Origin of the sequence: Treponema sp. UBA6852 (genome assembly GCA_002449305.1) — a bacterium.
In the GTDB taxonomy this organism is placed as follows: domain Bacteria; phylum Spirochaetota; class Spirochaetia; order Treponematales; family Treponemataceae; genus Treponema_D.
This window is the reverse complement of the sequence record DKDI01000045.1, coordinates 337-58,007: the sequence shown is the minus strand read 5'-3', so window position 1 is coordinate 58,007 and position 57,671 is coordinate 337. Positions and strand designations below refer to the sequence as shown.

The window sequence follows — 57,671 nt, the reverse complement described above, 5'->3', positions numbered from 1 at the left end:
TCGTTCAGGCAAAAACCGGACACATTTATGTTTATTCTGGGCTTGGCTCTATAAAAGTCCGCAAAGGCGATTATGTTGTGTTTGGCGATTCTTTAGGAACTGCAGGCACAGACAGCATAAAAGGCACAACCCAAATTTGCCTTATGGTTTTTCAAAAGTCAAATCCTATTGATCCTGCAAAAGCCCCAAGAGGCTAGCTTTATTTGCCGGCCTCTTTTTAAAACCTAAACTAAAGTTTATCAAGCATTGTCTTTTTTATTCTGTGCATGAAAAATGTTGAAAGGCTGATTGCAAAGATTTCAGCGATAAGAAAGCAAAACCAGACATTTTCAACTTTTCCAGTGCGGGAAAGAAAATATGCCACAGGAAGCAAAACAACCAGTTGTCTTACAAAAGAAACTGTCATGCTTAAAAAAGATTTTCCTAAAGCTTGAAAAGTTGAGCCTAGCGTAATTGCAATTGCTGCTCCGATAAAACTTGGTGCGATAATTCTCATTGCTGTGCATCCAATTCCAAGCATATGTTCGCTTGCCTTGAATAGCATTAAAAGTTCCGCTGGAAAAAGTTCAAAAATTATAATGCCGAATACCATGATTGAAACCGCAATTAAAATTGTTGACTTTACAGTTTTCTTGATTCGCTCTGCATTTCCTGCTCCATAGTTGTACGAAACAATTGGAACCATTCCAGTTGTAAGTCCGAATACCGGCATAAAGATAAAGCTATTCAGTTTAAAATAAACTCCATAAACTGCGATTGCCGTTGCGGAGAAAGTTCCAAGAATTAAATTCATTCCGTAAGTTGTAACAGAATTTATGGACTGAAGAAGAATTGAAGGAATTCCGATTTTATAAATCTGACCGATAATCAGAGAGTTTGGCTTGAAGCCTTTTAATTTAAAATGTATGTCGGGATTTTTTTTCAGATTGAAATAAAGCGAAACTAGCGCAGAAAAAATTTGCCCGATGACTGTTGCCAAAGCCGCGCCTGCCATTCCCATTTTTGGAAAAGGTCCTATTCCAAAAATCATAAGCGGGTCAAGAATTATGTTTGTTATTGCTCCTACAAGTTGCGTTATCATTGTGTAAAAAGTTCTTCCTGTTGCCTGCAAAAGTCTGTCAGACATTGTTGAAACAAAAAGCGCGAAAGATGCCATTGTTATTATTTTTAGATATTCACTTCCAAACTGAATAATCTGTTCGTCACCCGTCTGAGTTTTTAAATAAGGCTTTGTAAAAAGAAATCCCAGGATAAAAAATGCAATAAAACTGCAAACTGAAAGGAAGATGCCGTTCATGGCAATTTTGTTTACTGCATCGCTGTCTTTCTGTCCAAGCTTCATTGCTAGAAGCGCATTTACGCCAATCGCTGTTCCTATTGAAACTGCAATCATCAGTGTTTGAACAGGAAATGCAAGTGATATGGCAGTCAGCGCATTTTCATTTATCTGCGCAACAAAAATGCTGTCAACAATATTGTAGCATGCCATTACCAGCATTGAAAGCATGATTGGCAAAGACATATTTAAAAGAAGCTTGGTTACAGGCATTACGCCCATTTTGTTTTCTTTGATGTTTTCTGACATTCGCCAATGTTATATTAAATTGTTTCTTTTATCAATCAGTATTTTTAATTTTAAAACAATTCAATTTGAACTGGATTTCTTTTGATTTTGCTTATTGAAAAATTTTTCTGTCTGTCCATCGTGTCGTTTATTATTCGCTTAAAAATTTCCATGCAAAGTCTTGCGTCGTCGTTTGCACGGTGGGCGGCTTTTGCTTCTATTCCGAATCTCTTTGCCAAGCTTTGGAGTCTGTACTGGCCTTTTTCCTGTTCCTTTATTAAATCAGGATATGCCCATCTTGAAGCGTTCAGTGTGTCTATGCAGATGTTTGGAAGCTCTGGATGGCTGAATCTTTTTAGCTCTGAATTTACAAATCCTAAGTCGAATTGCGCATTGTGTGCTACAAGAACTGTTTCTTTTCCGCCGATGAAATTTAAAAACTGCGGGACAGCTTCTTTTGCGCATGGACAGCATGAAATCATTTCGTCTGTGATGTGCGTAAGGTCTTTTATGAACTGCGGAAGTTCTATAGGCGGCTTTATTAAAATATCAAACGGTTCTCCAATAACTCCGTCGCAATTGAATTTCACGGCTCCAATTTCTATTATGAATTCTTTTTCAGATTTTAGCCCTGTGGTTTCTGTGTCAAATGCCACAAAAGTTTTTCCTGAATAAAATTCCTTTGCGAGATTTCTAAAGCTGTTGAAGATTTTAAATGCCATAAGTTGAACTGAAAAAATGGTATTTGGGGATGTTCCAAAAGTATCTTTTCTGTCATTTTCGGGCTTGACCCGAAAATCTAAATGTATATATTACAGCCATTTAGAGATTGTCGTATCAAGTACGACAATGACGTTTTGAACTTATTAGACATCCTCAAATACAGTTGTTTTTTTTTTAGATTCAGCCTGCTGCGTTAAGAACTGCGTTTATTTCTTCTGAAATATCTGAGCAGAGTTTGTCAGCGGCTTTCTTTGCTTCTTCCAAAGCTTCGTCTGTTTTTGCGGAAACAGGAACTGTGCTGTTGATGTAGAACTTGATTTTTGGTTCTGTTCCGCTTGGACGTGCGCTTACAATTGTTCCGCCTTCAAGAACGAACTGAAGAACATTGCTCTTTGGCCAAGGAAGACTTTCTTTTGAGGATGGATTTGCCGGATCAAAAGCAACCTGCTGCTGAATGTCGCGGATTTTTACAACTTTCTTTCCGCCGAGAGAAGTAAGGCCTTCTGTGCGGAGTTTTGTCATTATTCCGCCCATAATTTTTGGTCCTTGTACTCCAGGGAAATATTTGCTGATTGCGCGGTCTTCAAAAAGTCCGTATTCCTTGTACATATCGTTCAAATGCTCAAGAAGAGATTTTCCTTTGCTTGCCCAGTAAAGAGTCATTTCAGCACACATTGCGGCTGCTGATATTCCGTCCTTGTCGCGTACTTCTGTTTCTACAAGATAGCCGTAGCTTTCTTCAAGTCCGAATACGTAGTTTCCGCTTCCGTCTTTTTCCATCTGGCCTTCATCATAAGCAATCCACTTGAAGCCTGTAAGACATTCTTTTACGGCTACGTTGTATTTTTTTGCAATTGAATCAACGAAAGGTGAAGTTACGATTGAGCGGATAAGAACTGGTTTTTCAGGCATTTTGTTGAATTCTTTTTTTGAAAGGAGAACATAGTCTGCAAGGAGCGCGCCCATCTGGTTTCCTGAAACAAGAACGTATTTTCCGTTTTTGTCTGGGAATGCAGTTCCGAATCTGTCTGCATCTGGATCTGTTGCCATTACAACATCAGCTTTTTCTTTTTCTGCAAGTTCAACTGCCATTTTAAGTGCTGGGGCTTCTTCTGGATTTGGCTTTTCTACTGTCGGGAAGTCGCCGTTTCCTTCGCGCTGTTCTGGAACTGTGATTACATTCAGTCCAAGATCTCCAAGAACTTTTTCAACGTGCATTGCGCCTGTTCCGTGGAGCGGAGTGTATACAACTTTTACGCTGCTTGCTTTTTCTTTTATAAGTTCAGGACGATAAAGATTTGACTTTATCATTGCTTGGAATTTGTCGTCGATTTCCTTGTCAATTAAAACGATTTTTCCTGTCTTTACAGCTTCGTCTTTTTCGATAAGTTTTACTTCTTTTACTGCGTTAACTTCATCGATGATTCCTTTATCGTGCGGCTCAACAACCTGAGCGCCGTCGTCCCAGTAAGCTTTGTAGCCATTGTACTGTGGAGGATTGTGGCTTGCAGTTACAACAACGCCAGTTTTGCATCCAAGAATTCTGATTGCATAAGAAAGTTCTGGAGTAGGGCGAAGCGAAGTGAAAAGATACGCTTTTATTCCGTTTGCAGCAAAAACTCTTGCTGTGATGTCTGAAAATTTATCATGGTTGTGGCGGCTGTCATAAGCTACACATGCGCTCAATGTGCCGTTTTTTGCTTCTTCTGGAAATGCCTTGATTAAGTAGTTTGCAAGACCCTGAGTTGCTTTTGAAATATTGAGCGTGTTCATGCGGTTTGTTCCGCCGCCCATTACACCGCGAAGTCCGCCTGTTCCAAATTCAAGGCTCTGATAGAAACGGTCTTCTAGTTCGGCCATGTCTTTTTTTGCAACTAAATCTTCAACTTCCTTGCGGAAAAAATCATCTTTTTCTTCTGCAATATATTTTGCAGCTCTTTCAAGTATTTCTTTCTCTTCCATAATATCTGCTTCCTTTTATTTAAAAATTAACTAAGTCTAACATAGTTGATTTTTTTTTTCTATAGCTCTGATTCTTTGCTTAAAAGTTTTTCCAATGCTTGGTTGCAGCCAAGTTCATTAAGCAAACTTTTCATTCTGATTTTTGATTCTTGTTTAAAATTGTCTGAATGTTTTTTTACGGCGCGGATTAAAATATTTTTTGGAGTGTGGCTCATGTCAATGAATTCCAAAAGCTGAACTGCGTATCCGCATTGTTCAAGAAGTTCTGCACGTATTGCGTCAGTTGCAATTGCCGCAAATCGTTCACGTAAAATTCCAAATCTTTCAATTGAAGCGAACGGGCTTTCTGATTTGATTTTTTGTTTTTCAAGCTGGCTGTTTATTTCGTGTTGGCAGCAAGGAACTGAAAGAATTGCTTTTGCATTATGCTTAATAGCATAGTCGAGCGCAAAGTCTGTTGCTGTGTCGCAGGCGTGAAGTGTGATTATGATGTCTGGATTTTTTTCAGATGAATAATCTGCAATGTTTCCAACTTTGAATTCAAGATTTTTGCAGTTAAGTTTTTTTGCAAGGGAATCGCAGTTTTTTATTACGTCTTCTTTTAAATCAAGTCCTGTTATACAGACTGGAATTTTTTTCAGCTCAGTTAAAAAATAATAAACTGCAAAAGTTAAATAAGATTTTCCTGAGCCGAAGTCAACAATTCTTAGAGGATTTTCTTGAGTGTAAGAAGTTCCGTTTAGTTTTTCAATGCTTTCGATTATATCATTTATAAATTCGATGAATCTATTTATCTGCCGGAACTTGTCATATTTTTGCGCGACCACTTTTCCGTCTTTTGTCATAACTCCAAGTTCAACTAAAAATGGAATTGGATTTCCTTTTTGCAAAATATAGTTTTTTATTCGGTTGAAATTATTTGAAAACTTTTGTTCCTCTGAAGAATTTTTTGCTGCCTTTCTAAAAACTTTTATTTCGCCTTTTTTATTTGCCATTGTTGTGATTTCTTCGGTGTCCGTTTTTACAATGCAATTTTTAAAAGCTGTTCCTGCGTGCTTTTCAATAAATTCCTGTGCTTGTTCCGCAGTGAAATTTTTTTGGAATGCCTGCTTTTCTGTAAAAAATTCAGCTTGAAATTCATTTTGTTTTTTTGCGGAAAAAGATGGATTTTTCCAGATTCGAACTTTTATATAAGGCTTGCCAAAAATTTCCGGACAAGTTTTTGATGGCTTTGAAAATACTGCGCTTAAAATCATATTTTTATATTAGCACAAACATTTGTTTTTGAGGATAGCGCGATGTTTTTGTAGCTTTACATTTTTATTATAAGTGATATATTTCTATGGGAAGGGTTACAAAGATGACAGTAAAAAAAGATTTTTCTGAAGGTCCGCTTTTAAAAAATATTTTAATTTTCAGTTTGCCTCTCATTTTTACAAACCTTCTCCAGACTTTTTTCAACATGACAGACATTGCCGTTTTGGGACGATTTGCAAGTCCGTCTTCTGTTGGTTCGGTTGGCTCTACTGTAATTCTTGTTTTTTTATGCACAGGAATTCTTATTGGATTCGGTTCTGGTGTTAATGTTATTGTGGCTTTTTTTATAGGCGCAAAAAATGAAAAGGATATTTGCGAAACAGTTCATACATCTGCAATTGTCTGTCTTATTGCGGGATTTCTTGTTGGTTCCGCCGGAATAGTTTTTTCCCGCTCTGTTTTGAATTTGATGAGCACAAAGCCGGTTCTTATTGAAGGCGCGGTTTTGTATTTTAGAATTTACATGATTGGACTTCCTGCCCTTGCTTTTTATAATTTTGGAAATGGAATTCTTAGCGCAGAAGGAGACACAAAATCGCCTTTGCTGTTTCTTTTTATTTCTGGAATTTTTAATATTGTACTGGACTTGCTTTTAGTTATTCATTTTAAAATGGATATTGCTGGAGTTGCAATTGCAAGTGTTGTCGCTCTTTATGTTTCAGCATTTCTTGTTTTTATAAAACTGCACAGAAAAAAAGATTCTCTTGCGTTGCGCTTTTCTAAGCTAAAGGTCAGTAAATCAAAACTTTTCCGTCTTTTAAAAATTGGAATTCCTGCTGGAATGCAAAATGCGATTTTTGGATTTGCAAATCTTTTTATTCAGATTGGAGTTAATTCTTTTGATGCTTCCATGGTTGTTGCAAATTCCGCGGCTTCAAATTCAGATCCGCTTGTCTATAATGTTATGAGCGCATTTTATGTGGCTTGTTCAACTTTCATAGGACAGAATTATGGTGCCGGAAAAAAAATCAGGGTTTTAAAAAGTTATTTTATAAGTCTTGCACTCTCGTTCTGTTTTGCATTGTTTTTAGGCATTTTTCTTTTTGTCTTTGGAAGAAGATTTATTTCGATTTTTATTTCAGAGCCTGCAATTGTAGAACTTGGAATGAAGCGGCTTTCGATAATGGCTTTCTCTTATTGCATTTCGGCATTTATGGATTGCACTATTGCAGCTTCCCGCGGACTTGGGCAGACTTCTGTTCCGACTGTAATTGTTATTCTTGGCTCGTGTGTTTTTAGAATTGCATGGATTTTTACAGTGTTTGCATATTTTAAAACAATTGAATCACTTTATTTGCTTTTTTCATTTTCCTGGACGATTACAGCTTTGGCGGAAATTTTTTATTTTGCAAAACTTTACAAGCGGAAGTTTTCAGTTTCTGTAAAAAAAGAACAGCAATGAGATTCTGCTTTAACACTAATAGACTTTGAAACGGGCTCATATTAATTGAAAATTATTACTATATAATTTATAATGGTTTAATCATGGGAAAGGTATTTGTTTTTGTTAATCAGAAAGGTGGCGTTGGCAAAACTACATCTGCTATAAATATCGGAGCTTATATTGCGGTGGGCGGAAAAAAAGTTCTGCTTGTTGATTTTGATAGCCAAGGAAATATGTCTAGCGGCGTTGGAGTCAGCAAAAAAAAGCCTACCATTTACGAGCTTCTTGCAGGTCAGTCAACTATTGATGAAACTATAAAGCATTCTGGTGTAAAAAATCTTGATGTCATCAGTGCGTCTATTGATTTGTCTGGAGCTGCGATTGAACTTGTAGATCAGGAAAACCGCGAGTACTTTTTAAAGAATGCCCTTGCTCCTGTCCGTGAAAAATATGATTACATTCTGATTGACTGTCCGCCTTCCCTTGGAATTCTTACATTGAATGGACTTGCCGCCGCAGATGCTGTTCTTGTTCCTATGCAGTGTGAATATTTTGCGCTTGAAGGAATCACCCTTCTTCTGCAAACAGTAAAAAAAGTTCAGGAAAGCATAAATAAAAATCTTGTAATAGGCGGAATATTTTTTACTATGTATGATTCAAGAACCCGTCTTGCGCAGGATGTCGTTATGCAGGTAAAAAGTTATTTCAAGGATGTTGTTTTTAATACAATTATTCCGCGCAATGTAAGACTTTCAGAAGCTCCTTCCCATGGTGAGCCGATTTGCATTTACGATCCGAATTGTGTTGGCGCAAAAAGCTATCAGAGACTTGCAGAAGAGGTAATCAGCCGTGGCTAAACATCAGGGATTAGGAAAAGGCCTTGGAGCCTTGATGCAAGAAGTTGATTTGTCCGAAGAATTTTCTGAAAATGGAGTTCAACTTAAGGAAAATGCGGCCCCTGTAAATTTAAATCTTCCGGCTGGAATTTCTTCTGATGAAAACGGAACACTTTGGGTTGATCCGGCTCTTTTAAAACCGAATCCTCGCCAGCCTCGAACTTACTTTGATGATGAAAAACTTGCAGAGCTTACAGAATCAGTTCGCAAGGAAGGAATTCTTTCACCTGTTATAATAGAAGATGCGAACGACGGAACTTTTTTTATCATTGCTGGTGAACGCCGTACTCGTGCAGCAAAAGCCGCAGGACTTAAAAAAATTCCTGTTCAGCTTAGAAAATATTCAGAGCAAAGAAAACTTGAAGTTGCTCTTATAGAAAATATTCAGCGTACAGATTTGAATGCGCTGGAAGAAGCACAGGCTTATTATGATTTAATGGAGCTTGGAAATTTAACGCAGGATCAGGTTGCGGAACGCGTTGGAAAAAACAGATCTACGGTTGCGAACTGTCTTCGTCTTTTAAAGCTTCCGGAAGATATTCAAAAAGCACTTGTTACAGATTCAATTTCTTCTGGACACGCGCGTGCTATTTTGAGCTTGGAAAATGATTCTGACAAGCGGATTCTTTTTGGAAAAATAATAGGACAGGGGCTTTCTGTAAGGCAGTCTGAAAATATTGCCAAGGAAATGAAAGGCGGAATTTCTTCGGCTGCAAAAACTGATTTTAAGCCAGAGCCAAAAAAAGATCCGAATCTTGCGGCGCTTGAGCAAAAACTTATCGAGCGGCTTGGAACAAAAGTTCAGTTGAAAGGCGAATTCAGCAAGGGAACAATTTCTATAAATTATTTTTCTTCTGAAGATTTGGATCGCATTTTTAATTTGATTGTGCCAGACGCTAACTTGTAGTTTTAATAAAATTTTTTATTGATAAAAATGGCTGCAAAGAAACAAAATCGAAAAAGAACTGCAAAAAAAAGAACTCCTCGCAAAAAGAAGCCAAAGATAATTCTTGACAATAAAAGTGTTATGCTTCTGTCCGCATCGATTGTTTTTTTGTGCGCGGTTTTTCTTTCCATGGCTTTTGTTTTTTCGTCTCCAAAAAAAGAGAAGCAACCAAAAGTTGCAAATATTGAGCAGCCTGTTTTGCGCCATGAACAAAAAAATAAGTCTACTGAAAAAAATAAAATTTTAGAGAACAAAACAAATCGACCGAAAAACATTCAGCCTGAAAAAAAAGAAACCGTTCAAAAGCCATCCGAGATTCACACTGAAATAAAAAAAATTCCAGTTGAAAAAAAATCTGAAGAAAAAAAGCCTCTGCCAGTTTCTAAGCCGGAAGTAAAAAAAGAATCTCCTAAGATTGCTTCTGTAAATCCGCCTGCAAAAAAAAATGAAGAAATAAAAGTTGAAAAATATTCGATTCCGCCTGCAAAAAATGGAGCGACTCTTGTTTTTATAATTGATGACGGCGGATACGACACTTACAATTTAAAGCTTTACACAAGCCTTCCTTTTCCGATTGCGATTGCGGTTCTTCCAAAACTTGCGCATTCAAAAGATTGTGCGGCCATTGTGAGAAATTCTGGACAGGAACTTATGCTTCATCAGCCAATGCAAGCTCAAAATTTAAAGCTTAATCCCGGAGAGGGCGCGATTTTGCCTGATATGTCTTTGAGCGAAGTTTATAGGCAAGTTTCAGAAAATATTGCGGAAATCGGTCCGATAAAGGGTCTTAATAATCATGAAGGCTCTCTTATAACTTGCGATGTTATGAAAATTGGAGCGGTTCTTGATGCTGTTCTTGACAACGGAATTTTCTTTGTGGATTCTAGGACTTCTGCGCAGACAAAAGCTCCTCAAGCGGCATTGGAACGAGATATGAAAATTCTTGAGCGTGATGTTTTTATAGACGACATAATTTCTAAAGATGAAATGCTCTCTCAAATTTACCGCGGACTTGGAATTGCAAATAAAAATGGAAAAGTTATAATGATTGGCCACGTTGATAAATCTGCAAAGATTCTTCCGCAGCTTTTGAATGATATGTATCCGTATTTAAAGCAAAAAGGATACAAGTTTGCTTTTCCTTCGCAGATTCAAAAATAATTTTACTTGGAATACAAGATAAAACCGATGATTTGCCTTGTCATTCTGTTGGAGTATATATGAAAGTTCTTGGAATAGAATCTTCTTGTGATGAAACAGCCTGCGCAATTGTTGAAGACGGCAGGAAAATTTTAAGCAATGTTGTTGCAACTCAAATTCCTTTTCATCAAATTTACAAAGGTGTTGTTCCTGAAATTGCAAGCCGCAAGCACGCTGAATGGATTCTTCCGGTTGTAAGGCAGAGCTTGGAGGAAGCTCATTTGACGCTTGATGAAGTTGATGCTATTGCCGCTACAAATCGTCCGGGGCTTATGGGCGCGCTTTTGGTCGGGCTTACTTTTGGAAAAACTTTGGCATGGGCTGCAAACAAGCCTTTCATCGCTGTTAACCATATGCTGGGACATATGTATGCCGCTCATCTTGAAAATGATATTCCTTATCCGTACATTGGGCTTTTGGTTTCCGGCGGACACAGCATTATTTCAAAAGTAAACGGTTTTGACGACTTGGAAATTTTGGGAACTACAATTGATGACAGTGTTGGCGAGGCGTTTGACAAGGTTGCAAAATATTACGATTTGGGTTATCCGGGAGGAGTTATAATTGACAAGCTTGCTAAAAACGGAAATCCGACTGCGTTCAGTTTTCCTCTTCCAAAACTTGATAAAGGCGATCATCGTTATGATGTTTCTTTCAGCGGACTAAAAACTGCTGTAATTCATCAGGCTGATATGTTTTTAAATGAAGGCTTTGAAAAATCAGTTGAAAATATCGCGGCGTCTTTTCAGGAAACTGCTTGCAGAACTTTGGTTTCAAGATTGCTTAGAGCTGTAGAAGATACCGGACTTAAAACTGTTGTTGCTGGTGGCGGTGTTGCTGCAAATTCACGGCTTAGGGCAATGCTTGCTGAACATAAAGAAATAAACTGTATTTTTCCTCCATTAAAATTATGTGGCGACAATGGTGCGATGATTGCCGGTGTTGCATACCATTTTCTTAAACGTGGAGAAACAAGTCCGCTGAATACAACAGCCTGCGCAAGAATTCCGCAGTTTAAAAGGGGACTTGCAAATCTTGAGGCTTTTGGAAGAAGATAATTTTTTGTGTTAAAATTCAGTTTGTCTTTTTAAAAAGCTCTGACTTTTACAAATCCGTATATTTTTGTATAATGGAAAAACGCATTTTAAGACTTTTAGTTATTTTATAGAAGTTTTTTATATCGAGGTTCGACTATGTCAAAAAAAAGTGATAATGCTTGTAAGGGTGTTGCCCGCGCGCCGCACCGTTCTCTTTTTTATGCTTCGGGTTATACTGATGAGGAATTGAATCAGCCGCTGGTTGGTGTTATCTGCGCAAAAAATGAACTTATTCCGGGGCATATTGAACTTGACCGGATTGCGGAGGCTGTTAAGGCTGGCGTTAGAATGGCTGGCGGAACTCCGATTGAATTTCCTGCGATTGGCGTTTGTGATGGAATTGCGATGGGACACGAGGGAATGAAATATTCGCTTGTAACACGCGAGCTTATTGCCGACAGCGTTGAATGTGTTGCAAAAGCTCACCAGTTTGACGCTCTTGTTATGATTCCGAACTGTGACAAGATTGTTCCGGGAATGCTGATGGCTGCCGCACGCCTTAATTTGCCGACCGTTTTTGTTTCTGGCGGTCCGATGATGCCGGGACATCTTCCTGGAAATGACAAGTCGAATCCTTATTCGGGCAAGAATCTTTCTTTGACTGATATGTTCGAGGCTGTGGGCGGTCTTGCTGTTGGAAAAATCACAGAGGAGCAGCTTAAGGAAATGGAGCACCGCGCTTGTCCTGGTTGCGGTGCTTGCTCTGGAATGTTCACCGCGAACTCAATGAACTGCCTTACTGAAGTTTTGGGGCTTGGACTTCCTGGAAACGGAACAATTCCTGCCGTAACAGGTGAACGAATCGCGCTTGCAAAGCACGCTGGTATGGCTGTTATGAATTTGTATAAAAAAGGAATTACTGCCCGCCAGATGATGACGGCTGAAAATTTCCGCAATGCGCTTACAGCGGATATGGCGCTCGGATGTTCTTCCAACACAATGCTGCACGTTCCGGCTATTGCGCACGAGGCTGGAATTGACATTGACTTGCACGAGGTTAATAAAATTTCTGAGCGGACTCCGAATCTTTGCCACTTGGCTCCTGCAGGGCACACTTTTATGTGCGAGCTTGACGATGCAGGCGGTGTGCAGGCGGTTTTGGCTGAACTTGCAAAAAAGAATCTTATAAATACATCTTTGATTACCGCCACAGGAAAAACGATCGCGGAAAACATTGCTGGCGTTAAAAACCGCAATCCTGAAATTCTTCGCCCGATTGAAAATCCGTTCAGCGACAACGGCGGAATTGCGATTCTGTTCGGAAACCTTGCGCCGAACGGAACAGTTGTAAAACGATCAGCCTGCGCTCCTGAGCTTATGCACCACACAGGACCTGCGCGCGTGTTCAACGATGAAAGTGAGGCAATGGAAGCTGTCCAGAAGTCCCAGATTAAGCCGGGCGATGTTGTTGTAATCCGTTACGAAGGTCCGAAAGGCGGTCCTGGAATGCGTGAGATGCTTGCGGTTACAGCGGCTCTTGCAGGCCAGGGCTTGGACAAGCAGGTTGCGCTTATCACCGATGGACGATTCAGCGGTGCTACACGTGGCGCTTCTCTTGGACACTGTTCGCCTGAAGCGGCTGTTGGCGGTCCGATTGCGCTTGTTCAGGAAGGCGACAAAATTACTTTGGACATAAACAACTACAAAATCCATCTTGAAGTAAGCGACGAGGAACTTGCCGCACGCAAGGCAAAATGGGTTGCCCCAGAGCCAAAAGTAAAAACCGGCTATCTGGCGCGCTACGCAAAATTGGTAAGTTCTGCCGATAAGGGAGCAATTCTACAGTAAAAATAGTTGTGTGAGTTTATCGAAAGATAAACTCAGTAAGCAGACGCAGGCTGCGACTAAATAAAAATGCAATTCTTCAGTAAATAAAAAAAACAGAAAGGAATATTAAGAAATGAAAATTACAGGTTCACAAGTTGTTATAGAATGTCTTATAGAGCAGGGAGTTGATACTGTTTTTGGTTATCCGGGCGGAAACATTCTTAACATTTATGACGCTCTTTATAAGAATTCAGGCAGAATAAATCACATATTAACTGCGCACGAACAAGGTGCTGCCCACGCCGCAGACGGATATGCCCGTGCAACAGGAAGAGTCGGAGTGTGCATGGCAACAAGCGGTCCTGGTGCTACAAACCTTGTAACTGGAATCGCAACTGCGTATATGGATTCAAGTCCGATTATCGCAATTACTTGCAATGTTCCAAACAATCTTTTGGGAAAAGATACGTTTCAGGAAATCGACATTACAGGCGTAACTATGCCTATTACAAAGCAGAACTTCATGGTTCGCGATGTAAAGGATTTGGCAAAAACTATCCGTGAAGCTTTTTTCATTGCAAAGACCGGTCGTCCTGGTCCTGTTCTGATTGATATTTTAAAAGATGTTACTGCTGCGGAAGTTGAATTTGAGCCGCTTTCAAAAGAAAATGAGCGAAACGGCATTCTTATAGAAAATCATTCAAATTTAAAAAGAATTGCTGAAATAAATATTCCATCAGAAGAGAATATAAAAAAAGTTGCAGAGCTGATAAACAATTCAAAGCGTCCTTTTATTTATGCTGGCGGCGGAATCGGAATAAGCGGTGCAGAAAAAGAGCTTCTTGAGCTTGCAGAAAAAGCAAATATTCCTGTAAGTGAAAGTCTTATGGCGCGCTCTTCATTCCCGGCAACTCATCCGTTATGCACTTGGATGATTGGAATGCACGGAACAAAAGCAAGCAATATGGGCGTTACAGAATGCGATCTTTTGATTTCTCTTGGCTCAAGATTCAGCGACCGTGTTATTTTGGATTCTTCTAAATTTGCACAGAACGCAAAAGTTGTTCACATTGATATTGACCCTGCGGAAATTAATAAAAATATTCCGGCTTACACATCTCTTGTTGGAGATTTAAAGCAAATCCTTGGCCGTCTTATTCCTTCTGTTGAAAAAAAAGAACGCAAAGAATGGATTGAGCAAATTCAAGCATGGAAAAAGGAATATCCTGAATGCTATGACAAAAAGCCAGAGCATTCTATAAATCCAAAATTTATCTGCGAATGCATAAACAAAATTGCAGGTGAAAATACTTTTATCACAACTGAAGTTGGACAGCATCAGATGTGGGCTGCTCAGTTTTATCCATTTACAAAGCCTAGAACTTTTATAACTTCCGGCGGACTTGGAACAATGGGGTTTGGAACTGGAGCGGCAATGGGCGTTCAGTTTTCGGACAAAAATAACCGTGTTGTTCATATTGCAGGCGATGGCTCATTCCGCATGAACTGCAACGAACTTGCGACAATTCAGCATTATAATCTTCCGATTGTAATTATTGTTGTGAACAATCACGCGCTCGGAAATGTAAGAATGTGGCAGCGTCTTTTCTACGGAAAAAGATTCAGCCAGACAACTCTTGACTTTGGACCTGACTGGTGCAAGCTTGCCGATGCTTACGGAATTAAAGGTTACAAGGCGAGCAATGCAAAGGAATTTGAAAAAGTTTTCAAGGAAGCTTTTGATGCAAAAAAACCGGCTGTAATCGATGCTGAAGTTGACATTGACGAAATGGTGCTCCCTATGGTTCCAGGCGGAAAACCTATTTACGACATGATTATGAAACTCAGCGAAGAGGTTATGAACTGATATGAAAAAGGAGCTCAGAGGGGAAGAGCGTTTTAATGAAATTGGACGCATTGATTGTGAACGTATCTGCGCCTTGCCCGGAGTTCTTGAAGATATAAGTATGTCTGGATTCAGTGCGCATTTTCCAAATCCTGTCTTTGTAGATGCGGAAGATGAGTATACTGTTTTTATAACTTTTTCTCGGCAGGATTTTTCACGTCCGCTTGAATTTGTCTGTGTTCCAAAATGGAAAAAAGAAGACGAAAGTGAAACTGAAATTGGATTTAAAATTTTGCGTTCTCCGGATTCTCCTGCATTGGCTTCTTTTATAAACAGCCTTCAGGAAAGTTCCGAGGAAAATCCTGATCTTGCTGACATGATTATTTCTCCAGAAGCGGAATTTGTAAAATGAGCACTTCAATAGAAAAAATTTCAGGCGCGGCGTTTCTTCCTTTTCCAGAAATGGATGGAATTCTAAGAGACGAGCTAAAAGAACGTTTTTCTGTTTCTATGGAAAATGCTGTTGCTTACGGAGAACTTCTTTATATTCCTGACTACAACATAAAAAATTCTGACGGAAGTTTTAAAGTTCCTTATTTTTGCAGAAGCGCGATGCTTGAGCCTTTCATTTTGAAATTTGATTCAATTGGAGAAGCTAGCGGCGAACTGAAAAAAATTCAGCGTTCTTGGGCTTCATGCAGTTCCACTTGTTTTAGAAGAGCCGCATTGATTCAGGAAAAACTTCCGTATATAAATTTCAAACCCAAAAATTTTCCGGTAAAACTCCCTGCATCTGAAATTGGACTTTTTTGTTTGCTTGATAAAGGCACGATGATTGCTTCTGCAAAAACTTCCAGTTCACTTCCTGCAGGAAAAATTTCATTTATAGAAGATCACGAAAATCCTCCGAGCCGGGCGTATTTAAAAATTCAAGAAAGCCTTTCTGTTGCAGACAGCATTTTTGGCTGCGGACTTCCTTCTGCTTCTTCAAGATGCTTTGAAGCTGGAGCGTGTCCCGGCGGCTGGACTTATGTTCTTGTGAATTTAGGCGCAAAAGTTTTTGCAGTTGACAGGAGCGAACTTGTTCCGTCTTTAATGAAAAATCCGCTTGTGGAATTTTTGGCGCATGACGCTTTCACATTGAAGTCTGAATCGCTTGGAGAATTCGATTGGGTTTTCAGCGATGTGATTTGCTATCCTGAGCGTCTTCTTGAATGGATAAAGATGTGGATTGAAAGCGGAAAAACTAAAAAGATGATCTGCACAATAAAAATGCAAGGAAAAACTGACTGGAATTTGATTTCAAAGTTTGAAGAAATTCCAGACAGTAAAGTTATTCATTTAAATTACAATAAGCATGAATTGACTTTTATACATTGCGAAAAATCTTAAAGTTTTCCGCCTTCAACTACAAGAGCATCTGCGTCAGATTCTGCTCCGTAAGTCGAACGAAGAGTTGCTTCATAGTCGGCATGGAAGAAGTTTTCTTTTCCAAGCTCTACTATTTCATTGTTGAGCCATTCAAGCAAACTTGAATTTCCTTTTTGAACTGCGGCGGCAATTGTGTCAAGTTCTCCAAGGCTTTCTATTCCGACTTTATATCCAGGATTTTCCAAAGCCCAGGCAAGAACTTCTGTGTTGTCTGTTGACATTCCAGCTCCTCTTCCATCAAGAAGCGCAGCATAGGCTTCTGCATACTGATCGAATTTTAAAAGCTCAACTTCTGGATAATTTTTTGTAAAGTAAGTTTCAGCTGTTGTTCCTTTGCTGATTATAAGTTTTTTTCCAATCAAGTCTTCCGGCTTTGTAACAAGAGCTGATTCCGGTGAAACAACTCCAAGAGCAACTTTCATATACGGAAGAGCAAAGTCAACTTTTTCCGCACGTTCTGGAGTTACAGTGAAATTTGCAAGAACAATGTCAACTTTTCCTGTAACAAGAAATTCAACGCGGCTTGCGGCTTCAACTGGAACATATTTTACTTTTACGCCGAGGTCTTTTGCAATGCGGTTTCCAAAGTAAACATCGTAGCCTTGATATTCGCCATATTCATCAACGTATCCAAAAGGCTTTTTGTCGCTGAATACTGCAATTTTTATTTCTCCGCTTTTCTTTATCTGCTCAACAGTTCTTGCGGAAGTTTTATTTTCTTTTGTGCAAGCTGAAAATAAACTAAGAACTGCTGCAATTCCGGCGGCAAGAATAATTCCTTTTTTTGTTTTCATACTTCTACCTCTTTTGTTTAAGATAGAATAAACATACTTATTTGATAGGAAAATGTCAAGCGCAATTTCAAGTATTTTTTACTTTGTCGAACATAAAGGCTTTTAAGAATTTTCTGGCGCGTTCAGTTTTCGGATTGTTAAAGAACTGTTCTGGCTTTGATATTTCTACAATTTTTCCTTCGTCAATGAAAACAATTCTGTCTGCAACTGCACGGGCAAATTCCAGCTGATGGGTTACAATTACCATCGTGCGTCCTTCTTTTGCAAGGTTTACCATTACGTCCAGAACTTCGCGCACCATTTCAGGGTCAAGAGCCGCTGTAACTTCATCGAACAAAAGAACTTCTGGGTGCATGCAAAGCGCGCGGACAATAGCGACTCTCTGTTTCTGACCGCCGGAAAGTTCTCTTGGATACGAATCTTTTTTTTCAAGAAGTCCGACTCTTTCAAGCCACAGCTCCGCTTCTTTTTTCACTTCATCTGCTTTTCTTCCCTGCGCTTTTAAAGGTCCAAGCAAAATATTTTTTTCAACAGTTAAATGTGGAAACAAATCGTAGCTTTGAAAAACCATTCCTATTTTTTGGCGGATTAAATGCATATTCTTTTTTCTGTTGCTGATTATTTCGCCGTCTAAAAGAATTTCACCTTGCTGAATTTCTTCAAGTCCGTTTATGCATCTTAGAAGCGTGCTTTTTCCGCATCCGGAAGGTCCTAAAATTACAACGACTTCTCCGCGTTCAACTTCAAGTGAAACTCCGTTTAAAATTCCGCCGACTTTTGGGAATTCTTTTTTTATGTCTTTTATTTCTAGCAAGCTCATTTTTTTCTCCAAAGTTTTAATTGTCTTTTTGGCGTTTTTCAAGTTTTCCTGCAAGAATCGAAAGCGGCCAACAAACTATAAAGTACATGAAAAAAATAACAGCGTAAACTGCTATTGCGGCTGTGGGAACTGTAAGCCGGTTTGCGTCAATTATTTGCTGACCAATTTTTACAACTTCGATTACACCGACAAAAACTACAATAGAAGTTGTCTTTATCATTCTTGTAATTAAATTCATTGCAAGCGGAATAAGCCGTCTCAAAGTCTGTGGAATGATTACGTAAATGTAAATCTGCTTTTCATTAAGTCCGATTGATTTTGCGCTTTCGTATTGATGACGCGGAATGCTTTCAAGCGCGCCTCTCACAAGGTCTCCCATTTCCGCAGTTCCCCAAAGCGTGAACACTAGAACAGATGCCGCTTCTCCGCTGATTGAAATTCCGAATGCTCTTGTAAGTCCGAAGTACGCCAAAAAAAGTAAAACGAGCTGAGGCATAATGCGCATGAACTCAAGATAAATTTTGCAGATAATTTGGAGCGGCTTTATTTTTACAGTCATAAGCGCGCCGAGCAAAAATCCAAGTATAATTGAAAAAACTACGGAAACTGCCGCGATTTCAATTGTAACAAGAAGTCCCTGCAAAAGACGCAGAAAATTTTTACCCATGAAAATTACGTTGAATGAATTTGTAATTGAATCAAGCATTTCCGAACTGTGCATAGCGGAGCTTCCTTTCTGCAAATGAACTTAAAATTGTTATTGGCAAAAGCAAAATAAAATATGAAACGACCAAAAGGAAAAGTGCTTCTTCTGTTTTGTAATAAAGACCGATTAAATCTTTTGCAATGTACATAAGGTCTGCAAGTGCGACTGCGCTGAACATTGAAGTTTCTTTTATAAGGAACATTGTGTTTGCGCAAATTCCCGGTATGGAAACTGAAAACGCCTGCGGAAGAATTACAAATCTCGCAATTTGAAATTCTGTAAGCCCGATGCATCTTCCTGATTCAAGCTGAATTCTTCCGACTGTTTCAAGCGAGCTTCTGAATGTTTCTGCCATGTAGCTTCCGCCTAAAAAAGTCAAACCTATTATTCCGCATTGTTCAGAAGAAAGTTTTATTCCCATTTTCGGAAAAGCAAAGTACAAAAAAAACAATTGGATTAACAATGGCGTGTTCCGTGAAAGCTCTGTGTATGCTTTTACAATTTCTTTTGCAACAGGAATTTTCCAATAGCGGATTACAGCACAAAAAAGTCCAAGCGCAATTGAAAGAACAACTCCTGCAAGCCCGGCTTTTAAAGTCAGAATCGCAGCTTTTTCGTACAGAGGAATCACTTGATGAATAAAGCCAAAGTCCATAATTCCTATAAGTCTAATTGGAAAAGAAATATTGGTCAACAGACTTTCGCTTTAAAAATTTCCTCTGAATTATTTATCCATTATTGTGATTTCAACGCGGCGGTTTCTTGATTTGCCTTCTTCTGTTCTATTGGTTGCGATTGGGCGTTCTGCTCCAAAGCCTTGCGTGAATACATGGAATCTGTCTCGCACGTTTAGTCCAATTAAATATTCTGCCACTGCGCTTGCTCTTTCTTCACTTAGAATTTTCCGCATTTTTTCTGTTCCTGCAAGTGCTGTGTGTCCCGTAACTAAAATGTCGTTGTCAGGCCAGCTTTCAAGGATTTTTGCAATCTGCTGAATTTTAAGTTTTTCGCTTTCCAAGAGTACTGCGCTGTCCGGCTCAAACTGAATGTTTTCTATTGCGATTGTAAGTCCCTTTTCATCCGGCTTTACGGTAACATTTTCAAGTCCAAGTTCTTTTATTTTTTTCTGCACGGAAGAAATGTTTTCTGTTGTATTTGTCCTTGCAAATTCTGTAACTTCTGCATGGGCAGTTCCTCTAAATTCAAAAATATTTCCTGCGGCAGTTTCTATAGAAATTCTGAAAGACTCGGTGTAGTGGTCAATTGCGCCCTTTTCGTTGTCCCAAAAAATTGTCTCGTCACTGAATCCACGAGTTGTAACTGGATAGTCATCAAGCTCATAATTTTGTATCGGAGGATTTTCCATATACATTGTGTAGCGTACTCTTATTTTATAAAGCCCGGAATTTTCATCGCGTCCCTCGTAAGTGTATTCGGCGTTGAATGGAACTTTGTACGGTTTTTCAATTCCAAATCCTTTTCTTAAGTCGTGGGCTTCGTGTCCTTTTGCACTCCATTTTTCTCCCGGTAAAATTTCTTTGTTTGGAAAAATCGGAACATCGCGCACAGTCGGCATAAAATATTCGTCTGCGATTGTGTAAGTTCCGTTTTTGCTTCTTTTAAAAATGCTTTTGTAATCTTTTCCGTAAGAAAATCTTGCGCCTGTGTAAGTTCCTGTGGAATCTTCCGTTGTCATAAAAATGCAGTCGTGGATTCCTTGTCCGTCTTTTGTTACGTCTGTAATTTCCGCGGAAACTCTATTTACGATTATTGAATGGTGGCTTTTGCGGTGATTTACAAAAATGTCTTCGTCAACTGTTGAAAGAATTCTGTAGCGGTCGCCTTTCTGATATTTAAATTCAAACTTAACGCTTTCTGTATTTTCCTGTGCAAAAAGTGAAGATGCAAAAATTAACAAAACTGAAATCAATAAGATTTTTCTTTTCATGCTGATATGATAAAATTGAATCATGGAAATTTCAACAGTGCATGAACTTTTAAACGGAAAATTTATTTTTTGCATTTCAATGATTTGCATGATGCTAATTGGCTTTGTTTTGGGACGGATTGTGCAAAAGTTAAAAACGGTTTCAGAATTTAAGAAGCAAAGAAAAGATGCCGTGAACAGAAGCCGTTCAGTTTTGGGCGGACAGTTCAGTGAGCAGATTGCGCCGTTTTTGCCAGGTTTTCCGTGCAATCCAGGCGATGTGCGTTTTGTTGGAAAGCCTATTGATTTTGTTGCTTTTCCTGGAAGCGCAGAAGGCAATGATATAGAAGAAATTTATTTTATAGAAGTAAAGTCAGGGCAGAGCAAGCTAAGTCCGCGGGAAAAACAAATCAAGCTGGCAATAGAACAGGGCAGAGTGAAATATCTTGAATATAGAATTCCCGGCGGAAGTGGCAAGGTTTAAAACTTCTAGCTGTTGATTTTGCTCAAGTTTTCTACAAGAAGTTTTTCGCATTGCTCTTTTGGCATTGGTTTTCCAAGCAGGAATCCTTGGATTGTGCGGCAGTTGAATTTCTGAATCATTTTCAACTGCTCTTCATTTTCAACACCTTCAGCAATTGTGTTCAATCCCATTTTTGAAACAAGAGAAATAATGCTTTCTGTAAGGTTCGCTTCAAATCCGTCTTTTGCCGCAATATTCGAAACAAACGACTTGTCAATTTTTAAAGTTGTAAGAGGCAGAAGCTGTAAGTATCTTAATGAAGAATATCCTGTTCCAAAGTCATCGAGCGAAAGTCCCACGCCTTGCTCTCTTATTTTGTTCAGTTTGGATATTGTGTCTTCCACGTTGTCAATAAGAACGCCTTCTGTAATTTTAATTTCAAGATGCTTTTTGTCTATTCCTGATTTTTCAATTTTCTTAAACAGCTTTTCAATAAAATCTTCTTGAACAAACTGAACTGGAGAAACATTCACAGACATTATTCCGTTGAAGCTGAATTTCATTTCTCATTCTTTGATTGTTGCAAGAGCGGTTGTCATAACCCAGTCTCCAAGCGGAAGAACAAGATGAGTTTCTTCAGCAAGCGGAATGAACTGTTCAGGACTTATCCAGCCTAAGTCGCTGTCGTACCATCTAAGAAGCGCTTCAAATCCACGAAGTTCTTTTGTCTTTGCGTCAAACTGCGGCTGATAATAAAGTTGAAAATTTCTGCTTGCCATTGCCTTTGACATTTTTGTTTCTATATTTAGCTTGCTTAGGAATTTTTCCTGCATGAGCGAATGGAAGCAGGCGACATTATTTTTACCGTTTTTCTTTGCTTCTATTTTTGCCATGTCAGCGAACTTTAAAAGGTCTTCGGATTTTTTTGAGTCGTCCGGGAAGATTGCAATTCCGCCTGAAATTCCAATTCCTTCCGCATTTAAAAAACGAAGGGCTTTCTTTGAAATTTCTATAGCTTCATCGCGGTCTTTTATATTTTTGTACAAAAGCACAAATTCATCTCCGCCGAATCTTGTTGCGGTAACCGTTTTTGACTCCATGAGCTTGAGAATTGTTGCAACTTGCTTTAAAAGCTCATCGCCTGCATTATGTCCTCTTGAGTCATTGATGTCTTTCATGTTGTCAATGTCGAACAAAAGAATTCCAAACTTTTCATCTTTTTCAGTTGCTTCTTTTATCTGAACTTTCATCATTGTAGAAAGCCATGCGCGGTTGTAAAGGTCGGTAAGGGAATCGTGATATGCCGCAAATAAAAGCTGTTCATTCAGCTGCTGAATATTCTTTAGCTGAGAATCCAAATTCAGTCTGCTTGATTTTAGCTGATTTGTTACTTCTTCAAGTTTTTTGTTCTGCTCGCTCAGTGCTGACTCGTATTCTTTTGCCTGAGAAACATTTGTCAGCGAAACCGCAACGTAATCGCCCGGAACACATTTTGCAACAAGCTGAATCCATATAGAAAAATTATGCGAGTAAAAAGTTTCTTCAATTGTCTTTTTTGTTTTTATAGTTTCAACCGCCATATCAAACCAGCTTATGTCTTGGCTGATTTTTTCTTTGAAACTTGAAAACAGAACGTCTTCCTTTATAAAATTTTTTGTAAGGCTTCTGAAACATTCATTCACGTAGACAATTGAGAAGTCCGTTATTTTTTCGTCCTGCTTTACTGGAGCTGCAATAATAACCGCAGCCGGAATTGTGTCCAAGATAGTTTTATATTCAGAAAGTTCAAGCATAAAATTCCTTTACATTTTTTAATTGAAAGTGTTGAAAAAAACTTTTGTAAGTCTTTAACAGCATTGAAAGTTTATTCCCAGCCGAATGTTGCAGGCGGCTTGTTTGTGAGATCAAAAAATATTGCATCAACATAAGACAGCTTTGAAATTTCCTGCACAATCTCCATAAGAAGATCCTGCGGAAGCTGCGCGAATCTTGCCGTCATTACATCTTCTGAGCAAAGCGGGCGCAACACAAAACTGCATCTTTCCTTTGACGAAGCGTAAGGCAAATTGATTGTAAGATGCTGGAAAATTTTATTGTACCAGCCGCTTTTATGAAGAGCGGTAAGAACTATGTCGTCAGCATCACGTGTCTGATCCAATTTGTTTTTTGTGCAGTAACCTTCCTGAAGCTTTAAGTCTTCGTCTTTTACAAAAGGATTTTGCCACAAGCGGATTATCGTTCTGTTTATAAATGACGCGCTGTTTGTAATCTGACTTGAGGCTGCTTCAAGTTTTTCCCATTTTTTTGGAAGATGATAAAAGCCATTTTCCGTTTTTGCAAAGCTGATTACAGACGGAAATCTGTAAGTGCGGAAGTCTCCCTGAACGCCTACGGATTTTACAGGCAGAATATATTTTTCAAGACTTGCAGAACATTTTGCGCAGAACATTTCAAGCTGAACCTTTGAAAATTCTTCCTGCGCTTTTTTAAATTCTTCTTTGTCATTGTCCGCCATTGTTCCGTTGGAACAAAGCACATTGATGCTCAGTCCAGGTCCGGGGAAAGGATGGCGCATTACAAGCTCGTCTTCAAGCCCGAGTTTTTTTCCAATTGCGCGAACTTCATCTTTATATAAATCTTTTAAAGGCTCAATAATCAAGCCTTTTTCAATTAGCTTTTGTATTCCGTCTACGCGGTTATGATGAGTTTTTATAACATTTGAATTTTTTGTTCCGCCGCTTTCAATGATGTCCGGATACAAAGTTCCCTGCGCCAAAAGCCATTTGTCTTCATCAAGCTTTTGCTTTGCCACAACTTCATTGCGCACTGTAATAAAATTTTCGCCAATAGCCATTCGTTTTTTCTGCGGGTCGGTAAGATTTTCTACAGCCTTTAAAAAACTTTTGCTTGCGTCTTCAACAATGAAATTTGAAAATCCATGGCTTTTGTATGCCTCTTCAACTTTCTTGCTTTCATTCTTGCGCATAAAGCCATTGTCAATGTGAAGTCCCAAAACTCTTTCCTGCCCCAACGCCTTGTTTAAAAGCGCGAACGCAACAGTGGAATCAACTCCGCCGCTTAAAAAGAGAAGAACATTTTTGCCATTTGCCTGATTTTTTATGGAATCGATTATGTGATTTAGAACTGTGTCCTGATCCCAGTTTTTTTCCATTCCGCAGAACTTCGCAAAGTTTTCAAGAATTTTATTTCCGCAAGGTGTGTCCTTTACTTCGCAGTGGAACTGAAGACTGAAACGTTTTTTTTCAAGATTCTGAAGCGCGGCGAATTCGCAGTCTTTTGTTGAACCGACAGTTTCAAAGTCGTCTCCTGGCTTTACAACAGCATCCTGATGGCTCATCCAAACTTGCTGAGGACTTTCAATTTCTTCAAACAGCGGGCATTTTATATTTTGATTAAGTTCTAAAGTTGCAAATCCGAATTCTCCAACTAAAGCTTTTTGAGCTTTTCCATTGTAGCCGGTTTGAACTACATAATGTCCGTAGCAAAGACCAAGGATTGGAATATCAAGCTTAAGAATTTCAGAATTGAATTCAGGAGCATTTTTATCATAGATACTGGACGGACCTCCGCTAAGCACAATTCCTTTTGCATTTTTGAATGTTTCAAGCCCGGCGGAAGGCAAGGCGATTTCTGAATAATAACCCATCATGCGGAATCTTTTTGCAATAAGGTGGGCATACTGGCTTCCAAAATCTAAAACAACAATTTTTAAACGTTCCATGAAATACAATTATATCTCATATCCATGTTTTAGCCAAGTTAAAAGGAATTTTATTCTTGGACTGAAAAAGTTCTCTTGGAGTATTTTCTTATTTGAGAAAGAGCCTTTACTCCGATTTTTGGATTTTTTTCTATGAGCTTTTGGAATACGGAATAAGGGATTTTTATGACTTTTGATTTTCCAATTGAAACTGCGTCTTCCTGCCGGTGCTTCTTTAAAAGACATTCTCCCTCGCCAAAAAACGCGCCTTGATTTAAAACCTGCCCTTCATTTTTGTGGATAAGCAAAATGCTTCCGCTTGCAATGTAAAAACAGAATTCGCTTTTTGAATTTTTTCTGTATACAAAATTTCCGTCGTCAAAATTTAATGCGTGGGAATTTTTCTTAAGAAGAAAATACGGATTTATAAAAAGAAACCGCTTTATGTTTGAAAAGAATTTTCCGTCTTGTTTTTCAGGAAGAAGATAAAGCTCGCACAAAAGCAACGTTTCAAAAAACTGATAGACATAAAGCCACTGCGCAAAAAAGAAAAAAATTATAAAGAAAAAAAACACGCCCATGAGAATTACAATAATGTTGCTTAAAACTCCGTAGACCATGTTGTAACGGTTTATGTTCACAAACAGGTGAAAGACTTTTGTAAGAATCCAGAACGAAGCGCAAGTTCCTGCTGAAGACAAAATGCTTATTCCCCAGGACGGATTTGTTCTGCTTCCGAATTTATATGTGAATGCAGTTGCGGCAAATAAAATTATAAACGGAACAAAACCAGCGGCTGTCTTGGAAATCAAATCGGCAATGTGATTCAGAGGCTCAAGAATTCCGTAGAACCTTGGAACGAGCACGATTGTCTTTAAGCTGATTGTTATGAAAATTATCAGTGAAAATAAAATTACAAAAAGAGCTTCTCCAGTAAAAACAAGAAACATATTTTTTACAGGACGCGATTTTGCATCTTTTCCAAAAATTCTTTTCAGCCCAACAATCACAGAACTGAAAAATCTTCTTGACATCCACACAACAGCCGCAATAATTACAACTTCAAAATTTGTAACAAGCTTAAGCGATTTCGGAAGCGAATCTTCTATGCTTATAATCTGGCTTGAAAACGGACTTGAAGAAATAAGTGCAGAAACAGTTTCCGGGGAAGCGTGCAGAACTCTAAGAAGCACAACGCAAATAATCATGCTGATTGGAACAACTGAAAGCAAAAATCCAAATGCGCAGGCAGAAGCTGAAGAAATCAAGTCATTTGAAAAAAACAAGCTTGAACTTAAATAAAGCGACTGCACAATGCTGAATAGTGAAATTTTTTTTAGCTGTTTTTTGCCTAAAGTCATGAAAAGTTATGTCCGGGCTGGCTTGAAAAAGTTGAAGGCTTGGATTTTGTTTTTGTCTTTGCCGCAAAGTTGTAGTAGTCCAGCTGCGCATAGTCAGTGTCGTCTTTGCGTTCTTCGTTTATTGAAACTATCATCTTGTCTTCAATTGTTTTAAAAACATACTGACGGATTTCGTCCTTTACAGCAGTAGGTGTTTGCGGCGCGAGGAGAAGAACCCAGATTGTTCCTTGCTCCGTTTTTTTTACTGCGAAAACAACTGCTTCTGTTACAACCTGCTTTGTTCCCAGCCTGAGCGTTACATCTTGAAGTATGTAGTTTTTTGCAATTATAAGGCTTTCAAGCCCGGCAGGAATTTTTACAGCCATTCCCACAGAACTTAAATCAAAAAGTTTGAGCTGGTGCATTTTGCTTCCGTGGTTCCAAAATAAAGACGCGTCCTTGTCGTGCATTAAATTTGCCCGGATATACTGCCGTCTTCCTTTTGCGTTTGTTTTGGCAAGAATATTCTGTATGTGCTCGGAAACTTTTTCTATTCCATCTGAAAAATCAATTACGCTGTTTTCTGAATCCGAAAATTTTGAGAACAGCTCAATTTCGTTTTGCTTTATTTTTTCGGAAATGACTGTCGCCTGAATTGTCTTGAGGCTTTCTTCTTTGTCGAAACTTCGCAGAAAATTGAACCAGGCGCCTATTGAAAGTTGCGCGTCAATATTTATAAACAGAACAGAGCCGGGATTTTTCCGCAGAAGATTTTTTGCATCGCGGTAGTTTTCGATAATGTAGACTTCGTATTCTTTTTTCCTCAGGCTGCTTATTATGTCTTTTTTTATTGCATAAGCAGGATTTAAGAAGAATATTTTTCTGCCGTACATATCAAAGTCTGTCTGTTCTGCCATTGATTCTTTCCTAGCTGATATTATAAGCCTGCTTGCTGAATTTTGCAAATTAGAAAACAAATTTGCCATACTGAACAGAATGCGCAGTATGGCTTTATTGTGGGGATGTCTCAAAAGTATCTTTTTTGTCATTTTCAGGCTTGACCCGAAAATCTAAATGCATATATTGCAATTATTTAGAAATTATTAGACATCCCCTAAATTTTTTTAGAAATCAGCGAGTTTTGGTGCTCGTGGATAAGGAATTACGTCGCGGATATTTTCCATTCCTGTAACGTAACGGATAAGTCGCTCAAATCCCAGTCCGAATCCGGAATGAGGAACTGTGCCGAATCTACGCAAATCAAGATACCACTGATAGTTTGACATATCCATCTTGCGTTCCTCGCACGCTTTTAAAAGTTTTTCGTAATTTTCTTCGCGCTCAGAGCCGCCGATTAATTCACCGATTCCAGGAACAAGAACATCTACTGCTTTTACAGTTTTTCCGTCATCATTCTGTTTCATATAGAAGGATTTTATTTCTTTTGGATAGTTAAAAACCATTACCGGGCAACCAAAAATCTTTTCTGTAAGATAACGCTCGTGCTCAGTTGCAATATCGCAGCCCCAGTACGGCTTGAATTCAAATTTTGCTCCGTTCTTTTCAGCTTCTTCAAGTTTTGCAATTGCGTCTGTGTAGGAAATGCGAACGAATTTTGCCTTTGCGACTTTTTCAAGGCTTTCAATAAGTCCAGGTTGAATTCGTTTGTCAAAGAATTCCAAGTCTGAACGGCATTTTGTTAAAGCCCAATTTAAAAGATATTTTACGAAATCTTCCTGAATGTCCATGTCGTCATCAAGGTCAAAGAACGCCATTTCCGGCTCAATCATCCAGAATTCAGCCAAGTGGCGCGGAGTGTTTGAATTTTCTGCACGGAAAGTAGGTCCAAAAGTGTAGACGCGGCTTAATGCGGTTGCCATCGTTTCCGCTTCAAGTTGACCGGAAACAGTGAGAGATGCTTTTTTGCCGAAAAAGTCTTTTGAATAGTCAACAATTTTGTGGGCGTCCTCAATTTTCATTCCGCCAGCTCCTGCTTTTACGCCAAGCTCAACGATTTTTTCCATTGAAAGCGTTGTAACCTGAAACATTTCGCCTGCGCCTTCACAGTCAGAGCAAGTGATTTCCGGGGCGTTGATGTATTGGAATCCGCGTTCCTGAAAAAACGAATGAACGGCAAAAGCCATTTGGTTTCTCACTCTGTAAACTGCGCCAAAAGTATTTGTTCTGGCACGAAGATGTGCGTTTGTGCGAAGATATTCCATAGACATTCTGTTTTTCTGCAGAGGATATTCTTCTGGATTGCACGCGCCCAGCATTTTCAGCGATTCAAGAGTAACTTCCACAGCCTGACCGCTTGCAGGGGAAGCAATTAAAATTCCCTCTGCACGTATAGATGCACCTGTGTTCAGTTTTTTTAATTCTTCTTCTATATTATTTACATTTGCATTTGGAGAAGGCGAATTTCTGTCAAAAGTAAGCTGAATATTAGCGAAACAGCTACCGTCATTTACCTGAATGAAAACAAGATTTTTTGAGTCGCGTACAGAACGAATCCAGCCGCAAACTGTAACTTTTTGACTTTCCGGTTTTGTAGAAAGCAAATCTTTTATAAGAATAGGTGTCATAATTTTACAGTTTAATGAATTGATTTTATATGGTCAATTAATGTTTTAAGCTGAAACCGCTTCCTGTTCTAAGCGGAACGTGATTCCTGTTCTAATAGGAAGGCTGTTCCTGTTTGAACAAAATAAGCATTCCCGTTGCAATAGGAACATTTTGTTTGTTTTAATAGGAATTTGATTTCTTATTACTTGACATTTCCACCTCATGTAAATTTATAAAAGTTCTTCGAATCAAGTTCGAAGATGACATATATTTCTGTCTACAATTTTACACTGTATATAAATTTATACAGATAATTTTTTGCTCATCTGTCTACTTTTTTGTAATTTTGTTTTTTCTTTGAATTTTATTCTTTTGAATTGAAATTTTTTTTAAGATTTTATTTCCTTGAATTGCAAGAAAATACGCATTAGTTTCAAGAAAAATGTCGGTTTTTATCTATACTTTTCTTTACTTGGCACAATGTATGCCAGTGTATTATGAGATTAAAAAAGTTATGGAGTTTTGTTATGGAAATTGATGTTGCCCATGGATATCTGAATTCATTGAAGAAATATCCTCTGCTTTCCGCCGAAGAAGAAATTGCGCTTGCAAAACGAATCAAGTCTGGAGACAAAGAAGCATTCAATCTGCTTGTTAATTCAAATCTTAGGCTTGTTGTGAGCGTTGCAGGAAAATTCAAAAAAGGCGCATTTAGCATTATGGATTTGATTCAAGAAGGAAACCTTGGACTTATGACTGCTGCCCAAAGATTTGATCCAGCGTTTGGAACAAGATTTTCAACTTATGCCTACAGATGGATTGTGCAGCACATTATGAGATTCATCAGTGCCAATAGTTCTCCAATTTTGATTCCGGTGCACAGGGAAACTCTTTTGCGCCGCATCCAGAAATTTCAGAATATTTTCTTTCAGCAGAACGGAAGAGAAGCCTCTGTTAAGGAACTTGCGCTTTTTGCAGGGATTTCAGAAGAACGCCTAAAAGATGTTCTTGACACTTCTTATACAGTTGCGTCTCTTGATACTGAAGTTGCTGATGAAGGAAAATCAGTTTCGTTAGGCGAGATTATCCCGGACACTGGGTTTTCTCCAGAAGAGCTTGCGGTTAGAGAGGATTCCAAAAGCTGCGTTAATTTTTTTATGGATTCTTTAACAGGAATAGAAAAGAGTGTTTTGCGGCATCGTTACAATTTTGACTATGACTTGCATTCAAAAAGTTTGCGTGAAGTCGGTAGGATTGTAGGATTGAGCCAAGAGGCAGTGCGCCAGGCTGAACTCCGCGCCAAAAAACATCTTAAATCTGCAATGGAGAGTGTTTTTGCTGTTTAGGGCATTTTAGTCAGTTCTTAGTCTCCTTTTACTGTCAATTTCTCTTGCGCAGATTGAGAGGCTTCGGTTGTGAATTTTATTCAGCGCCGGAGCCTCTGTTTTTTTTACTTTATGCGGCTATTTCAAAAATTTATTCAAAGAAGTATGATATGCTTATGAAAATGATTCTTACTGGCACCGGAACAAGCCACGGAATTCCTGTGATTGGATGCGGCTGCAATGTGTGCCGTTCAAGCGATTTGAGGGACAACCGGTTAAGATGCAGCGCGTTTCTTGAAAGTCCTGCAAATATTCTTGTGGATGTCGGGCCGGAATTTAGAATTCAGGCGTTGAAATATAAAATTACCAAAGTTGACGCGGTTTTTATAACTCACAGCCATGCGGATCATCTTCATGGAATTGACGACTTGCGCGTTTTTAGTCACACAAAGGCTCTTGATCCGGCGCATCCTGACAACAAGGAAACTGAAGGCGAAGGTCTAAAAATTTACACAACAACTTACGCGGAGCATGACATTCGGCACAGATTCGACTACATTTTTACTCCGATGAAAGAAGGCGGCGGAAAACCAAAAATTCAAATTATGAGCGCGGAAAATGTCAGCGAAAAAAATCCTCTTTTTATAAACGGAATTGAAATTCTACCTGTAATGCTCAAGCACGGGCATTTAGATGACATGGGACTTTTGTTCAGCGAGGAAGGGAAGGACGGAAAAAAACACAGCATCGCCTATCTTACTGATTGCAGTTTTGTGCCGGAAAATTCAATTGAACTTGTAAAAGAAGCATCAGGAATTCTTGAGCATATTGTAATCGACGGATTGCGGCTGGAACCTCATTCGACGCATTTTTCGTTTGAACAGGCACTTGAAGCGGCGCAAAAAATGAATCCGCGAAACGTTTATCTGACTCACATAACGCATAACATGAGCCACGTTCAAATAGAAGATTATGTAAAAAGCATTTTGTGGAAGTTTCCTCTGCTGAAAAAAAACGCAGAAAACGGATTTTATATAGGACCTGCCTACGACGGACTTGAGCTTGTGTGTTAACCTTGCATTTTTTTTACATAGCCTGAAATTCGAGTTTTGATAAGAACAGTAATTTAAGTGTCATTCCCGTGCTACGACACGGGAATCTGTTGGAAATTTTCAATAGATTATCGGGTCAAGCCCGATAATGACATTAAATTATAAAGCTCGACATTTGGGCTACCTAAAAAAAATTCCCTGGCTGATTTTGTTTTGCAAAGTCAGTCAGGGAGTGGAAGTTTACTTTACTTTTATGGCGTCTGACTCTAAGATTGCGGTTCTCCAGACGTAATGTTCTGCATTTTCCATTTCATTAACTTCAAAAGTGTATGCGTACTGCACAAAAAGATAAGATTTTTTTGTGCTTCCAAGGAAATGGCTAAAACCTGTTGCAAGAAGTTCTTGACACTCTTTTGTTGCTTCTTCATTTTCTTCATAATAAACAGGAGCGTCTGGATCAGTGTAGTCTTTTGCGTTATAAAGTTTAGTTGAAGATACTGTGTCTGATTTTTTTCCAAAGTAATTTCCAAACCAAATTGCATCATTGTTCCAGTCGGTTTCTGTGCTGGAGTTTTTTGCATGGTAGTTGATTCTTGTTTCCACATTGTCTCCTTCCGGTGGAATAACATTTGAAACTTTAACAGTTGGCTTTGTTCCATCATAAGATAAGTCTATGTGGCGGCTTGTTAAATTTGAATAGTCTATGTCACCAATTCCGTCTGTGGCAGTGATTATGATAATTTCTGCGGGAAGAGCTTTTGTTATGCTGTTTTCGGTAGTTTCCATTCCAATGTTGAACTTGTATTTTTCGCCCGGCTCGCAAAGCGGATAAACGAATGTGTATTTTTTTCCAGCATAGCTATAGATATTCTGCGGTTCAGGTTCACATCTTGTTGTCCAAAAATCTTCCATGCCTTCGATGTCTTCAAGCCTTGTGATTTCAAGGTAAGTTGTATATTCTGGAAGAGTAATTTCAAACTGGATTCCGCCTGAAACTGCTGTGGCTTTTACGTGATCTGTTTGTGTTATTTCAGCTGCGTTTTCAATTGAGCGGCTTGAATTGTACACAACGCCGTTTTTCTTGATTCTAAGGTCAAGAACTCTTGAACTTGTGTCATCTGAATCTGAACTGCTTGAGCCGTCAGAGCAGCTTGTAAAGCAAAGCGCAGAAATCAATGCGATTCCAAAAATAAAGTTTCTAATTTTCATATAAATACCTCAAGGTCATTTTACCCCCCCCCGAGTTTTGTCAAGAGGTTCGGCTGTAAAATTAGAAAATATTTGCTTTTAAAGTTTGTATAAAATTTAAATAAAAAAAGACTGCCAGATTTTGGCAGCCTTCTTCAAGTTCTAGCTTTTTAGGTTAAAACTATTCAGCTTTGTTTGCGCCTGCGTTTGCAGGAGTTACATTGATTTTCTTTGTAATGAATCCAGAGCGGAGACACTGAGTGCAAACTTTGATTGTTCTTGTTGTTCCGTCGATTTCTGTCTTAATCTTCAAAAGATTTGGCTTCCACTGACGGCGTGTATGATTGTATGATTTGCTTACTCTGTTACCGTGCATTGAATGTTTTCCGCAGACATCACATGATCTTGACATATCTCGTACCTACCTAAAAATTTGTTCCTAACAGTGCAAATATGATATAGAAAAAACATACTTGTGTCAATGATTATATTGAATCCTGCAGCTAGAACTGATTTCCGTTTAGAAGATTTTCCAAGCCCATTTCTTTGAGTGTGCTTTCAAGTATATTATCGATTTGACTTGAATTCGAATTCGCATTTTTCTGTGTCGTATCCATCCAGTCCTTTAATCCTGTGTGCTCAACTTGATAAATGAACGTTACAATCTGGCCTTTTGTGCAGACGCTTTCTGGCTCGAACGTTGTTTTTGTGATTGGTTTTGCAATTGCGCCGTAGTATGCCCAGGAAACCGGCTGCTGATATTTTGACGAGCGCGGAACATCAGTAAAGTTGTCAATCGCAATCATCTCCATTGAGCCTGAACATTTCCACAAGATTTCAAGAGCGTCTCCTCTTGTGCAAGGAGATTTTCCGTTGAATGTGTTTCCGTCTAAAAATCCGTTTTTGTAAGCCCAAAGTGCCGCGTTATAGAAAGTGTCGCTTGGCTTTACATCTTTGAATGGATTTTTGCCTGAAACTTTTGGAGAACCTTGCCAGCGGTAAATGTACGTAACAACTTGTCCTCTTGTGCAAGGGGCGTTCGGCGAGAATGTTGTTTTTGATGAAGGCTTTGCGATTCCTTTTTCAACTGCCCAAGGAACAGAGCGCGCAAAATCATCGCTAGACTTCACATCTGTAAATCCTGCGATTTGTGTTGCTTCTTCCGGTTTGCTTGGCTTGATTCCGAGCTTGTCTTCTGGAATTGCTTTAAGGATTTTTCTTCCGAGCGTTGGAGAATCTATCCATCTGCTGCCATGAACAACTTTTATTCCGTTGTCGTGAACGTATTTTTTTCCGTATTCAAGGATATTGCACTCTTGAACTATTATGTCATCTTTGAATGTTGGAATATAGTCTTTTTGCGGATTGTCTTCGTCAAGAATAAGTTCGCCCACATTGTAGCAGTCGCTTATGTAGCAGTCGGTGCTTGTGAATCCCAAAATTCCTGTGGCATAAGTTCCTGTAATTTTTCCGATATTGTAGCAGCTTGTTATGGTGCTTGCCACTTCTGGAGACAAGCCGTGAATGAGTTGCTGGCCAAGGCATACAACTTTTCCCACAATCCCTCCTGCAAGTGAATTTCCGTATCCAAAGTTTGCGTAAGGAACTGTAACTTCGCCTGCGTTCATGCAGCCTGTGATGTGTGTGTACATCATCTGCATTGCAATTCCTCCAGCCCGTGCAGAACGAAGCTCTCCAAGCTGCCTTGTTGTGGTTGTGTAATTATAGTTCATGTAGTCTGTGTCACTTGTTGTTATGATGATTGGAGATGAGTTGTAGCAGTTTGTGATTCTTGAGTCTTCAATTTCTGTGAACATTCCACCTGCCATTACATATACTCTGCTGGTTTGGTTGCCTGCACGTCCTGTATGCACTTTGATTTTTCCGCCGGAAGTGTAGCAGTTTTCTACGATTAAGCCTGCCGCATAGTTTGAAATCGCCGCCACCCGAAGGTCGCAATTGTATTTCATTTTTGTGTGGCTGATGTCGATTGTGTAGTTCACAACGCCGAGATTTCTAATGAATGAATTGTTTTCTGGAAATATTGCTCCGAAAAGAGCGTATGCGCGTGTTGCCTCGGCTTCTCCCATAAAGATGTCGTCATTGTGGTCGATTATCGTCATTCCAGAAATTACATGGCCGTTTCCGTCAAAAGAACCTGTGAATTCTCCGCATCCTGCATCTGCTGCTTGAGGATATTTTTTTATCCAAGAGCCGCCATAGGCTGGAGTTCCTCCGAGTGGAATCCAGTTTCCCCATTTTGAAAGGTCGATGTCGGCAATCAGCTTGTAGTGCTTTGAAAGTCCGAATCTGACGGAGTTGAGCTGCTCTGCTGTTTTGATTAAATATGGATCTTTGAGCGTGCCAGTTCCGCCTTCAAATTTGAACGGAGTTTCCTTTAAAACTGCCGGCGCGCCATCCCAGTACGATTGTGTTGATGTCGTCTTTTTCTGCGCTGTGGACGGAGTTCTCTTTATCTGCGTTTGCGGTTGTCTTTGCTGTTGCGTCTGCTTGCTTTGTGTTCTTTTCGCTTGTGAGAAAACTGGAGCTGCTGCAAGCACAAGCGCGCTGATTAAGATAACGGTCTTGAAAATTGATTTTTTCATTTTTTCCTCCATAATATTTTTCAACCTAATTATTCCAAAGTCATTTTTAGCAAAAGTTTTAATCCGCTTTTATCGGCAAGAAATCTTCTGCAATCACATATATTGTCTCGCCGTTGTACGGATTTTTTGTCGGATAATGCCTTGCGTAATCTCTGGAGCTTCCGACTCTTGGACCTGTAACCCAGATGCGTGTTCCGCCCGTGTAAACGTATCTAAGCCAGCCGCCCCAGTCATTGCCTGAAAGAGCACTGTCTAAAAAATGCTGGGCAGTTCTGTTTGAAGAATAGAATCTTGCGTCTGCTTCCACAACTGTTCGTGCCTGATACCATCCGATTTTATCCGCATAAAAACTTTTGCTCGCTGTAGCAATTGCGTTTTCAATTGTGCAAGGAGCTTCCGGCGAAATTGTTTTTTTAGAAGGTTTTTCAATCAAGCCGAGAGTGTCCATAAAGCCCATCGCTTCTCTTGCCCATTTTGCAATTTGCGCGTTGTCGCTATATTTTTCGAGCTTTGGAGTGTAGGGCGTGTACTTGATGCGGGAATTCTTTTTTACGTATTGAAGCGCGCGGTAAAAATATGTCGCCATTTGCTGACGGCTCAAAATTGCGTTTGGATTAAAAGCTCCTGATGGTTTTGCAATTCCAGCTGCTGCGGCTTTTCTTGCGTAAATATTTTCTGTGTCTGGAAAAGCAAGCTTTGAAACTGGCGTGATTTCTTTTCCAGTCAGTTTTTCTGCGAGATTAACCGCGAGAGATGCGCACTGCAGCTTTGTGATTTTTGCCGTGTAGTCGTTTCCAAAAAGTTTTTCGACAACCAAGCCGTTTTGAAAAGCCCAGTTCACGTCGTTTTCTGCCTTGCCGCTGACTTTTGCCTTTGCAACTTTATCAAGAACTGCAAAGGAATTCGGCCCGTCAAATTCAAGCGAAGCGTTTTCCAGCGCTTCATCTTTATAAACTGTGTTCCATTGCTTTGTAATAATTTCCATGTATTGCTCGTAAGTTCCGTCCATGCCTGTTCCAAGAGCAAAGTCAAATGTTGCCCTGTTAAAAATTTTCGGAGAACTGTTGCAGTCTTTTACGTTGTTTCCGCATTGTGAGCAGGATTTCCAATAGACGCGTTCTCCTCTTGAATTTATTCCGATGAAATTTTCTTTTGTGATTTTGTGGTCGATAAAATGATGTCCGTAGAATCTTCCGTCTTCAATTGGTTCTGGCTTGTCTTCAGAAAATTCGTATGAAAATGTATGATTCGGATTGTATTCGCATTTTCCGCAGAATTCGCAGGAATAATAATATTTGTTGATGTTTTTGCAGGTTGATTTTTTGTAAAGTTTATCAATTGTGGCAAGCCTTTCATCATAAACGTGATTATTGCAATGCAGTTTTGTCGCCTTGTCTCCAAGTTTTACGGCTGAAAAAACATCTCCTGAATAAGTTTTTGTCTTGAACCTAAGAAGAAGATATCTTGAAAGCGGGTCATCAGGATTTTCAAAAATTCCTCTCATTCCTTTTGGAAGCTGATTTTCAGGAACGAAAAGCGTGCAGTCCCAGGAATTCATAGGCGCGTTTGTTGATGCGAACATTGATTTTATTTTTACATCTATAACTTCTTTGAGAAATTTTCTTACATCGACTTTTGGACTAAGCCACAGATTTTTTAAATTTCGCGGATAAACATGCGCCCAGTTCATTTTATAGTCGTATGCGAATAATGGTTCTACATCAGGATTTGCAACATCGAGAATTATTGTTTTTATTCTTGCGCGCTCTTCTGGAGTTGTTGTTTCATTAAGATAACGGCTTATTTTTTCTTTGTTGTCAGGATTTATTCCTGTTTTTTTGATTTTTTCATCTGTGATTACAAGCGTTGTCTGGTTTATGTCGGAACACAAAAAATCCGCCTGCGCCTGAGTGTAGTAAGGATAATCTCCTGTTGTGTTTTCTGGCCAGACATAAGCTGGGCTTCGCTTTTGCGCAAAAGAATTCTGCAAAGTAAATATCATCGCGCCTGTTAAGATAAAAATCCTGAAAGCTGTTTTTTTCATTTTATTCTCCATATTTAATTTTTTCGTTTTTGCCTTTTCTGATTGGCTAAGTGACCGTTTTTTCCATTTTTATTGTTCTGATTGTTCCAAAGCCATTTTTAGCCAGTCCATAAAGTGCGAGTGCTCAAGATTGTAAATGAACGTTACGATTTGCGCTTTTGTGCAGGCTGAATCCGGCTCGAACATTGTCGGTGTGATTCCTGTCGCAATTCTCATCCAGTAAGCCCAGGAGACGGCAGAATGATATTTTGACGTGCGCGGAACGTCGGTAAAATTGTCCGCCGGATTCATCGGATAGGAATTCGTGTATTTCCATAAGAATTCGATTGCGTCTCCCCGTGTGCAAGGAGAGTTTCCGTTGAGCGTGCTTCCTTTGAAAAGCCCTTTTTCGTAAGCCCAGAGAGCAGCGTTGTAAAAACTGTCGCTTGGCTTTACGTCTTTGAACGGATTTTTTATTGAGGATTTTGGCGAGCCGTTCCAGCGGTAAATGTAAGTGAGAACTTGTCCGCGTGTGCAAGTCTCGTTCGGGGAGAATTTTGTTTTTGACGAAGGCTTTGCGATTCCTTTTTCAACTGCCCAGGGAACGGAATGCGCGAAAATGTCGTTTGACATCACGTCTGAAAATTCTCCGACTTGAACTGGAGCTTCAGGCACGCTTGGTTTGATTCCAAGTTTGTCTTCTGGAATTGCCTTTAGGATTTTTCTTCCGAGCGTTGGAGAATCTGTCCACATTTCGCCTGAAACAGCTTTTATTCCGTTGTCGTGAACGTATTTTTTGCCGTAGTTAAAAATCTTGCAGATTGGAAGCTCGATGTCGGCTTTTATTATCAGGGAAGGCTCTTTGTTCGGATTCAGCTCGTCGATTTCAAGATTTCCCGCATTGTAGCAGTCGCTTATGTAGCAGTCTGTTCCTGTGTAGCCCATGATTCCGCCAACGTAAGTTCCGCGGATTGTTCCGATGTTGTAGCAGCTTGTTATATTTGTTGCTCCTGACGGCGGCGCGCTGTAAATGTTTTCCGGCGCGTCGTCGATTGTAACTCTTGCCACGATTCCAGCCGAAAGAGAGGCGAGTCCCCAGTTTGCGTAAGGAACTGAAATTTCGCCTGAGTTCATGCAGCCGATAAAGTCGCTGTACGCTGTCTGCGCTGTTATTCCGCCTGCCACAACCATCCGCTTGCTTCCGATTTGTGTGTTTATATAGTCTGTGTCGCTTGTTGTGATTATGGCTGGAGATGTGTTGTAGCAGTTTATGATTTTTGTGTGGATTGCAGAAGAGACAAGTCCTCCTGCGTAAATTGTCACAAAAGTTTCCTCTTCATCTTCCCGGCTTGTGCGGATTTTGATTTTTCCGCCTGAAGAATAGCAGTTTTCAAAAGTTCTGCTTGCCGCCGATGTTGAAAGCGCCGCCGCATTGAGCGTGCATTTGTATTTTAGATTTGTGTAGCTCACATCGATTGTGTAGTTTACGATTCCGAGATTTTTTATAAAGCCGTTTTGTTTTTGCCTGAAATCTTTCGGGGCTATCATTTCTGCGAAAAGCGCATAGGAACGTTCTGCTTCATTTGTTCCCATAAAGATGTCGTCTCTATGGTCGATTATAGTCATTCCTGAGATTACGTGTCCGTTTCCGTCGAGCGAGCCTGTGAACCTTCCGCCGCCTTCATCCGCTTTCTGATAAGTTTGTCCGCCGTGCGAGCCTCCGTAAGACGGAGTTCCGCCGATTGGAATCCAGTTGCCCCATTTTGAAAGGTTGATGTCCGAAATTAGCTTGTAATGAAAATCAAGCCCGAATCTGATTGAGTTTAGCTGCTCTGGAGTTTTTATTAAGAACGGATTTTCAACAGTGCCGTTTCCGCCTTCAAATTCAAACGGAGTCTGCCTTAAGATTGCAGGCGCGCCTTTCCATTGCTCTTGCGCTGAATCGCCGCTTGCGAGCGTTTTTGCTTTTTCAATTTCTCTTTCCTGTTTTATGTTTCTTTTTTCTGCCTTAGATTCTTCATCTTTTTGAGTCTTCGTTCTTGTGTATTTTACAACGAGAGTTTTTTTGCCGCCTTTTATGATTTTCGCCTCTGTCTTGTTTAAAGGAGAAGTTTTTGTCTGCTCTGTAAAATAATTTTCGCCAGTCGCTTTGTAAGTTACAGTTGCATAAAAAAACGTGTCTTGCTCAAGCGGACCTTTCGGTTCGTAGACAACCGAGTTGATTTCGCACAATGCGCTTTTCCCCGAAACTGCGCCCGGCATTCCTTTTTCATTTATTTTAAGCTCAAACTTTGGAACAAAAGAAATTGCCCTGCCGTTTTTTGATTGCGTTTGTTTTGCCTGTGAAAAAGAATTTGGCAAAAATAAAACTAATGCAACAAAATACGCTAAAAAAAATTTTTTTGCTTTCATAAGTCCCCCAAAAAAGAACTGTTTATTTTCCGTAAGTTTTTTCTATTTCTATAATCTGATCACGTAAAACGGCTGCCTGCTCATAGTCGAGGCGGTCGGCTGCTTCTGACATTTCTTTTTTCATCAAGTCAAGAAGTTTTTTCCTTTGGCTGGCAACAAAAAGATTCGCGCTCTTTTTTAACGCTTCAAGTTTTATGTTTGCCTCTTGTTCTGCGTCTTCTTTCTGATGCTCAAGAATATCTTCAACTGCTTTTTTTATTGTCTTTGGAACAATTCCGTGTTCTTTGTTGTAAGCTTCCTGAATTGAACGTCGGCGTTTGGTTTCGTCAATGGCTTCTTTCATTGCATCGCTCATTCTGTCCGCATACATTAAAACTGTTCCGTCAGCATTTCGCGCGGCTCGTCCTATAATCTGAATCAGCGAAGTTGTGCTTCTTAAAAATCCGATTTTATCTGCGTCAAGAATTGCAATCAGCGAAACTTCCGGCAAGTCGATTCCTTCGCGCAAAAGGTTGATGCCAATTAAAACATCGGTTTCTCCTGTGCGCAGACTTTTTAAAATTTCAACGCGTTCAAATGTGTCAATTTCAGAATGAATGTATTTGACTTTTAAATTCAGCTCGGAAAGATAATCTGTCAAATCTTCCGCCATTTTTTTTGTAAGAGTAAGAATCAATGAACGTTCGCCTTTTTTTATACGTTCGCTGACTTCTTTAAAGATGTCCTGCATTTGTCCTTCGCTTGGACGCACTTCAATTTTTGGATCAAGAAGTCCTGTTGGGCGGATAAGCTGCTCTACGACCTGTGTTGACTTTTTGATTTCTTCCGGGCGTGGAGTTGCAGTCACAAAAATCACTTGGTTCATTTTTTTTGTGAACTCATCGATTTTAAGAGGGCGGTTGTCCAGTGCGCTTGGAAGTCTGAATCCAAAGTCAATTAAATTTTGTTTGCGCGCTCGATCTCCTTCATACATTGCCCCAATCTGCGGAACAGAAACGTGAGCCTCGTCAATCATGCAAAGAAAATCATCAGGAAAATAATGAAGCAAAGTTGCTGGCGGATCTCCTCTTTTGCGTCCGGAAATCGGCCCTGAATAATTTTCGATTCCAGAGCAATAGCCCATTTCTTTCATCATTTCAAGGTCGTAAGTTGTACGTGTTTTTAAACGCTCGGCTTCAAGAATTTTTCCGGCGGAACGAAGCTCTTCAAGCCGTAAATCAAGTTCAGCCTGAATTTTTTCTGTAACGTTTGCCATCTGATCACGCGGAACAACAAAGTGCTTGGCAGGGTAAAGCTGAAGCTCATCAAGTTCCTCTATTGTTTCTCCAGAAATTGCGTTGAATCTTTTTATGCGTGAAATCTGGTCAAAGTCGAGTTCAATTTTGTAAGCCTCGTCTGTTTCCATGTAAGGCGGAAAAACTTCAATTGTGTCGCCTTTGATTCTGAATTTTCCGCGCTCAAGAATCATATCGTTTCGTTCATACTGAATTGAAATAAGCTTTGATGCGATTTCGTGCGTGTCAAGCTCATTTCCTTTTTCAACATGAATCCGCATTTCCTTGTAAAGGTCTGGCATTCCAAGTCCGTAAATGCAGCTGACGGTTGCAACGATAATTACATCGCGGCGTTCCATCAATGCGTAAGTTGCGGCGAGACGAAGCTTGTCGATTTCTTTGTTTATGGAAGCGTCTTTTTCTATATATAAATCGCGCGCAGGAACATAGGCTTCCGGCTGGTAATAATCGTAGTAGCTTACAAAATATTCTACGGCATTGTCTGGAAAAAATGTTTTGAATTCTCTGTAAAGCTGGGCGGAAAGAGTTTTGTTGTGGCTGATAATTAAAGTTGGACGCTGAACTGCTTCAATTATTTTTGCCATTGTGAAAGTTTTTCCGCTTCCTGTAACGCCTTTTAAAGTCTGATATTTATCTCCGCGGAAAAATCCTTCTGAAAGTTTTTTTATTGCGTTTGGCTGATCTCCAGAAGGCTCAAATGGAGAAACAACATGAAATTTTCTCATGTGTTTATTTTAGATAAAGTATAAAAAAAAATCTATTGTTTATGTGTGGCAGAATATACTATAGAAGAACAATAAAAAATACCTGCACTTTCAGCGGAAAATCATAATTGGCTAGGGTTGCAATTTTTTTTTGTTGGAAGAAATAACAAAGATTTTCTACTCGAAACTCTTTGTTATTTCCTTTTATGCCATACGGCAAAAAAAACAGCAAATTACGCCAATTATGCTTTTTCGCTTCCGTTCCGGTATTTTTTATTCAGTTTTACAATTCACTTGCCATGATGAAAAACTAAAGCTTATTTTTATATGCTTGCATTAGGTGAATTTGTAGATGATTCAAGTTCTACTTTTAGCTTTTCAAATTTTTTGTTGCGGTAAACTGTTACGGTTACAATGTCTCCCGGAACTTTGTCTTCAATTGCGCTGTAGTAGTCCGCAAGCTTTGAAATTTTTATTCCGTTGATTTCTGTTATGATGTCGCCGCCAAGATAAATTGTCTGCGGATTAAAAGTTCCATACTGTACTGCCTGTGTTCCGCCTCTGATTCCCGCTTGATCCGCCTTGCTTCCTTTTTTTACGCTGCTTACAATCATGCCGGAAGAAATTTCATATCCTGCGAAATTTGCAATTCTAGCTGTATTTTGGACGAGTGAAAGTTTCATTGTCCCGCGGTTGACTTTTCCGTATTTTAAAAGGTCGCTTACAACTCGCCGGGCTGTGCTTGCTGGAATTGCAAATCCGACTCCGGCAGAAGAACCGCTGGAAGAGTAAATCATTGTGTTTATTCCAATCATGCGTCCCTGGCTATCTAAAAGAGGTCCGCCTGAATTTCCCGGATTGATTGCGGCATCAGTTTGAATCATGTTTCGGATTATTACGTTTGCGCTTTTTTGGATTGGACGACCAAGCCCTGAAATAATTCCGGTTGTCATTGTGCGTTCAAGTGCAAACGGATTTCCGATTGCAATGACTTTTTGTCCGACTTTAAGGCTTTCAGAATTTCCGAACGAAATTGTTTTTAAGTCAGCACCTTTTGCCGGCTCGAATTTTAAAACAGCAATGTCGCTTTCTATGTCCTGACCTACAACAGTTCCTTCGTAAGTTGTTCCGTCCGCAAGCGAAATATTGATTACAGAAGCTTTTTCTATTACATGGACATTTGTTACAACGTATCCACGTTTATCGATAATTGAGCCAGAACCTGAACCGCTTTCCGTTACTATCGGCTCGTAAAACCAGTTGTAGCCCATTACTTTTGTAGTGATGTTTACAACTGCCTCGTTGCATTTTTCGTACACTGAAATATTTTGAAATTCGTCCTGTGTGTATGAAGCGTTTTCCGTTGCAACAGAAAGCGCTTCAAATGTCTGCTGAATTTCTTCCTTTGATTCTGACTGAGTTTTTTCTATTGCTGAAATTTCGTTGCCGGATTTTTTTGAAGAATCATTTTTGAAAAAAATAAAGAATACGGAAACTGCGGCTGCTGCAAGAATTCCTGTTGAAATTGAATAAGTTACAAGCTGTTTTTTTGAGTAGAGTTTCATGTTGAAAAATATAATAACTTTCATTGCAAAATTCAACTTTCATAGCATTCCGTGCTCCAAAAAGCTAAAATAGTCTTCTTTTGTTATTATTATGTGATCCATAAATGCAATGCCCAAAATTTTCGCCGCTTTCTGAAGAATCTTTGTGGAATCAATATCTGCGTTGCTAGGATAGCATTGTCCGCACGGATGATTGTGGCAGCAGATAATTCCAGATGCGTATTCAGAAACTGCATTTGCAAAAACTTCCCGCGGATGAATAAGAGCCTTGTTTATTGTTCCAACTGAAACAACTCTTGTGCTTAAAATTTCCTTTGCTCCGTTTACTGTAACTGTAATAAAATGCTCGGTCGGCATGAGCGTGTAGTGCTGCAAAAATGGAATCACGTCTTTTGGCGTATTTATGGCTGAACGCAAAATTCCGCGTCTTCTTCTTCCAAGTTCCAGTGCGGCGGCAATTATGAGCGCGCGGCTTTCTCCCATTCCGTCTATTTTTTTTAGATTTGGAATAAGTTCTTCTTCGTTGCTGGAATTTATTGTCTTTGTAACTTTTTCAGCAAGGCTTTCAATTGGATTGTTTTTTGTGCCTTTTCCCAAAATGAGCATTATAAGCTCTTCGTCATCAGGATAGGAAATTCCATTTAAAAGCGTGAGTTCTCTTATGTTTGGCTGTTTGCCGGATTTGGAATAATCTAAAATATAATTCTGCATACAATATATAATTAGCTAAAAAAAATATTTTATGCAGAATTAACCGCAGTTGGCTGAAAAATTTTAAAGCGGAAGCTCTATTTCAAAATGCGCGCCTTTCTTTTTGTCCGGCCGTCCTGTTTCTTTTATAGTTCCGCCGTGAATATTTACAATGTGCCTTGCAATTGAAAGTCCAAGTCCAGTTCCTCCATGCTCGCGGCTTCTGCCTTTGTCAACTCTGTAGAACCTTTCAAAAATTCTATCCTTGTATTCATCTGGAATTCCGTTTCCGTTGTCTTCCACGATTATTTTTGTCTTGCCGGAATTTTCAGAAATAGAACAGGAAACAATGCTTTTGTCCGGGCAGTATTTTACCGAGTTGTCAATTAAATTTGTTATTACCTGCTCAAGAAGTCCTGGGTTTCCTTTTATAAAAATTTCTTTTTTGTTTGAGCTGAAATTTATTTTGATTTGTTTTTCACTTGCCGCGCTTTCAAGATTTGAGCAGGCTTTTTTTGCAATCTGCACAAGATTTGTTTTTACAGTTTCAAGAACTCCGTTGTCTGTTTCAAGACGGCTTAATGTTAGTAAGTCTTCTATTATATTTATGAGACGCTCGCACTGCGTATTTATAATTCCAAGAAAATGCTTTGCGGTTTCAGGCTCGTTTATTCCGTCGTCAAGCAAAGTTTCCGTGAATCCTTTTATTGAAGTTACCGGCGTTTTTAGTTCGTGGCTTACGTTCGCAACAAAATCTTTTCGGATTTGCTCAACTTTCTTTAAACTCTGAATGTTCTGCGTTATTCTGTCTTTCATTGAATTGAACGACTGGGCAAGTTCCGCCATTTCCTGAGGAGAAGAAATGTTCAGGTAAAAATCAAAGTTGCCTTTTGCGTATTCTTCCGTTGCCTTTTTCATCAGAAAAATCGGGCGCACAGTTTTACTTGAAATATAAAATGAAACAAGCAGCACAAGCGCAAAAATCAGAATTGTTGAAATTACAAAAGTATTTTTTGTGGAAGATGAAAAGAATACAGTTTCTTCAACTGGCATGGAAATTCTAAGCGCGGAAAAAACTTCGTTTGCAGAAAGCGGAATCGCATAGTACATGAATCTTTTTCCGTTTGTAGAGCTTGTGTGAATTGAACTTGCTTCTTTTCCTGACAGAGCAAGTCGCACTTCTTTTCTGTAGCTGTGGTTTTCCATTTCGCTTGGATTAGAAACTGAATCCGCTGCAACTGTTCCGTCTTGATTTATAAGCGTAATCCTGAAAGAGTTGTCGGAATGCGTAAGTTCCTTTATAAAAGTGTCCGCGTTTTTTTCATCTTGAGGAATAATTTTTGCAAGTGAATGCGCGAACGACTTTAGATTTGCTTCTGTTTGATCAACAGCGGTGCTTTCTAACGCCCATAGGCACACAAAAAGCAAAACCGTGAATCCTGATGCAAGCAAAATTCCGTTAAAGACAAAAAGCAACGTGTGGATTTTTAAAGTCCTGTGCATATATTATTCCTCGCAAATTCTGTAGCCAACGCCGCGCAAAGTTTCAATGAACGGATTTAAGCTTTCCGGACTGTCTCCGATTTTTTTTCTTATGCCTAGAATCTGAACATCAATTGAGCGGTCTGTTACAGGATAGCTTGAGCCTTTTACAGCGTTGATAATCTGCTGGCGGCTAAAAACCTGCCCTTTGTGGCGCGCAAGAAATTCAAGAATAGAAAATTCCGTTGCGCTAAGTTCCACTTCTTTTCCGTCCTGCGTAACTTTGTGCTTGAGCGGTGAAATTACAAGCGAACGGATTTTTATATCCTCGTCTGAATTTGAGCGGATTGAATTTCCCTTTCTGCGCAGAACACTTTGGATTCTTGCAAGCAGAACTTTCGGGCTGAACGGCTTTGTTACATAGTCGTCCGCTCCAAGCTCAAGCCCGGTTACAATGTCGGAATCTTCTGTCTTTGCTGTAACCATGATGATTGGAATGTCCTTTATGGAACTGTCATTTCTGATAATGCGGCAGATGTCTAGCCCGCTCATGTCTGGAAGCATAAGATCAAGAATTATGAGATCTGGATTTTTGTTGCGGCAAAGTTCCAGTGCCTGCTGTCCGTTTTCCGCCGTGAATGTTTCGTACTTTTGTTTTTCAACATTGTATTTAATAAGCTCGCGGATTGGCTCTTCGTCATCTACAATAAGTATTTTCATAGTAATTTCATTATAGAACAAACGCACAGGTTTTCAATATTTGGAATGTTAAAACTCTGTTAAATTTTAACACGCCTTTTATTTTTTCATTCGCCAAGATACTTAAGAATAATAACTGTAAGGTCGTCGCGCAAAGGAACGGCTTCTGTAAACGCCTCGAACACATCGATTAAATATTCCAAAAGCTGTTTTGCGCTTGTTCCTTGAGGAGCTCTTGCAAGAATCTTTTGAAGAAGCTCAATGCCAAGCTCATCTCCTGCAAGGTTTCGGCTTTCTGTAAGGCAGTCCGTGAACATTATGTAGCACGAGTCTTTTTCAAGCGGAATATCTACGGTTTCAAAGTTGTCTGGCAATCCTTCAATTCCAAGAAACGAGCCTCTGAAACTTCCGTCCGTACCGCCTGCAATTGAAACTTTTCTTTTATTGTCCAGACAAAGCAAGTCAGTGTGCCCGGCATTCACGTATTCAATTTTATTGTCCTTTATGCGCAGAAGAATTCCTGTAAGATAGTTTTCAACATTCGCCTTTTCCTTTATGAGTTTTTTGTTGAACGTTCTTGCAAGCTCGCTAAGCTCCTCGTTTTTATTTTCGCGGAAAGTGTCCTTTGCAAGATATTTGGAAAGAATTCCCACAAGCCCGGAAGCAACTCCATGCCCGGAAACATCGAACAGCACAGCACCGTTCAAGCTGCCTTTTTCATCATAGTAAAAGTCATAGACATCGCCAGAAACAGAAGCCATGGGTTTAAAAATATATGCGCAGTCCCACTTGGAAGTTTTTGGCGCGCGGCTAGGGTAAATGCTTTTCTGAACAATCTCGGCAAGCTTTAAGTCGCGCAGCTGCATTGCTTCCTGCTCCAAAAGCTTTCTTGTTGTCTTGTTAAGCTCCTGCGTGCGTTCAAGAACTTCAACATTAACGATGATTTCAAGCAGGTCCTTGAATATTACAACGCCAAAATAAATTCCGTTCTGCTCAACGACAATCGGATCGTAAAGATGCTCTTCTGCACGGGAAGCTGCCTTGGATGCAACAACTTCCACCGGCTCAAAAAACTCAACCGCAAGATAGTCCGTAACCATTAGGCGCGAAATGGGCTTTTTGGAATAAATGCTGAATCCGTACTGAGTGCCTAAAACCTTAAACAGCGTAATGCGCGGAATAATTCCTATGACCTTGCTTGCTGTGTCCACAACTGTAAAGATTGAAATTTCAGGGTTCGCATCAAAGAGGGCAAGAACGTCCGCAACTGCCATTGTTTCTGGAATCGTCATGCCTTTTCTTGTGATTTGAGAAATCGGGCGGCTGTCTTGCTTTATTCCTTCTGTGGGGACAATTCCCTGTGGCTTTTTCTTTGCGCTGCTCTTTTTTTCTTCAACGAACTTTGCGCTTTTTTTGTTTTGGTACGAAATTATTCTTACAAACGCTTCTTTGCTTGTCTTGGTAAAAACGCGTTCCGGCTTTCCTGTAAAAAATCCCTGGGCGTAAGGAATGCCAAGCTCCATAATTGCAGCAAGGTTTTCTTCTGTTTCAACTCCAACGGCAATCAGCTTTATTCCAGAGTTTTTGCAGAACGCGCTCAGGCTTCTTACGATTTCCTTTTTTACTTTGTCTTTGTGAACTGACTGAACCAAATCTATGCTGATTTTTATAAAGTCCGGATTCAGTGTGCAGATTCTGTTTAGCGCGGCGTGGGATTCTCCGATGTCGTCAATTGCGAGCTTGAGCTTTTCTCTTTTAAAATGCGAAACGGCATCGCAAAGCTTTTGTTCCGAGCCTGTGAGCTTTTGGCCTGTTATTTCAAACACAATGCTTGACGGCTCTATTCCGTTTTTTTCAAGCTTGCTTTTGATGTAGTTTTCCTGAAACTCTTCTTCCATGAGAACGTTTGGATTTATGTTCAGGAACAGCTTGCGCTTGAGCCCCAAAGCTCTTGCAGTCTTGAGCGCGGACTTTATGCACTTTTTTTCAAGCTGCCATGAAAGGCTTGCGTCCTCGGAAATTTTGAACAGATTTTTTATGCTTCCGATGTAAACCGACTCGTCAATTCTAGTGAGAGCCTCGTAAGCAAATACGTCTCCAGTTTCCAGCGAGACAATCGGCTGAAAAACAGTGTAAAGATTTTTGCTAGACAATATTTCATCAAAGTTCATGCAGGCATTATTTGCGCCGAGTGTTTTGTCTTTGTGTTGATTGTGTTAAAAATCAGTTTGAAGTGCGGGGGCTATTTATCGTTGTAATGATTCTTGCACTGATAGATTTTTATGCTGTCTCCATCGATTTTGTAGACAAGGCGGTTTTTCTCGTCAATTTCGCGGCTCCACCAGCCTGAAAGATTTCCCTTCAGCGGCTCAGGATGACCAAGCCCTGTGTTTCCGTTGCGTTCGATGTCGGCAAGAAGCCTTGAGATTTTTTTCAGCGTCTTTTTGTCCTGATTCTGCCAGTATTCAATCTGCTCCCAAGCCAAGTCATAGAATTCTTTCTTCATTCAGCCATCATGTCAATTTCCTCAATCGAATGTTCTGAAAAATGAAGCTTGCCTTCGTCGTCAAGTTTCTTGAGCTGCTCAAGGTGGCGGATGTTCGCCGGGCAGTAAAAGCTGTCGTCTCGTGCGGAAAGCTCGAACGGAATGCGCTGCTCGTGAATCACCGCTTTAACAAAAACGTTGAATGCCGCGGAAACCGAAAGGCCGATCTTGTCGCAGATTGTGGCAAATTCATTTTTGTCGTTCTGGTTAAGCCTTATTGTAAGATTTGTCATATTGCGCCTCCTGTTGCTACAAATATATGTCTGTTTTAATGCAAAATCAAGTGCAAATGATGTGATAAATTGATTGTTTATAAAAACTTAGACAATAACATGAAAATTTAAGGTGGAGAGTAATATTTCCCTAACATAATTATTATGATTTTTATTAAAAACATTTATTATTTACTACAATCACGGTGATTTTTTGTAAAATTATTTGTTTTCTTGTAAAATCACAGTGATTTTTATTAAAAATATTTATTTTCTTCAAAAATCATTATGATTATTTTAAAAAATATGTTATGTTTAATAAAATTATTTTGATTTTTTTTAAAAATATTTATTTTTACACATAATCATTTTGATTTTGTTAAAAAATATTTGTTTTCTGTAAAAATCATGGTGATTTTGACTGGAGGAGCGATGAATAAGCTTAGAAATTCAATTCATGTAACGGCGGCGGACGGGCTTTCGGACTATTTTGTGCGGCTTTACAAGGATTTTGGAATTGAGGACAAATTTCTTGCGGAAACGTTCAGCGAGATTGAAAGGCTTTCCGCGGAAATTACTACGGCGATTATGCAGGACACGGTGAAAAGTTCTCTTTCGGAAAAAGACAAGGCGCGCAATGAGGAAATCAGGAAGTTGAATGCGCTTTTAAAAGGATACGCGGTGTTTCCTTCTGCGGAAAAAAGAGAGTGCGCAAAACATCTTCTTGCTGTGTTTAAAAAGTACGGTCTTAAAATCACTTCGGAAAACTATTCGTCAAAGTCTTCGCTTATTGAAAGCATGCTGGAGGATTTTTCAAGGGAGCAGGAAAAAAATGACGCTGCGGCTTTGGAAGGCGTGGCGGAACTGATTCAGGCTTTGCGGAATGCCGAGGATGACTTTTACAAGGCGAACGATGAGTTTGTGCGCAGCAGGGCGTTAAAAAACGAAAGCGCGTATTCCATAAAGGGTAGGCTTGTGCGCACAATAAACGAAAAACTTGTTCCGTATCTTTCTGCCATGTCGATTGCGGACAATGCCGCCTACGGAAACTTTGCGCAGAATGTGGAACGCCAGATAAAAAAACTGAACAGCGCAGTCCCGAAAACAAAAAAATCCACGACGTGATTTCAATGTCATTGCCGTGCTACGACACGGCAATCTCTACTTTGGCAATGGCACTTCATTTTGTCATTCCCCGGCTTGATTTCAATGTCATTCCCGCACTTGATGCTGCGATGTTGGCGTAGCAAACTAGATCAAGAATCTCCACACCTGAGATTCTCCGGTCGAGCCGGAGGATGACAAAACACACTGCCATTCCCCGGTGTATTACCAATGTCATTCCCTTGCTTTGACACAAACTCCGTGTCATTGTCCGGCTTGACCGGGCAATCTATCCACACGAGATTGTCGGATCAAGTCCGACAATGGCAAAGGTCAAGCACGACAATGACAAGTCTACTCGCCTGTTGTTGGCTCTATTCTGCCGTCGGTGCAGATTATGGTTGCTCTGGACAGCGCGATGTTTGCGTTTTCTTCATCGCTTGAATTTCTGGTATCTATGCTAATTGCTTCCCAGTCGGATTTTGTGCCTTTGTAGTTTACTGTCTTGAGGTTTGTACATAAGCCGAATGCGCCTCTGCTTATTTCTGTAACGCTGGCGGGAATTGTTATGCTTTCCAGCGAGGAGCATTCATAGAAAAGTGCTGTTGACAGTTTAGTTACACCGTCCGGAATCACGATGTTTTTAAGGCTTTTGCAAGAAAAAAAAGCCAGAGATTCGCCAAAAATAGGCTGCTCTTCAAATTCTTTCAATGTGGAAGGAAGCGTTATATCTACAAGCGAACTGCAATTGTAAAATACAGAATATCCTAGAGTTTCCACTCCCTCGGGAATTACGATTTTTTCTAGTGAACTACAGTTATAAAATGTACTAGTGAGTTTTCTCAATGATGAAGGAAGCGACACATTCTTCAGGCTTGTACAGAAATCAAAAATGATACCAAGCTCCGAAACACCTTCTGGAATGACAATTTCCGTCAGGCTATAACAGCAAAGAAAAGCATAATTTCCAACAGAATCAAGAGTTTTTGGCAGAACCACATCTACAAGATTTATACACATGTTAAATGCATAGCTTCCAATACTTTTGACGCTTTGAGGAAGAATGATGCCCGAAAGATTTTCACAGTTAAACTTAGACCTGCCATTGAACGCATCAGCAGGAACCGCCGTAAGGTCATCAGTTCCGCTCAGGTCAAGTATGATTCTTGCATCCGGATAACTTTGCTGCAACGCCCAGAGCGCCTCCTGCATTTGAGAAAGAGTATCTCTGTCGGTCTTTGCGATGCAGTCCGCGACGTTTCCCACAATGCTTACCGTATGCACGCCGCTTTCTGTAATGCTTTGGATTTTTTTGAGCGCATCCTCAGCCGTAAGCCCCCACTTTGAGTAGAGGGTGATGTTTGAGGTCAGCGTGATTTTTTCGCCAGCCGCGTAGTTTTTGCCGGTCGCATTCGGTTTTGTGTTCCAGCCTGCAAAAATGTAGTCAAATCCGTCTTGTGTAAACGCAGTTCCGGCAGGAAGCGTGATTTCCGTTCCGGCAACTTCGGTAATGTTTTGCAATTCGCCAAGATTTCCGCCGTTCGCGTCAAGAGTTACGGTGTAGGTTGGAAGTGCTGTCTGTTCATCATCAGAACTTCCGCTTGAGCCGTCGGAACAGGAAGGGAATGTAAATGCAAGGCTAAGAGCCAGAATGCAGGCTAAAATCCAATGGGGGGGGGTGAACGTTAAGTTTCATTTTGTTTCCTTAAAAAATAGAATTTTGTTGTATGTCTATAATTATAATGAGTTTATTTGAAATGACAACTTAAACGGCAAAAAAAATGAAAAAAAATCCGCATGGCAAAGGAGGCAAGCCATGCGGACAGGTTGTTTTGTCATTCCCTTGCTTGACAAGGGAATCTGTTATTTCTTATTTATGAACTTGCATTTCCAGCTGAAAGGAATTGAGAACTTTGTAAGTCCGTCGCTTGTAAGTTCCATTCTTACGCCCATGTCCAGATCTCCCATGTTCTGTGGAAGCGCAAATGTTGCGTAAGGGTAAACTGTTGTTGTGTAAGCATCGTCCCATCCAATAACTGTGGCTTCTGTTACAGCAAGCGAAAGTGTTGTGGCTTCTGTAAGTGCGTAGTTTGCAAGGAGCTTTGCCTGGAACGGAATTCCCTTGTCGCCTTTGTCGTTTTTCAAGTCGCTTGTTTTGTATTCCTTGTCAATGTACTTGCTTGAAAGTCCTGAAACAACATCAGCGTAAATTGAAAATCCTGCGTCCTTCATTTCGTATCCTGCTGAGAATGTGAGTGCGTATTTTGTTTCTTCTGGAATGAAGTCTGTGTCGTTTGCGTTGTATACAAAGCCAAGGTTGAGCATCATGTTCTGGATGCTGTTGATTCCAGCGAACAAGCCGAATGTGCGGTCGTCGTTAGTTACGCTTTTTGCTGTTGCTCCGAAAGTTACGAGGTCTTTTGCTGCGTACTGCGCTCCGAAGTCAAGGCGGTACTTGTCGTTGTTGTCGTATTCTGTGTTTCCTCTTATTCCGCCGGAAATCTTAAATCCTTCAACTGGAAGAGCTACAACTGCAAATCCGTTTTCTGCCATGCGTCCCCATTTTGGCGTGTCGTCTGCCGCTCCAAGGTAAGCTGCGTCTGCTGTAATTTTTGTAAAGAATTCGTTTCCGAGCGCAAGCTTAATCTGTTCAAATGGTGAAAAGCGAACAAAGCCACGGAGTCTTGTTGTGGATTCTTTTCCGTTGAGCTTAAGTCCGTAAGTTTCCATGCGGACTCTTCCGTCAAGTTTTTCAGAAGAAAAGTCGAGCTGAAGCCTGTTGTCTACGTGGGCTTCTTCGTTTTCAAATCCGTCGTCCAAATCTCCGTTGTCTTTTACTTTTCTGTTGAACTCAAGAAAGTCTCCGTTTCCTGTGTTGTCGTCATTTGCCCCGAATGTGTTTGTGAGCGAAACTTTCTGTGCGAAAACTGATGCGCATACAAGAATTCCTGCAACGGATGCAGCCAAAAGTTTTTTCATAAGATAACTCCTATCTTAAAGATTTGCTTGATGAAATCTGCAATGTTTTTGCTTTTGCAGATTTATTTCTTTGTTGGCAAAAAAATAAAATTCTTCTGTTTGATTTTTGTTAGATTAAAATAAACTTTTGGTGAATTTTCGCTTACTGTTTTTTCATAAAAAAATCCCCGGTTGTCCGGGGATTTTTCTGGCGGCTTGAAATGGTTCAGCTTTGCTTTTTATTCCTGCTGCGCGTTCTTGGGTCCTACTGCCATCTGTGTGCATTCAGTTATGTTTACGGCGTGGTCTCCTATGCGCTCAAGATATTTTGCAATCATCAATGTATTGAGAGCTTTTTCGCCGAATGCGCGGTCGTGCTTTGTTTTTCCAGACATCATGTCCAGAATATCGTTTTTGATTTGTATAAAAAGATCGTCCGCCTGGTCATCAAGGTCTGCAATTTGCTTGGCAAGTTTCACATCCTGTTTGATAAAGCTTTCCACGCTGCCTGTTACCATGCGAATTATGCAGTCCGCCATTGCCGCGATGTGAGAGTTGAAGGCTTCGAATGGAATTTGCGTTTTCTTTATGAGTTCTGCAATATCGCTTCCTTGGTCTCCGATTCTTTCCATGTCGGTGATTACTTTGATTGCCGCGCTTATTGTTCTAAGGTCGCTTGCTACCGGCTGCTGCTGCAAAAGAATTCTCATGCAAAGATTTTGAATTTCTTTTTCCATTATGTCTGTCTGTTTTTCCGCCTGAATTGCGCGCTCTCCAAGTTCTGTATCTCCAAGTAGAAGCGACTGGGTTGCAAACGTTATGCAGTCTTCGCAAAGTGTTCCCATTTTTTTTAAGTCTTCGTGCAGTTCATTTAGCTGCAAGTTAAAGTTGTTTCTCATCTTTTTCCTCTTGTAGAAATTTCTGCTTTTCTGTTTTGAAAAATATCAGCCGAATCTTCCTGTGATGTAATCTTCCGTTTTTTTGTTTTTTGGCGCGCTGAATATTTGTTCCGTCTGTCCGTATTCAATCACTTTTCCAAGCAGAAAGAATGCCGTTAAGTCGCTTACGCGGGTTGCCTGCTGCATGTTGTGGGTTACAATTACAATTGTGTATTTGCTTTTTAACTCAGCGATTGTGTCTTCTATTTTGCTTGTGCTGATTGGATCTAGCGCGCTTGTAGGCTCGTCCATCAAAAGCACTTCCGGTTCTATTGCAAGAGCGCGTGCAATGCAAAGGCGCTGCTGCTGTCCGCCGGAAAGTCCTAGCGCGCTTTTGTTCAGCCTATCTTTTACTTCGTCCCAGATTGCCGCGTCTTGAAGGGCTTTTTCAACGATGTTGTCCAACTCGCTTTTGCGTTTGATTCCGTGAGTGCGCGGACCGTAAGCGATGTTGTCGTAAATGCTCATTGGAAACGGATTCGGTTTTTGAAATACCATTCCGACTTTTTTTCTGAGCAGGTTTACGTCTATGTTTTCAAAAATATTTTCGCCGTCTATTAAAACTTTGCCTTCTGTTCTGCAGCCTACAACAAGGTCGTTCATTCTGTTGAAAGTTTTTAGCAATGTTGATTTTCCGCAGCCGCTTGGTCCGATGAACGCTGTAACCATGTTTGCAGGAATTTCAAGATTTACATCGTAAAGAGCTTGAAAGTTTCCATAGAATAAATTTAAGTCTTGGACTGATATTTTGCTTTTATTCATTTTTGTTTTTCCTTGTGATTATTTTTTCAAGAAGAGAACTTAGCCAGTTCAAAATTAGAACTATTGCAAGAAGAATTACCGCCGTTGCATAAGACTGTCCTGTTGCAAGACCTTCGCTCCAAAGCGCATACAAGTGGACTGCGAGAGTTCTTCCGCTTTGCATTCCGCCTGCAATCCGCGCGACTGTTCCTGCTGTATAGATTAAAGCTGCTGTTTCTCCAACAATGCGTCCTGTGCCTAATACAATTCCAGCTATTATTCCGGGAACTGCAGAAGGCAGAACAATGCAAAATACAGTGCGGAGTTTTCCGGCTCCAAGCCCGAAGCTTCCTTCTCGGTAGCTGTCGTTTACGGAAAGCAAGGCTTCTTCTGTTGTGCGAACGATTACCGGGAGAATCATAATCGCGAGCGTGCAGCATCCGGCAAGCAAAGAAAATCCCCAGTGCAGGAAAGTTACAAAAAACAAAAATCCGAAAAGTCCGTACACGATTGAAGGAATACCAGACAATGTTTCTGTTGCAAGTCTGATTGCCTTTACGATTTTGCTTCCGCGGTATGCGTATTCGCTTAAATAAATTGCGGCTCCAATTCCAATTGGCACTGCTATTGCGAGCGTTATTGCTGTTGCCGAAAGCGTGTTTATCAATGCCGGAAAAAGCGAGCTGTTTTCGCTTGTGTACTTTATACTGAAAAGCGACAAATTTAAATTTGGAATTCCTCTTGCAAGAATGTAGATTACGATTCCGCACGAAATTGCAATTGTAAAAATTCCAGCTCCAAGCACAAGCGTCTTTAGAACTTTTGACTGAAATGTTTGCGAAGTTTTCATCTGCTACTCCCATAAAAAGTCAATGAGAAAGTTTCAACTTTCGATTTGACTTTTTAAGCAATTCCGCAACGTAGTGAGAAATTGCAGTTGATAAAAAAGTTTGCAACGCAAACTTTAAAAGATGAAAACTGACGACATTTTTGACTGTTTTCATCTGCTACTCCTTCTTTTCTTTTAAGAGTGAAAAGCACAAGTTTATAATCAAAATGAAAATAAACAGAATTACAGAAGTTGCAATGAGAGCGTCTCTGTGCAAGTCCGCGGCGTATCCCATTTCAAGAACGATGTTTGCTGTAAGCGTTCTGATTCCTTTTACAAGGCTGCGTGGAAGAATCGCCTGGTTTCCTGCGACCATGATGACTGCCATTGTTTCTCCAACAGCGCGTCCCACTCCAAGAATTATTCCTGCCATGATTCCGCTTTTTGCCGCTTTGAGTTCAACAAGAAAAATGCTTCGTTCTTTGCAAGCTCCTAATGCGAGGGAACCTTCAAAGTAAAGCGAAGGAACAGCCCGTATTGAAGATTCGCTTACACTTATTATTGTTGGAAGAATCATTATCGCAAGGACAATCGAAGCGGCAAGAATTGAAGTTCCGTTTCCGCCGAACGTATTTCTGATTGCAGGAACTATAACTGTAAGGCCGAAGAAACCGTAGACTACAGAAGGAATGCCAGCCAAAAGTTTTACGCCGCTTTCAAAAAAGCTGTAGATTTTCTTTGGACAGTAGCGTGCAAGAAAAACCGCTGTAAAAAGCCCGAGCGGAACTCCCAGAATTAATGCCCCGAGCGTTACCGTAATTGAGCCTACAATCATCGGGAAAATTCCGTAGAGGTCTATGGAAGGTTTCCACTTTAAACCAAAGATGAAATTCTTTAGTCCGATTTTAAGCATGGCAGGAACGCCGTTTGCAAACAGAAAAATGCAGATTGTTATTGTAGCCGCGATTGAAACGCACGCTGCCGCAAGAAAAACGAATCGCATTGTCTGTTCTATATATTTGTTTTTCATAATTTACTGCTTTTAAAAGAACTGGATTGCAGCGCTTGTCCGAACTGGATTTGCACTGCAATTTTTGTTTACGATGTGGAACTTATTTTACATCGCCCCATTTTGAAATTGTTCCAATATACAAGTCTTTGACTGACTGAATCGATGCGCTTTCTGTTGGGTTTTCCTTGTTGATGATTACTGCGATTCCGTCTATTGCAATTTTTGTCTGAAGCGCGCCTTTTGCTTTTTCGCTATCTTTTAATTCACGGCTTGCCATTCCGATTTCACAGACTCCGTTGAGCGCACTGTTTACGCCGGTTGTGCTGTCCGACATCTGGACTTCAATTTTGATTTCCGGGTTCAGTTTTTCGTAGGCTTCAGCAAGTTTTTCCATTACAGGAGTTACGCTTGAAGAACCAGCCACAGTGATTTTTCCTTTTTTGCCAGTTGCAATATAAGCCGGATTTTGAGCTGCGCTGATGTAGCCGTTGGCTTCAACAATTGCTTGTCCGTCGCTTGAAAGAATGAAGCGGATAAAATCAGAAGCGTTTTCTGAAAGTCCGGTTTCTTTTGTTACGATGTTGAACGGGCGGGAAATTTTATAAGTTCCGTTTTTAATGCTTGAAACGCTTGGAGAAACTCCTTCAATTTTTAAAGCCTTTACAGTTTTGTTCAGAGAGCCTAGAGAAACATAGCCAATTGCGTATTTGTTTCCTGCAACTGAAGTGAGCATTACTTCTGTGCTGTTTGTAATGTCGGCTTCTTCAGAAGTGAAGTCAACTTTTTTGCCTTCCGCGTTTTTCATTTCAATTCCGAAAAGCTCAACAAATGCGCCTCTTGTTCCGCTTCCTTCTTCGCGGCTTATAAGAACAACGCTTTTCTTTCCGAAGTTTTTGTCTTTTTTAGGAGCGGCAAATAATGTTCCGCCTAAAACTGCCAGTGTGATTGCGCTGAGCGCAGCATACATAGTCTTTTTCATAGTTCAAACCTCCGTTCGGTTTTTTGTTTTACGATGAAAAATCTAAAGAGGCTGTGTTTTTTGAAGGTTATTGAATTGTTAGAATTGTGTTAATTTTTAATAGAAGTGAATTTTGTTGCTGAATGCGCAAATTGAATAAGCGGAAAGAAAAAGAAAACAGCAACGACCCATGCTGAGCGATGTGCTTACGCCCCAGATAAACTGTAGCGTAAGGCATAGCAGCCTGTACCTTTAGAAATCAGATACAATTACTAAAGTGTTAAGCACCATAATCTAGTTGCATTACATTGTGAATCTAATTTGATTTTTTTTGAAGTCTAGTTAGGTTTAGAATTGAGCGCGCAGGATATAAACTCAAACTGATATTTAAAACACGAATACTCCAAATATCATGCATAAATTCTAAGCATATAAAGCTAAAAGGTCAAGATTATTTTTTAGCTATTAACTAAATCGCCAAGCCATTGTATAATTCATTGTATATAAAAAGATAAAACAAGAGGTGTTGCAAAATGCCAGGAGAGAACAGAACACTTACGCCGGTCTGGATAGCCTATGTTGACGGCAGGCGCCTTGACACAGGCTACGAGGGCGCGCTGAAAAGAATCCATATACATGACAGGCTAGACTTTGCCGGGACTGCGAGCATTTTGTTCGGAAGTTCACCTTTGGACTTTTGCAACGACGGCACATTTGCCATAGGAAGCGAGGTCTCAATACACCTTGGATACAAGGATGACGTCCATGAGGTTTTTGCCGGCGAGGTTACAGGATTTGCGCCGCGGCTTGATGAATGCAGCTCTCCCCCGACGGAGGTAAAGATACATTCAAAGCTCCTTAGGC

At 40.0% G+C, this 57,671-nt stretch carries 47 protein-coding genes and 2 pseudogenes (1 of these 49 running past the window's edge); 15 read left to right on the top strand and 34 right to left on the bottom strand.

What is annotated here, in order from left to right:
• Positions 1 to 197 carry the end of a M23 family metallopeptidase gene (locus B3209_RS10265; RefSeq protein WP_296664712.1) on the top strand. Its footprint begins 676 nt before the window's first position, so the window shows 197 of its 873 coding nt (coding positions 677-873); the start codon falls outside the window, past its left edge; the stop codon is at positions 195 to 197.
• A 32-nt stretch (positions 198 to 229) separates the two neighbouring features.
• Here B3209_RS10265 and B3209_RS10260 read toward each other — a convergent pair whose 3' ends face one another.
• From B3209_RS10260 to B3209_RS10245, 4 genes are all read right to left on the bottom strand, one after another.
• On the bottom strand, positions 230 to 1,585 hold the full coding sequence (locus B3209_RS10260) for an MATE family efflux transporter (protein WP_296664714.1): 1,356 nt from the start codon (positions 1,583 to 1,585) through the stop codon (positions 230 to 232).
• A 50-nt stretch (positions 1,586 to 1,635) separates the two neighbouring features.
• Positions 1,636 to 2,286: a 3'-5' exonuclease gene (locus B3209_RS10255; protein ID WP_296664716.1), complete on the bottom strand. Its 651-nt coding sequence runs from the start codon at positions 2,284 to 2,286 to the stop codon at positions 1,636 to 1,638.
• Positions 2,287 to 2,467: 181 nt separating this feature from the next.
• A complete protein-coding gene (locus B3209_RS10250; RefSeq protein WP_296664717.1) occupies positions 2,468 to 4,249 on the bottom strand; it encodes a phospho-sugar mutase in 1,782 nt (593 codons plus the stop codon).
• 59 nt (positions 4,250 to 4,308) lie between these two features.
• Positions 4,309 to 5,505, bottom strand: a complete 1,197-nt coding sequence (locus B3209_RS10245) for a class I SAM-dependent methyltransferase (protein WP_296664719.1) — start codon at positions 5,503 to 5,505, stop codon at positions 4,309 to 4,311.
• A gap of 86 nt (positions 5,506 to 5,591) precedes the next feature.
• Here B3209_RS10245 and B3209_RS10240 point away from each other — a divergent pair, with 86 nt between their 5' ends.
• The 9 genes from B3209_RS10240 (at position 5,592) to B3209_RS10200 (ending at position 16,094) form a co-directional block, all read left to right on the top strand.
• Positions 5,592 to 6,968 carry an MATE family efflux transporter gene (locus tag B3209_RS10240; RefSeq protein WP_296664721.1) on the top strand — a complete coding sequence of 459 codons (1,377 nt, stop codon included), beginning with the start codon at positions 5,592 to 5,594 and terminating at the stop codon, positions 6,966 to 6,968.
• 83 nt (positions 6,969 to 7,051) lie between these two features.
• Positions 7,052 to 7,807, top strand: coding sequence for a ParA family protein (locus tag B3209_RS10235; protein WP_273465909.1), 756 nt, complete (start codon positions 7,052 to 7,054; stop codon positions 7,805 to 7,807).
• Positions 7,800 to 8,753, top strand: coding sequence for a ParB/RepB/Spo0J family partition protein (locus B3209_RS10230; protein WP_296663976.1), 954 nt, complete (start codon positions 7,800 to 7,802; stop codon positions 8,751 to 8,753). Before B3209_RS10235 ends, B3209_RS10230 begins: the two co-directional genes overlap by 8 nt.
• Before the next feature lie 27 nt (positions 8,754 to 8,780).
• Positions 8,781 to 9,953 (top strand): divergent polysaccharide deacetylase family protein, encoded by a 1,173-nt coding sequence (locus B3209_RS10225; RefSeq protein WP_296663974.1) that lies wholly within the window; start codon positions 8,781 to 8,783, stop codon positions 9,951 to 9,953.
• A gap of 59 nt (positions 9,954 to 10,012) precedes the next feature.
• Positions 10,013 to 11,050: a tRNA (adenosine(37)-N6)-threonylcarbamoyltransferase complex transferase subunit TsaD gene (gene tsaD / locus B3209_RS10220; RefSeq protein ID WP_296663972.1), complete on the top strand. Its 1,038-nt coding sequence runs from the start codon at positions 10,013 to 10,015 to the stop codon at positions 11,048 to 11,050.
• 135 nt (positions 11,051 to 11,185) lie between these two features.
• Positions 11,186 to 12,877 carry a dihydroxy-acid dehydratase gene (ilvD, locus tag B3209_RS10215; protein WP_296690571.1) on the top strand — a complete coding sequence of 564 codons (1,692 nt, stop codon included), beginning with the start codon at positions 11,186 to 11,188 and terminating at the stop codon, positions 12,875 to 12,877.
• 112 nt (positions 12,878 to 12,989) lie between these two features.
• On the top strand, positions 12,990 to 14,723 hold the full coding sequence (gene ilvB / locus B3209_RS10210) for a biosynthetic-type acetolactate synthase large subunit (protein WP_296665165.1): 1,734 nt from the start codon (positions 12,990 to 12,992) through the stop codon (positions 14,721 to 14,723).
• A 1-nt stretch (position 14,724) separates the two neighbouring features.
• Positions 14,725 to 15,114 (top strand): PilZ domain-containing protein, encoded by a 390-nt coding sequence (locus B3209_RS10205; RefSeq protein WP_296665164.1) that lies wholly within the window; start codon positions 14,725 to 14,727, stop codon positions 15,112 to 15,114.
• Positions 15,111 to 16,094 (top strand): SAM-dependent methyltransferase, encoded by a 984-nt coding sequence (locus B3209_RS10200; protein ID WP_296665161.1) that lies wholly within the window; start codon positions 15,111 to 15,113, stop codon positions 16,092 to 16,094. Before B3209_RS10205 ends, B3209_RS10200 begins: the two co-directional genes overlap by 4 nt.
• On the opposite strand, the gene B3209_RS10195 is transcribed toward B3209_RS10200, so the two are convergent.
• The 5 genes from B3209_RS10195 to B3209_RS10175 form a co-directional block, all read right to left on the bottom strand.
• A complete protein-coding gene (locus B3209_RS10195) occupies positions 16,091 to 16,927 on the bottom strand; it encodes a cysteine ABC transporter substrate-binding protein (protein WP_295795942.1) in 837 nt (278 codons plus the stop codon). The two genes, B3209_RS10200 and B3209_RS10195, sit on opposite strands and share 4 nt — an antisense overlap.
• 67 nt (positions 16,928 to 16,994) lie before the next feature.
• Positions 16,995 to 17,741, bottom strand: coding sequence for an amino acid ABC transporter ATP-binding protein (locus B3209_RS10190; protein ID WP_414717794.1), 747 nt, complete (start codon positions 17,739 to 17,741; stop codon positions 16,995 to 16,997).
• Positions 17,742 to 17,763: 22 nt separating this feature from the next.
• On the bottom strand, positions 17,764 to 18,468 hold the full coding sequence (locus B3209_RS10185; protein ID WP_296665155.1) for an amino acid ABC transporter permease: 705 nt from the start codon (positions 18,466 to 18,468) through the stop codon (positions 17,764 to 17,766).
• Positions 18,446 to 19,108 (bottom strand): amino acid ABC transporter permease, encoded by a 663-nt coding sequence (locus B3209_RS10180; protein WP_296665153.1) that lies wholly within the window; start codon positions 19,106 to 19,108, stop codon positions 18,446 to 18,448. Before B3209_RS10180 ends, B3209_RS10185 begins: the two co-directional genes overlap by 23 nt.
• A gap of 69 nt (positions 19,109 to 19,177) precedes the next feature.
• Complete coding sequence (locus B3209_RS10175) at positions 19,178 to 20,401, bottom strand: OmpA family protein (protein ID WP_296665151.1); 1,224 nt, start codon at positions 20,399 to 20,401, stop codon at positions 19,178 to 19,180.
• Between the two features lie 22 nt (positions 20,402 to 20,423).
• On the opposite strand from B3209_RS10175, the gene B3209_RS10170 reads away from it, so the two are divergent.
• The gene (locus B3209_RS10170; RefSeq protein WP_295795954.1) at positions 20,424 to 20,864 is read left to right on the top strand and encodes a Holliday junction resolvase-like protein; all 441 of its coding nucleotides are present in this window, start codon (positions 20,424 to 20,426) and stop codon (positions 20,862 to 20,864) included.
• Positions 20,865 to 20,869: 5 nt separating this feature from the next.
• Here B3209_RS10170 and B3209_RS10165 read toward each other — a convergent pair.
• From B3209_RS10165 to asnS, 5 genes and pseudogenes are all read right to left on the bottom strand, one after another.
• Positions 20,870 to 22,423, bottom strand: a pseudogene (locus B3209_RS10165) (putative bifunctional diguanylate cyclase/phosphodiesterase).
• A 284-nt stretch (positions 22,424 to 22,707) separates the two neighbouring features.
• Positions 22,708 to 24,585 (bottom strand): glutamine-hydrolyzing GMP synthase, encoded by a 1,878-nt coding sequence (guaA, locus tag B3209_RS10160; RefSeq protein WP_296665148.1) that lies wholly within the window; start codon positions 24,583 to 24,585, stop codon positions 22,708 to 22,710.
• 50 nt (positions 24,586 to 24,635) lie between these two features.
• Complete coding sequence (locus B3209_RS10155; protein ID WP_296665146.1) at positions 24,636 to 25,925, bottom strand: YhjD/YihY/BrkB family envelope integrity protein; 1,290 nt, start codon at positions 25,923 to 25,925, stop codon at positions 24,636 to 24,638.
• Entirely contained in the window at positions 25,922 to 26,821 is a 900-nt protein-coding gene (locus B3209_RS10150; RefSeq protein WP_296665144.1) for a hypothetical protein, read from the bottom strand. The genes B3209_RS10155 and B3209_RS10150 overlap by 4 nt, the downstream gene beginning before the upstream one ends.
• A 207-nt stretch (positions 26,822 to 27,028) precedes the next feature.
• Positions 27,029 to 28,489, bottom strand: a complete 1,461-nt coding sequence (gene asnS, locus B3209_RS10145) for an asparagine--tRNA ligase (RefSeq protein ID WP_296665142.1) — start codon at positions 28,487 to 28,489, stop codon at positions 27,029 to 27,031.
• Between the two features lie 507 nt (positions 28,490 to 28,996).
• Here asnS and B3209_RS10140 point away from each other — a divergent pair.
• Both B3209_RS10140 and B3209_RS10135 read left to right on the top strand, forming a co-directional pair.
• Positions 28,997 to 29,815, top strand: a complete 819-nt coding sequence (locus B3209_RS10140) for a sigma-70 family RNA polymerase sigma factor (protein WP_296665140.1) — start codon at positions 28,997 to 28,999, stop codon at positions 29,813 to 29,815.
• Between the two features lie 155 nt (positions 29,816 to 29,970).
• The gene (locus B3209_RS10135; RefSeq protein ID WP_296665138.1) at positions 29,971 to 30,867 is read left to right on the top strand and encodes an MBL fold metallo-hydrolase; all 897 of its coding nucleotides are present in this window, start codon (positions 29,971 to 29,973) and stop codon (positions 30,865 to 30,867) included.
• 219 nt (positions 30,868 to 31,086) lie between these two features.
• Here B3209_RS10135 and B3209_RS10130 read toward each other — a convergent pair whose 3' ends face one another.
• The 13 genes from B3209_RS10130 to B3209_RS10070 form a co-directional block, all read right to left on the bottom strand.
• The gene (locus B3209_RS10130) at positions 31,087 to 32,055 is read right to left on the bottom strand and encodes a hypothetical protein (protein ID WP_296662560.1); all 969 of its coding nucleotides are present in this window, start codon (positions 32,053 to 32,055) and stop codon (positions 31,087 to 31,089) included.
• Positions 32,056 to 32,215: 160 nt separating this feature from the next.
• Positions 32,216 to 32,446, bottom strand: coding sequence for a 50S ribosomal protein L28 (gene rpmB, locus B3209_RS10125; protein ID WP_273354877.1), 231 nt, complete (start codon positions 32,444 to 32,446; stop codon positions 32,216 to 32,218).
• Between the two features lie 91 nt (positions 32,447 to 32,537).
• Positions 32,538 to 34,640 carry an S-layer homology domain-containing protein gene (locus tag B3209_RS10120; protein ID WP_296662558.1) on the bottom strand — a complete coding sequence of 701 codons (2,103 nt, stop codon included), beginning with the start codon at positions 34,638 to 34,640 and terminating at the stop codon, positions 32,538 to 32,540.
• Between the two features lie 58 nt (positions 34,641 to 34,698).
• Entirely contained in the window at positions 34,699 to 36,684 is a 1,986-nt protein-coding gene (locus B3209_RS10115; RefSeq protein WP_296662556.1) for a hypothetical protein, read from the bottom strand.
• Between the two features lie 69 nt (positions 36,685 to 36,753).
• On the bottom strand, positions 36,754 to 39,075 hold the full coding sequence (locus tag B3209_RS10110) for an S-layer homology domain-containing protein (protein WP_296662554.1): 2,322 nt from the start codon (positions 39,073 to 39,075) through the stop codon (positions 36,754 to 36,756).
• A 22-nt stretch (positions 39,076 to 39,097) separates the two neighbouring features.
• Positions 39,098 to 41,095, bottom strand: coding sequence for an excinuclease ABC subunit UvrB (uvrB, locus tag B3209_RS10105; protein ID WP_296662552.1), 1,998 nt, complete (start codon positions 41,093 to 41,095; stop codon positions 39,098 to 39,100).
• 302 nt (positions 41,096 to 41,397) lie between these two features.
• Positions 41,398 to 42,639, bottom strand: coding sequence for a S1C family serine protease (locus B3209_RS10100; protein WP_296662564.1), 1,242 nt, complete (start codon positions 42,637 to 42,639; stop codon positions 41,398 to 41,400).
• Between the two features lie 39 nt (positions 42,640 to 42,678).
• Positions 42,679 to 43,350, bottom strand: a complete 672-nt coding sequence (locus B3209_RS10095) for a JAB domain-containing protein (RefSeq protein WP_295796198.1) — start codon at positions 43,348 to 43,350, stop codon at positions 42,679 to 42,681.
• Positions 43,351 to 43,413: 63 nt separating this feature from the next.
• The gene (locus B3209_RS10090; protein WP_296662550.1) at positions 43,414 to 44,832 is read right to left on the bottom strand and encodes a sensor histidine kinase; all 1,419 of its coding nucleotides are present in this window, start codon (positions 44,830 to 44,832) and stop codon (positions 43,414 to 43,416) included.
• A 3-nt stretch (positions 44,833 to 44,835) separates the two neighbouring features.
• The gene (locus B3209_RS10085) at positions 44,836 to 45,531 is read right to left on the bottom strand and encodes a response regulator (protein ID WP_295796194.1); all 696 of its coding nucleotides are present in this window, start codon (positions 45,529 to 45,531) and stop codon (positions 44,836 to 44,838) included.
• An 86-nt stretch (positions 45,532 to 45,617) separates the two neighbouring features.
• Entirely contained in the window at positions 45,618 to 47,681 is a 2,064-nt protein-coding gene (locus B3209_RS10080; RefSeq protein ID WP_296662548.1) for an EAL domain-containing protein, read from the bottom strand.
• Between the two features lie 71 nt (positions 47,682 to 47,752).
• Positions 47,753 to 48,016: a Txe/YoeB family addiction module toxin gene (locus tag B3209_RS10075; RefSeq protein WP_296662546.1), complete on the bottom strand. Its 264-nt coding sequence runs from the start codon at positions 48,014 to 48,016 to the stop codon at positions 47,753 to 47,755.
• Complete coding sequence (locus B3209_RS10070) at positions 48,013 to 48,288, bottom strand: type II toxin-antitoxin system RelB/DinJ family antitoxin (RefSeq protein ID WP_296662544.1); 276 nt, start codon at positions 48,286 to 48,288, stop codon at positions 48,013 to 48,015. The genes B3209_RS10075 and B3209_RS10070 overlap by 4 nt, the downstream gene beginning before the upstream one ends.
• A gap of 411 nt (positions 48,289 to 48,699) precedes the next feature.
• Between B3209_RS10070 and B3209_RS10065 the strand changes: the two genes are divergently transcribed.
• Positions 48,700 to 49,392: a DUF6261 family protein gene (locus B3209_RS10065; protein ID WP_296662543.1), complete on the top strand. Its 693-nt coding sequence runs from the start codon at positions 48,700 to 48,702 to the stop codon at positions 49,390 to 49,392.
• Between the two features lie 333 nt (positions 49,393 to 49,725).
• On the opposite strand, the gene B3209_RS10060 is transcribed toward B3209_RS10065, so the two are convergent.
• The 7 genes from B3209_RS10060 to B3209_RS10030 all read right to left on the bottom strand — a co-directional run bounded on the left by B3209_RS10060 (position 49,726) and on the right by B3209_RS10030 (position 56,828).
• Positions 49,726 to 51,021, bottom strand: a complete 1,296-nt coding sequence (locus B3209_RS10060) for a leucine-rich repeat protein (protein WP_296662561.1) — start codon at positions 51,019 to 51,021, stop codon at positions 49,726 to 49,728.
• A gap of 213 nt (positions 51,022 to 51,234) precedes the next feature.
• Positions 51,235 to 52,350, bottom strand: a complete 1,116-nt coding sequence (locus B3209_RS10055; protein ID WP_296662541.1) for a hypothetical protein — start codon at positions 52,348 to 52,350, stop codon at positions 51,235 to 51,237.
• Positions 52,351 to 52,568: 218 nt separating this feature from the next.
• Positions 52,569 to 53,228, bottom strand: coding sequence for a phosphate signaling complex protein PhoU (gene phoU / locus B3209_RS10050; protein ID WP_296090536.1), 660 nt, complete (start codon positions 53,226 to 53,228; stop codon positions 52,569 to 52,571).
• A gap of 45 nt (positions 53,229 to 53,273) precedes the next feature.
• Positions 53,274 to 54,029 carry a phosphate ABC transporter ATP-binding protein PstB gene (gene pstB, locus B3209_RS10045; RefSeq protein ID WP_296662540.1) on the bottom strand — a complete coding sequence of 252 codons (756 nt, stop codon included), beginning with the start codon at positions 54,027 to 54,029 and terminating at the stop codon, positions 53,274 to 53,276.
• Positions 54,022 to 54,858 carry a phosphate ABC transporter permease PstA gene (gene pstA, locus B3209_RS10040; RefSeq protein ID WP_296662538.1) on the bottom strand — a complete coding sequence of 279 codons (837 nt, stop codon included), beginning with the start codon at positions 54,856 to 54,858 and terminating at the stop codon, positions 54,022 to 54,024. Before pstA ends, pstB begins: the two co-directional genes overlap by 8 nt.
• A gap of 157 nt (positions 54,859 to 55,015) precedes the next feature.
• Positions 55,016 to 55,867, bottom strand: a complete 852-nt coding sequence (gene pstC, locus B3209_RS10035; protein ID WP_296662536.1) for a phosphate ABC transporter permease subunit PstC — start codon at positions 55,865 to 55,867, stop codon at positions 55,016 to 55,018.
• A gap of 82 nt (positions 55,868 to 55,949) precedes the next feature.
• Positions 55,950 to 56,828: a substrate-binding domain-containing protein gene (locus tag B3209_RS10030; protein ID WP_296090543.1), complete on the bottom strand. Its 879-nt coding sequence runs from the start codon at positions 56,826 to 56,828 to the stop codon at positions 55,950 to 55,952.
• A gap of 512 nt (positions 56,829 to 57,340) precedes the next feature.
• Between B3209_RS10030 and B3209_RS10025 the strand changes: the two are divergent.
• Positions 57,341 to 57,671, top strand: a pseudogene (locus tag B3209_RS10025) (hypothetical protein); the annotation flags it as partial.

Coding starts and splice junctions, on each gene's coding strand:
- B3209_RS10260 (WP_296664714.1), bottom strand. CDS start 1,585: ATGTCAGAAAACATCAAAGAAAACAAAATGGGCGTAATGCCTGTAACC.
- B3209_RS10255 (WP_296664716.1), bottom strand. CDS start 2,286: ATGGCATTTAAAATCTTCAACAGCTTTAGAAATCTCGCAAAGGAATTT.
- B3209_RS10250 (WP_296664717.1), bottom strand. CDS start 4,249: ATGGAAGAGAAAGAAATACTTGAAAGAGCTGCAAAATATATTGCAGAA.
- B3209_RS10245 (WP_296664719.1), bottom strand. CDS start 5,505: ATGATTTTAAGCGCAGTATTTTCAAAGCCATCAAAAACTTGTCCGGAA.
- B3209_RS10240 (WP_296664721.1), top strand. CDS start 5,592: ATGGGAAGGGTTACAAAGATGACAGTAAAAAAAGATTTTTCTGAAGGT.
- B3209_RS10235 (WP_273465909.1), top strand. CDS start 7,052: ATGGGAAAGGTATTTGTTTTTGTTAATCAGAAAGGTGGCGTTGGCAAA.
- B3209_RS10225 (WP_296663974.1), top strand. CDS start 8,781: ATGGCTGCAAAGAAACAAAATCGAAAAAGAACTGCAAAAAAAAGAACT.
- tsaD (WP_296663972.1), top strand. CDS start 10,013: ATGAAAGTTCTTGGAATAGAATCTTCTTGTGATGAAACAGCCTGCGCA.
- ilvD (WP_296690571.1), top strand. CDS start 11,186: ATGTCAAAAAAAAGTGATAATGCTTGTAAGGGTGTTGCCCGCGCGCCG.
- ilvB (WP_296665165.1), top strand. CDS start 12,990: ATGAAAATTACAGGTTCACAAGTTGTTATAGAATGTCTTATAGAGCAG.
- B3209_RS10205 (WP_296665164.1), top strand. CDS start 14,725: ATGAAAAAGGAGCTCAGAGGGGAAGAGCGTTTTAATGAAATTGGACGC.
- B3209_RS10200 (WP_296665161.1), top strand. CDS start 15,111: ATGAGCACTTCAATAGAAAAAATTTCAGGCGCGGCGTTTCTTCCTTTT.
- B3209_RS10195 (WP_295795942.1), bottom strand. CDS start 16,927: ATGAAAACAAAAAAAGGAATTATTCTTGCCGCCGGAATTGCAGCAGTT.
- B3209_RS10185 (WP_296665155.1), bottom strand. CDS start 18,468: ATGCACAGTTCGGAAATGCTTGATTCAATTACAAATTCATTCAACGTA.
- B3209_RS10180 (WP_296665153.1), bottom strand. CDS start 19,108: ATGGACTTTGGCTTTATTCATCAAGTGATTCCTCTGTACGAAAAAGCT.
- B3209_RS10175 (WP_296665151.1), bottom strand. CDS start 20,401: ATGAAAAGAAAAATCTTATTGATTTCAGTTTTGTTAATTTTTGCATCT.
- B3209_RS10170 (WP_295795954.1), top strand. CDS start 20,424: ATGGAAATTTCAACAGTGCATGAACTTTTAAACGGAAAATTTATTTTT.
- guaA (WP_296665148.1), bottom strand. CDS start 24,585: ATGGAACGTTTAAAAATTGTTGTTTTAGATTTTGGAAGCCAGTATGCC.
- B3209_RS10155 (WP_296665146.1), bottom strand. CDS start 25,925: ATGACTTTAGGCAAAAAACAGCTAAAAAAAATTTCACTATTCAGCATT.
- B3209_RS10150 (WP_296665144.1), bottom strand. CDS start 26,821: ATGGCAGAACAGACAGACTTTGATATGTACGGCAGAAAAATATTCTTC.
- asnS (WP_296665142.1), bottom strand. CDS start 28,489: ATGACACCTATTCTTATAAAAGATTTGCTTTCTACAAAACCGGAAAGT.
- B3209_RS10140 (WP_296665140.1), top strand. CDS start 28,997: ATGGAAATTGATGTTGCCCATGGATATCTGAATTCATTGAAGAAATAT.
- B3209_RS10135 (WP_296665138.1), top strand. CDS start 29,971: ATGAAAATGATTCTTACTGGCACCGGAACAAGCCACGGAATTCCTGTG.
- B3209_RS10130 (WP_296662560.1), bottom strand. CDS start 32,055: ATGAAAATTAGAAACTTTATTTTTGGAATCGCATTGATTTCTGCGCTT.
- rpmB (WP_273354877.1), bottom strand. CDS start 32,446: ATGTCAAGATCATGTGATGTCTGCGGAAAACATTCAATGCACGGTAAC.
- B3209_RS10120 (WP_296662558.1), bottom strand. CDS start 34,640: ATGAAAAAATCAATTTTCAAGACCGTTATCTTAATCAGCGCGCTTGTG.
- B3209_RS10115 (WP_296662556.1), bottom strand. CDS start 36,684: ATGAAAAAAACAGCTTTCAGGATTTTTATCTTAACAGGCGCGATGATA.
- B3209_RS10110 (WP_296662554.1), bottom strand. CDS start 39,075: ATGAAAGCAAAAAAATTTTTTTTAGCGTATTTTGTTGCATTAGTTTTA.
- uvrB (WP_296662552.1), bottom strand. CDS start 41,095: ATGAGAAAATTTCATGTTGTTTCTCCATTTGAGCCTTCTGGAGATCAG.
- B3209_RS10100 (WP_296662564.1), bottom strand. CDS start 42,639: ATGAAACTCTACTCAAAAAAACAGCTTGTAACTTATTCAATTTCAACA.
- B3209_RS10095 (WP_295796198.1), bottom strand. CDS start 43,350: ATGCAGAATTATATTTTAGATTATTCCAAATCCGGCAAACAGCCAAAC.
- B3209_RS10090 (WP_296662550.1), bottom strand. CDS start 44,832: ATGCACAGGACTTTAAAAATCCACACGTTGCTTTTTGTCTTTAACGGA.
- B3209_RS10085 (WP_295796194.1), bottom strand. CDS start 45,531: ATGAAAATACTTATTGTAGATGACGAAGAGCCAATCCGCGAGCTTATT.
- B3209_RS10080 (WP_296662548.1), bottom strand. CDS start 47,681: ATGAACTTTGATGAAATATTGTCTAGCAAAAATCTTTACACTGTTTTT.
- B3209_RS10075 (WP_296662546.1), bottom strand. CDS start 48,016: ATGAAGAAAGAATTCTATGACTTGGCTTGGGAGCAGATTGAATACTGG.
- B3209_RS10070 (WP_296662544.1), bottom strand. CDS start 48,288: ATGACAAATCTTACAATAAGGCTTAACCAGAACGACAAAAATGAATTT.
- B3209_RS10065 (WP_296662543.1), top strand. CDS start 48,700: ATGAATAAGCTTAGAAATTCAATTCATGTAACGGCGGCGGACGGGCTT.
- B3209_RS10055 (WP_296662541.1), bottom strand. CDS start 52,350: ATGAAAAAACTTTTGGCTGCATCCGTTGCAGGAATTCTTGTATGCGCA.
- phoU (WP_296090536.1), bottom strand. CDS start 53,228: ATGAGAAACAACTTTAACTTGCAGCTAAATGAACTGCACGAAGACTTA.
- pstB (WP_296662540.1), bottom strand. CDS start 54,029: ATGAATAAAAGCAAAATATCAGTCCAAGACTTAAATTTATTCTATGGA.
- pstA (WP_296662538.1), bottom strand. CDS start 54,858: ATGAAAACTTCGCAAACATTTCAGTCAAAAGTTCTAAAGACGCTTGTG.
- pstC (WP_296662536.1), bottom strand. CDS start 55,867: ATGAAAAACAAATATATAGAACAGACAATGCGATTCGTTTTTCTTGCG.
- B3209_RS10030 (WP_296090543.1), bottom strand. CDS start 56,828: ATGAAAAAGACTATGTATGCTGCGCTCAGCGCAATCACACTGGCAGTT.